Source organism: Erwinia phyllosphaerae (assembly GCF_019132875.1).
Lineage (GTDB): Bacteria > Pseudomonadota > Gammaproteobacteria > Enterobacterales > Enterobacteriaceae > Erwinia > Erwinia phyllosphaerae.
Genome location: NZ_JAHSPF010000013.1, coordinates 1 through 57,671, shown reverse-complemented (window position 1 = coordinate 57,671; position 57,671 = coordinate 1). Strand labels below are relative to the sequence as shown.

The 57,671-nt window shown below is 54.7% G+C and carries 48 protein-coding genes and 1 riboswitch (1 of these 49 running past the window's edge); of the genes, 21 read left to right on the top strand and 27 right to left on the bottom strand.

The window, feature by feature from the left end; all coding sequences use genetic code 11:
• Positions 1 to 450, top strand: the 3' end of a protein-coding gene (locus tag KUE00_RS19145) for a sulfate ABC transporter substrate-binding protein (RefSeq protein WP_246761584.1). 543 nt of this gene lie to the left of the window's left edge; 450 of the gene's 993 nt are visible here — the last part of the coding sequence; its start codon lies beyond the left edge, outside the window; its stop codon occupies positions 448 to 450.
• Between the two features lie 385 nt (positions 451 to 835).
• Entirely contained in the window at positions 836 to 1,591 is a 756-nt protein-coding gene (locus KUE00_RS19140; RefSeq protein WP_246761582.1) for a CDP-diacylglycerol diphosphatase, read from the top strand.
• A 5-nt stretch (positions 1,592 to 1,596) separates the two neighbouring features.
• Here KUE00_RS19140 and yhjD read toward each other — a convergent pair whose 3' ends face one another.
• On the bottom strand, positions 1,597 to 2,601 hold the full coding sequence (gene yhjD, locus KUE00_RS19135; RefSeq protein ID WP_246761581.1) for an inner membrane protein YhjD: 1,005 nt from the start codon (positions 2,599 to 2,601) through the stop codon (positions 1,597 to 1,599).
• A gap of 56 nt (positions 2,602 to 2,657) precedes the next feature.
• Positions 2,658 to 3,557: a LysR family transcriptional regulator gene (locus tag KUE00_RS19130; protein ID WP_246761580.1), complete on the bottom strand. Its 900-nt coding sequence runs from the start codon at positions 3,555 to 3,557 to the stop codon at positions 2,658 to 2,660.
• A 114-nt stretch (positions 3,558 to 3,671) separates the two neighbouring features.
• Here KUE00_RS19130 and KUE00_RS19125 point away from each other — a divergent pair, with 114 nt between their 5' ends.
• Positions 3,672 to 4,430: an SDR family NAD(P)-dependent oxidoreductase gene (locus KUE00_RS19125; protein WP_246761579.1), complete on the top strand. Its 759-nt coding sequence runs from the start codon at positions 3,672 to 3,674 to the stop codon at positions 4,428 to 4,430.
• A 42-nt stretch (positions 4,431 to 4,472) separates the two neighbouring features.
• Here the strand turns inward: KUE00_RS19125 and KUE00_RS19120 are convergent, their stop codons facing one another.
• Positions 4,473 to 5,324, bottom strand: coding sequence for a PhzF family phenazine biosynthesis protein (locus KUE00_RS19120; protein WP_246761578.1), 852 nt, complete (start codon positions 5,322 to 5,324; stop codon positions 4,473 to 4,475).
• Between the two features lie 156 nt (positions 5,325 to 5,480).
• Here KUE00_RS19120 and KUE00_RS19115 point away from each other — a divergent pair, with 156 nt between their 5' ends.
• A complete protein-coding gene (locus KUE00_RS19115; protein WP_246761577.1) occupies positions 5,481 to 6,104 on the top strand; it encodes a glutathione S-transferase family protein in 624 nt (207 codons plus the stop codon).
• Positions 6,105 to 6,110: 6 nt separating this feature from the next.
• Here KUE00_RS19115 and KUE00_RS19110 read toward each other — a convergent pair whose 3' ends face one another.
• A complete protein-coding gene (locus KUE00_RS19110; protein WP_246761576.1) occupies positions 6,111 to 7,568 on the bottom strand; it encodes an aminotransferase-like domain-containing protein in 1,458 nt (485 codons plus the stop codon).
• Between the two features lie 136 nt (positions 7,569 to 7,704).
• Between KUE00_RS19110 and KUE00_RS19105 the strand changes: the two genes are divergently transcribed.
• Complete coding sequence (locus KUE00_RS19105; RefSeq protein WP_246761575.1) at positions 7,705 to 8,289, top strand: LysE family translocator; 585 nt, start codon at positions 7,705 to 7,707, stop codon at positions 8,287 to 8,289.
• A 101-nt stretch (positions 8,290 to 8,390) separates the two neighbouring features.
• On the opposite strand, the gene KUE00_RS19100 is transcribed toward KUE00_RS19105, so the two are convergent.
• The 4 genes from KUE00_RS19100 to KUE00_RS19085 form a co-directional block, all read right to left on the bottom strand.
• Positions 8,391 to 10,790, bottom strand: coding sequence for a phosphoketolase family protein (locus tag KUE00_RS19100; protein WP_246761574.1), 2,400 nt, complete (start codon positions 10,788 to 10,790; stop codon positions 8,391 to 8,393).
• A gap of 233 nt (positions 10,791 to 11,023) precedes the next feature.
• On the bottom strand, positions 11,024 to 12,622 hold the full coding sequence (mqo, locus tag KUE00_RS19095; protein WP_246761573.1) for a malate dehydrogenase (quinone): 1,599 nt from the start codon (positions 12,620 to 12,622) through the stop codon (positions 11,024 to 11,026).
• A gap of 559 nt (positions 12,623 to 13,181) precedes the next feature.
• Positions 13,182 to 13,949 (bottom strand): triose-phosphate isomerase, encoded by a 768-nt coding sequence (gene tpiA, locus KUE00_RS19090; RefSeq protein ID WP_246761572.1) that lies wholly within the window; start codon positions 13,947 to 13,949, stop codon positions 13,182 to 13,184.
• 119 nt (positions 13,950 to 14,068) lie between these two features.
• A complete protein-coding gene (locus KUE00_RS19085) occupies positions 14,069 to 14,662 on the bottom strand; it encodes a DUF1454 family protein (RefSeq protein WP_246761715.1) in 594 nt (197 codons plus the stop codon).
• Positions 14,663 to 14,754: 92 nt separating this feature from the next.
• On the opposite strand from KUE00_RS19085, the gene KUE00_RS19080 reads away from it, so the two are divergent.
• The gene (locus tag KUE00_RS19080; RefSeq protein WP_246761571.1) at positions 14,755 to 15,198 is read left to right on the top strand and encodes a DUF805 domain-containing protein; all 444 of its coding nucleotides are present in this window, start codon (positions 14,755 to 14,757) and stop codon (positions 15,196 to 15,198) included.
• Here KUE00_RS19080 and fpr read toward each other — a convergent pair.
• Entirely contained in the window at positions 15,189 to 15,935 is a 747-nt protein-coding gene (gene fpr / locus KUE00_RS19075; RefSeq protein ID WP_246761570.1) for a ferredoxin--NADP(+) reductase, read from the bottom strand. The genes KUE00_RS19080 and fpr overlap by 10 nt on opposite strands.
• 322 nt (positions 15,936 to 16,257) lie before the next feature.
• Between fpr and emrD the strand changes: the two genes are divergently transcribed.
• A complete protein-coding gene (gene emrD, locus KUE00_RS19070; protein ID WP_246761569.1) occupies positions 16,258 to 17,436 on the top strand; it encodes a multidrug efflux MFS transporter EmrD in 1,179 nt (392 codons plus the stop codon).
• 89 nt (positions 17,437 to 17,525) lie between these two features.
• Here the strand turns inward: emrD and glpX are convergent, their stop codons facing one another.
• The 3 genes from glpX to KUE00_RS19055 form a co-directional block, all read right to left on the bottom strand.
• Positions 17,526 to 18,536: a class II fructose-bisphosphatase gene (gene glpX, locus KUE00_RS19065; RefSeq protein ID WP_246761568.1), complete on the bottom strand. Its 1,011-nt coding sequence runs from the start codon at positions 18,534 to 18,536 to the stop codon at positions 17,526 to 17,528.
• 88 nt (positions 18,537 to 18,624) lie between these two features.
• Positions 18,625 to 20,136, bottom strand: coding sequence for a glycerol kinase GlpK (glpK, locus tag KUE00_RS19060; protein ID WP_246761567.1), 1,512 nt, complete (start codon positions 20,134 to 20,136; stop codon positions 18,625 to 18,627).
• A gap of 31 nt (positions 20,137 to 20,167) precedes the next feature.
• Entirely contained in the window at positions 20,168 to 21,013 is an 846-nt protein-coding gene (locus tag KUE00_RS19055) for an MIP/aquaporin family protein (RefSeq protein ID WP_246761566.1), read from the bottom strand.
• Positions 21,014 to 21,442: 429 nt separating this feature from the next.
• On the opposite strand from KUE00_RS19055, the gene zapB reads away from it, so the two are divergent.
• Entirely contained in the window at positions 21,443 to 21,682 is a 240-nt protein-coding gene (zapB, locus tag KUE00_RS19050; protein ID WP_246761565.1) for a cell division protein ZapB, read from the top strand.
• Positions 21,683 to 21,737: 55 nt separating this feature from the next.
• On the opposite strand, the gene rraA is transcribed toward zapB, so the two are convergent.
• The 7 genes from rraA to priA all read right to left on the bottom strand — a co-directional run bounded on the left by rraA (position 21,738) and on the right by priA (position 30,042).
• Positions 21,738 to 22,223, bottom strand: a complete 486-nt coding sequence (gene rraA, locus KUE00_RS19045) for a ribonuclease E activity regulator RraA (protein WP_246761564.1) — start codon at positions 22,221 to 22,223, stop codon at positions 21,738 to 21,740.
• A 105-nt stretch (positions 22,224 to 22,328) separates the two neighbouring features.
• Positions 22,329 to 23,258: a 1,4-dihydroxy-2-naphthoate polyprenyltransferase gene (locus KUE00_RS19040; protein WP_246761563.1), complete on the bottom strand. Its 930-nt coding sequence runs from the start codon at positions 23,256 to 23,258 to the stop codon at positions 22,329 to 22,331.
• A gap of 220 nt (positions 23,259 to 23,478) precedes the next feature.
• On the bottom strand, positions 23,479 to 24,810 hold the full coding sequence (hslU, locus tag KUE00_RS19035; protein WP_246761562.1) for an ATP-dependent protease ATPase subunit HslU: 1,332 nt from the start codon (positions 24,808 to 24,810) through the stop codon (positions 23,479 to 23,481).
• An 11-nt stretch (positions 24,811 to 24,821) separates the two neighbouring features.
• Positions 24,822 to 25,352 (bottom strand): ATP-dependent protease subunit HslV, encoded by a 531-nt coding sequence (hslV, locus tag KUE00_RS19030; RefSeq protein WP_246761561.1) that lies wholly within the window; start codon positions 25,350 to 25,352, stop codon positions 24,822 to 24,824.
• A gap of 90 nt (positions 25,353 to 25,442) precedes the next feature.
• Complete coding sequence (gene ftsN / locus KUE00_RS19025) at positions 25,443 to 26,447, bottom strand: cell division protein FtsN (protein WP_246761560.1); 1,005 nt, start codon at positions 26,445 to 26,447, stop codon at positions 25,443 to 25,445.
• Between the two features lie 163 nt (positions 26,448 to 26,610).
• Entirely contained in the window at positions 26,611 to 27,648 is a 1,038-nt protein-coding gene (gene cytR / locus KUE00_RS19020; RefSeq protein ID WP_281434681.1) for a DNA-binding transcriptional regulator CytR, read from the bottom strand.
• Between the two features lie 198 nt (positions 27,649 to 27,846).
• Positions 27,847 to 30,042 carry a primosomal protein N' gene (gene priA, locus KUE00_RS19015; protein ID WP_246761559.1) on the bottom strand — a complete coding sequence of 732 codons (2,196 nt, stop codon included), beginning with the start codon at positions 30,040 to 30,042 and terminating at the stop codon, positions 27,847 to 27,849.
• Between the two features lie 215 nt (positions 30,043 to 30,257).
• Between priA and rpmE the strand changes: the two genes are divergently transcribed.
• Complete coding sequence (rpmE, locus tag KUE00_RS19010; protein ID WP_024966154.1) at positions 30,258 to 30,470, top strand: 50S ribosomal protein L31; 213 nt, start codon at positions 30,258 to 30,260, stop codon at positions 30,468 to 30,470.
• Positions 30,471 to 30,730: 260 nt separating this feature from the next.
• On the opposite strand, the gene KUE00_RS19005 is transcribed toward rpmE, so the two are convergent.
• The 3 genes from KUE00_RS19005 to metJ all read right to left on the bottom strand — a co-directional run bounded on the left by KUE00_RS19005 (position 30,731) and on the right by metJ (position 34,782).
• A complete protein-coding gene (locus KUE00_RS19005; protein ID WP_246761558.1) occupies positions 30,731 to 32,398 on the bottom strand; it encodes a filamentous hemagglutinin N-terminal domain-containing protein in 1,668 nt (555 codons plus the stop codon).
• A gap of 67 nt (positions 32,399 to 32,465) precedes the next feature.
• Entirely contained in the window at positions 32,466 to 34,187 is a 1,722-nt protein-coding gene (locus KUE00_RS19000; protein WP_246761557.1) for a ShlB/FhaC/HecB family hemolysin secretion/activation protein, read from the bottom strand.
• Between the two features lie 277 nt (positions 34,188 to 34,464).
• Entirely contained in the window at positions 34,465 to 34,782 is a 318-nt protein-coding gene (metJ, locus tag KUE00_RS18995; RefSeq protein WP_013200201.1) for a met regulon transcriptional regulator MetJ, read from the bottom strand.
• Positions 34,783 to 35,026: 244 nt separating this feature from the next.
• Between metJ and metB the strand changes: the two genes are divergently transcribed.
• The 3 genes from metB to metF all read left to right on the top strand — a co-directional run bounded on the left by metB (position 35,027) and on the right by metF (position 39,844).
• Positions 35,027 to 36,187, top strand: coding sequence for a cystathionine gamma-synthase (metB, locus tag KUE00_RS18990; protein WP_246761556.1), 1,161 nt, complete (start codon positions 35,027 to 35,029; stop codon positions 36,185 to 36,187).
• A gap of 2 nt (positions 36,188 to 36,189) precedes the next feature.
• Complete coding sequence (locus tag KUE00_RS18985; RefSeq protein ID WP_246761555.1) at positions 36,190 to 38,619, top strand: bifunctional aspartate kinase/homoserine dehydrogenase II; 2,430 nt, start codon at positions 36,190 to 36,192, stop codon at positions 38,617 to 38,619.
• A gap of 319 nt (positions 38,620 to 38,938) precedes the next feature.
• Complete coding sequence (gene metF, locus KUE00_RS18980; protein ID WP_246761554.1) at positions 38,939 to 39,844, top strand: methylenetetrahydrofolate reductase; 906 nt, start codon at positions 38,939 to 38,941, stop codon at positions 39,842 to 39,844.
• A gap of 84 nt (positions 39,845 to 39,928) precedes the next feature.
• On the opposite strand, the gene ppc is transcribed toward metF, so the two are convergent.
• Complete coding sequence (ppc, locus tag KUE00_RS18975) at positions 39,929 to 42,580, bottom strand: phosphoenolpyruvate carboxylase (RefSeq protein ID WP_246761553.1); 2,652 nt, start codon at positions 42,578 to 42,580, stop codon at positions 39,929 to 39,931.
• 247 nt (positions 42,581 to 42,827) lie between these two features.
• Positions 42,828 to 43,979, bottom strand: a complete 1,152-nt coding sequence (gene argE / locus KUE00_RS18970) for an acetylornithine deacetylase (protein ID WP_246761552.1) — start codon at positions 43,977 to 43,979, stop codon at positions 42,828 to 42,830.
• 170 nt (positions 43,980 to 44,149) lie between these two features.
• On the opposite strand from argE, the gene argC reads away from it, so the two are divergent.
• From argC to argH, 4 genes are all read left to right on the top strand, one after another.
• Positions 44,150 to 45,154: an N-acetyl-gamma-glutamyl-phosphate reductase gene (argC, locus tag KUE00_RS18965; RefSeq protein WP_246761551.1), complete on the top strand. Its 1,005-nt coding sequence runs from the start codon at positions 44,150 to 44,152 to the stop codon at positions 45,152 to 45,154.
• A gap of 15 nt (positions 45,155 to 45,169) precedes the next feature.
• Positions 45,170 to 45,946 (top strand): acetylglutamate kinase, encoded by a 777-nt coding sequence (gene argB, locus KUE00_RS18960; RefSeq protein WP_246761550.1) that lies wholly within the window; start codon positions 45,170 to 45,172, stop codon positions 45,944 to 45,946.
• Between the two features lie 19 nt (positions 45,947 to 45,965).
• A complete protein-coding gene (locus tag KUE00_RS18955) occupies positions 45,966 to 47,186 on the top strand; it encodes an argininosuccinate synthase (protein ID WP_246761549.1) in 1,221 nt (406 codons plus the stop codon).
• Between the two features lie 124 nt (positions 47,187 to 47,310).
• Positions 47,311 to 48,684: an argininosuccinate lyase gene (argH, locus tag KUE00_RS18950; protein WP_246761548.1), complete on the top strand. Its 1,374-nt coding sequence runs from the start codon at positions 47,311 to 47,313 to the stop codon at positions 48,682 to 48,684.
• Between the two features lie 95 nt (positions 48,685 to 48,779).
• Here argH and KUE00_RS18945 read toward each other — a convergent pair whose 3' ends face one another.
• Positions 48,780 to 49,511, bottom strand: coding sequence for a glutathione peroxidase (locus KUE00_RS18945; protein ID WP_246761547.1), 732 nt, complete (start codon positions 49,509 to 49,511; stop codon positions 48,780 to 48,782).
• Between the two features lie 137 nt (positions 49,512 to 49,648).
• Here KUE00_RS18945 and oxyR point away from each other — a divergent pair, with 137 nt between their 5' ends.
• A complete protein-coding gene (gene oxyR / locus KUE00_RS18940) occupies positions 49,649 to 50,566 on the top strand; it encodes a DNA-binding transcriptional regulator OxyR (RefSeq protein ID WP_246761546.1) in 918 nt (305 codons plus the stop codon).
• On the opposite strand, the gene sthA is transcribed toward oxyR, so the two are convergent.
• Positions 50,549 to 51,949 (bottom strand): Si-specific NAD(P)(+) transhydrogenase, encoded by a 1,401-nt coding sequence (gene sthA / locus KUE00_RS18935; RefSeq protein WP_246761545.1) that lies wholly within the window; start codon positions 51,947 to 51,949, stop codon positions 50,549 to 50,551. The genes oxyR and sthA overlap by 18 nt on opposite strands.
• Before the next feature lie 192 nt (positions 51,950 to 52,141).
• Here sthA and fabR point away from each other — a divergent pair, with 192 nt between their 5' ends.
• Positions 52,142 to 52,783 (top strand): HTH-type transcriptional repressor FabR, encoded by a 642-nt coding sequence (gene fabR, locus KUE00_RS18930; protein WP_246761544.1) that lies wholly within the window; start codon positions 52,142 to 52,144, stop codon positions 52,781 to 52,783.
• Between the two features lie 9 nt (positions 52,784 to 52,792).
• On the top strand, positions 52,793 to 53,155 hold the full coding sequence (locus KUE00_RS18925) for a YijD family membrane protein (protein WP_246761543.1): 363 nt from the start codon (positions 52,793 to 52,795) through the stop codon (positions 53,153 to 53,155).
• Positions 53,156 to 53,264: 109 nt separating this feature from the next.
• On the opposite strand, the gene trmA is transcribed toward KUE00_RS18925, so the two are convergent.
• The gene (gene trmA / locus KUE00_RS18920) at positions 53,265 to 54,365 is read right to left on the bottom strand and encodes a tRNA (uridine(54)-C5)-methyltransferase TrmA (protein ID WP_246761542.1); all 1,101 of its coding nucleotides are present in this window, start codon (positions 54,363 to 54,365) and stop codon (positions 53,265 to 53,267) included.
• A gap of 123 nt (positions 54,366 to 54,488) precedes the next feature.
• Positions 54,489 to 54,664: riboswitch (cobalamin riboswitch) on the top strand.
• Between the two features lie 65 nt (positions 54,665 to 54,729).
• On the opposite strand from trmA, the gene btuB reads away from it, so the two are divergent.
• Together btuB and murI are read left to right on the top strand one after the other, a co-directional pair.
• The gene (gene btuB, locus KUE00_RS18915; protein WP_281434679.1) at positions 54,730 to 56,595 is read left to right on the top strand and encodes a TonB-dependent vitamin B12 receptor BtuB; all 1,866 of its coding nucleotides are present in this window, start codon (positions 54,730 to 54,732) and stop codon (positions 56,593 to 56,595) included.
• Entirely contained in the window at positions 56,540 to 57,391 is an 852-nt protein-coding gene (gene murI, locus KUE00_RS18910) for a glutamate racemase (RefSeq protein WP_246761541.1), read from the top strand. Before btuB ends, murI begins: the two co-directional genes overlap by 56 nt.
• Positions 57,392 to 57,671 lie beyond the last annotated feature (280 nt).

Here is a 57,671-nt window from a genome sequence, read left to right as displayed (position 1 = left end):
TTTAAAAACGTAGAGGTACAGGACTCCGGCGCACGCGGTGCAACCAATACCTTCGTAGAGCGCGGTATTGGCGATGTACTGATTGCCTGGGAAAATGAGGCTTACCTGGCCGTTAATAAACTGGGAAAAGATCAGTTTGAAATCGTTACGCCGAGCGAATCAATCCTTGCGGAACCTACTGTTTCAGTAGTGGATAAAGTCGTGGATTCTCGCGATACGCGCAAAGTGGCCGAAGATTATCTGAAGTATCTCTACTCGCCGGAAGGCCAGGAGATTGCCGCGCAAAACTACTATCGTCCACGCGATCCGGCAGTAGCGAAGAAATATGCGAAAACTTTTGCGCCAGTGAAATTGTTTACCATCGACGATCCTAAATTCGGCGGCTGGACTAAAGCGCAAAAAACGCACTTTGCGGATGGCGGGACTTACGACCAGGCTATGCAGCGCTAAAGTATTCTGTTTGCCACGTCAGCAGAGCCCAAAAAAGTACCTCAGGGTACGAAAGGTTTGACCTGCCGTGGCAACGTTTATTGAAAAAGCGCTGGCACGGTTGGCCCGAGCTTTTTGCTAGGAGGCAAAAAGCGGCATTTATACCAGTCTGAAGCGCTTCATCCAGAGCTTGTCGTGATTTTACACGTTAAGTTGCCCGCTATCTGAAAGCCGATCGCTCGATCGGCTTTTTGCTTTTCCCTCTTATTTCGACTTTACTTCTTGCGCTATCCCGCTGAATAAAAGTATCTAATTGCGAATAGTCACTCAGGTTTATTATTTAGCATGACCTTTAGCAATGATTCGTTTACATTATGCACAGTAAATAGAGCAGAGGTTTTCTATCATGCAGGGACGAAAGCTTGTCCTGATTGTGGTTATTGCGGCCGTCGTCGCAGCCACCGGTTTGACGGCGCTGGAACATAAAAATAATGCCAATGCTTTATGGAATATCGTTAGCCAGCAATGTATTCCCAATCAGCAGCAAAATAATGATGCTACGCCGTGTCGGCTGGTGGATTTACACAATGGCTATGTAGTAATGAAAGACCGGGAAGGCCCGCTGCAATTCCTGCTGCTGCCGGTAAAGAAAATTACCGGCATTGAAAGTCCACAACTGCTGAATCCTTTTACGCCTAACTTTTTTGCCGAAGCCTGGCGCGCCCGACACTATATGGAAGAGCGACGCGGCTCGCCTGTTGCCGACAGCGCGGTGGCGCTGAGTATTAACTCGCAGCGCGGCAGAACGCAAAATCAGCTGCATATCCATATTTCATGTTTGCGCCCGGATATTCGCCGCCAGCTGGACAGCCTGAACGCGTCACTGAACGCCAGCTGGCAGTCGGTACAGCTGGGGAAACACCTTTACCAGCTCCGCACCGTGACCAGAGACGAACTGAAAAAAACCAGCCCGTTTATTCGGGTAGCAAACGAATTGCCGGGCGCGCGTGAGGAGATGGGGAAATATGGCATAGCGGTTGCGGCTATGCCGGATGGACGTCGCGTGCTGATGGTGATTAAACGTAATCTGCTGATGCTTAACCGGGGCTCGGCGGAAGAGCTGCAGGATCACAGCTGCGCTATCTTGCAGCCGTCATCCTGATTTTTTCAGACCGGGGCCTCAGGCGCTGGCTCTTCCGGGTCATCGGCATATTTTGCGGTGGCAATCCAGGCGGCGCAGAACAGCGTCAGGCGGGCAAAGAAATAGAAGAAAGCCATCAGGCCCAGCACCGAACCAAACGCCGCGCCGGAAGGCGACGAGGCCAGTTTCGGCAGCGTCATCGTCATAATCGCTTTAATCACTTCAAAGCCGATAGCGGCCAGCAGCGTACCGCGAAACAGCGCTTTTTTACGCGGCTTATGGCGCGGTAACCGCCAGAAAATCCACAAAAATAGCAGATAATTAGCCAGGATAGAGATCGACAGCGCGATGGTGGTCATCGCCGGACGCAGCCACTCAATTCCGTCCAGGCCCAGCGCCCGTACGATGGCATCCTGAGCCGCACCGGCTACGGAAGTCAGCGTAATGGTGATAAACAGTGCCAGCACCAGGCCAATGAGCGAGATAAAATCGCGCGTGTATTTAAAGTAAATCTTCTCTTTGTCCTGCTGGTTACGCTCCCAGACATCGCGCGACTGGGCGCGAACGGCTTCACGCAGGTTACCCATCCAGCTAATGCCGGAATAGAGCGCAACCAGCAAACCGGTAATCCCTACCGTGGTGCGCTGCTGAACCGCTGTTTTAACAGTGTTTTGCAGCGTGGTCGCCAGCGTAGGGTCGCTAATGCTGTTCACCATTTTATCAATCAGGCCGGTCAGTAAATCCTGGTTAGAGGCCAGCACGAAACCGATACCGGCAAAGGTCACCATCAAAATGGGGATCAGCGACAGAAAAGAAAAGTAGGTAATCGCTGCGCCAAACTGGCTGCCCATCCGATCGTTAAAGCGTTCGCCCGCACGGATAAAGTGCGCTACTGCCGGAATAGCCTGAAACCAGCTCGCCAGTCGGGAGACGCGCGTAATCGACTTATCGACGGTTTTATTGCCGGTTTTGATATTAATCAGCGGGCTGGCCTCTTTTTTTTGAGGACGTTCAGTCGTTTTTTCCTTCATGAATCCTTCTTTATATCCTTCAATAACATGGCGTAAAACAAATTATAGTCGCGCGATCAGACCACGTAATGTTTCATTGCCTGACTAAGCCAGTCCATAAAGACCTGTACCCGCCGCGTCAGGTTACGGCGGTGCGGATAAATCAATGAAACCGGCATCGGTTCCGCCCGGAAATGCGGCAGGATCTCGACCAGCTTTTTCTCCTTCAACGCCTTGCGGGCGCCGCGCTCGGGCACCTGGATAATGCCCAGGCCAGCCAGACAGGCGGCACGATAGGTCTCCGTGCTGTTGACCGTGACCGTGCCGCCAGTCTTAATATATCGGCAGATCTTTCCGTCAAAAAATTCAAAGCCCGGAGGCTGTACGCCAATCTGCTGGCTGTAATGCACCATCGCATGCGAGGCGAGGTCATCCAGCGTCGTGGGCGTGCCGAAACGCGTCAGATAATCCAGGCTGGCGCAGTTAATGATCGTTAGCTTTCCCAATGGCCTGGCAATCAGTCCAGAATTTTCCAGCGTGCCCACTCGCACCACGCAGTCAAACCCTTCGCGCACAACATCCACTCGCCGATCGCTGCTGCTCAGCTCCAGCTCAATACCGGGATAATTTTGCATAAAACCGGGCAGCAGCGGCAAAACATAATCACAAGCCATACTGACCGGCATATCTACACGTAGCCGGCCGCTTAACGTCGCAGGGTCGTGCTGAAACAGGGAATCCATTTCGTCCAGCGTCGCCAGCACGTCGCGACAGCGCTCATAATAAACCTGGCCATCCTGGGTAAGCTGGACGCGACGCGTAGTACGATGCAGCAAACGAACGCCCATCATATTTTCCAGTGATTGTAACTGACGTGACAAACTGCCTTTTGGCAGCCCCATACTCTCCGCAGCACGGGTAAAGCTCTGAAGTTCAGCTACTCTGACAAAAACCTGCATTGCTTGAATTTTATCCATTGGCGCGCTCATTGTTGTTGAAATTGAAACAGTGAAGCGTATTCAGGGATATTTATAGATCGCTTTGCCCGCAATATCCTGTTTTTTATCCACAGTGAAACCCGGAGATTTGAAATGAGCCATAAAATTGCAGTGATTACCGGCGGTAGCCGCGGTTTAGGTCGAAATGGGGCGCTGAAGCTGGCGGAAAAGGGCGTTGACGTCATTTTGACCTGGCGCGGAAAAGAGCCGGAAGCGTTAGAGACGGTGAAGGAGATCGAGGCGCTGGGAGCCCGTGGCGTGGCGCTTCAGCTGAATGTGAGCGACAGCCAGGCTTTCCCTGCTTTTGTCGATGAAGTAAAAAAACAGCTGAAAGCCGTCTGGCAGCGCGACAGCTTTGATTATTTAGTGAACAACGCCGGCACGGCCCTGCATGAGCCTTTTATTTCTACCACGGAGGCGCAGTTCGACGAGCTGGTTAACGTCCATTTTAAAGGACCGTTTTTCCTGACCCAGTTGTTACTGCCGCTAATGGTTAACGGCGGCAGCATTCTGAATATCTCCAGCGGTCTGACCCGCTTCAGTCAACCCGGTTCAGGTGCTTATGCGGCCATGAAAGGCGCGATGGAGGTGCTGACGCGCTATCAGGCGAAAGAGCTGGCGGCAAGGGGGATCAGAGTCAACATTCTGGCCCCCGGCGCTATCGAAACGGATTTCAGCGATGGCAGAGTGCGTGACAACCCTCAGGTAAACGCTTTTATCTCTTCGGTTACGGCGCTTGGTCGACCGGGCGTGCCGGATGATATTGGTAAAGCCATCGCGATGTTGCTCAGCGAAGAGAGCGGCTGGATTACCGGCCAGCGTATTGAAGCCTCTGGCGGAATGTTTTTGTGAGAGATCAACATGCCGGAAATGGTGATTTCCGGCACGCAAACATCAGATGCGGATCTCGCCGTCAATCACCGTTACCGTGTGGCCGCCGATCCAGGGATGGCCAGCCGCCCAGTTAACGTTGAGACGTCCTGCACGCTGGAGAGCGGTTCCCTGGCGTACCCGGTAATCCAGTTCGACGCCCTGCGCCTGAAAATAGCGGGCAAGACAGGCGTTAGCGCTGCCGGTCACCGGATCTTCACACAGTGAACCATGCTCCATAAGCAGGCCGCGTACTTCATACTGTTCCTCTTCTCCCTGTAGCGGGCCAAACGGCATCACGCCCGTGACGCGGGCTTTTTTCAACAGCCGTTCAAATTCCGTCACGTCAGGCCGGATAGCCAGCACCGCCTCAGCGGAAATCATCGGCACCAGCAGAAAACGGATCCCCATATCGGCCACCATCACCGGCAGCTTTGTCTCAAACGCATTGCTGTTCAGCGCGCTGGATAAAGGCGCGTCGTTAAATTCGGTCAGCGTCGCTTCGGGTGCGGCAAAGGCCAGTGCGCCGTTGTCGCCAATGCGGATCGTCACCAGCCCCAGCTCGCACTGCTGCACAATCTGCCCCGCTTTTTTCAGGCTGATTCCTGACTCCAGAAGCGCGTGCGCAGTACCCAGCGTCGGGTGGCCGGCAAAAGGCAGTTCGCCGTCCGGAGTAAAAATCCTTACCCGATAATCAGCCTGCGGATCGGTGGCAGGCAGCACGAACGTGGTTTCCGATAAGTGCGTCCAGCGGGCCGTAGCCTGCATCTGTGCCGTACTCAGATCGTCCGCCGCCAAAATCACCGCCAGCGGGTTACCGTTCAGGGGGGAAGAAGTAAAAACATCGACCTGCTTAAAAGCGCGTAATTGCGTCATAACAAAGCCCTTTCCGTTAACAATATTTGAGAGTATCAGGAATTTTCACGATCGGAACCCGTGAGAGATGCTATTTTCAGGACTGGAGTAACGTTTTCAGTTCGCGCTGAAAAGGGTAGGAATAGCCAAAACCTGAACAAAAAAAGTGACGGAATTATGCTGAAAATACTGGGGCGAGCTTCGTCCATCAATGTTCGAAAAGTCCTGTGGACCTGTGAAGAACTGGGGATTGCCTTTGAGCGGGAAGAGTGGGGTGACGGTGCAAAATCGCCCCAGGACGCGGAATTTAAGGCACTCAATCCCAACGCGCTGATGCCGGTTATCCGGGATGATGAGTTCGTCCTGTGGGAGTCGAACGCGATTATTCGCTATCTGGCAAATGCTTACGACGGCAGCTGGCTTTATCCACAGGAGCCACGTCCGCGTGGGTTAATCGATCAGTGGATTGACTGGCAGGCGACCGAATTAAACACCTCCTGGCGCTATGCGTTCATGTCGCTGGTGCGGCACTCTCCCGCCCATCAGGATCCGCGCCTGCTGGCCGCCGCCTGCAAAGGCTGGAGTTACACCATGGCCATTCTGAATCAGCAACTGGAACGTACCGACGCCTATGTTGCCGGTAGCGCCTTTTCGCTGGCCGATATCCCGATAGGCTTGTCGGTGAACCGCTGGTACGAAACGCCAATAGAGCATCCGGAGCTACCGGCGGTGCGCGCCTATTACGAACGGCTGACAAAGCGTAAAGCCTATGCGCACTGGGGACGTAACGGTATGCCGTGAGCCGGGTTAGCTGATGCCGGCCGGGATGCCGCTTAATTCACAGGCCAGCGCGCCTGTCCGCTTCAGCGCCCAGGTATAGCGTTCGTCGAAAGGATAACAGCAGGTCAGGCGAATGGCGCTGTTGCAGCGATCGCTCAGCGTATAGAGCGCGCCGGGCGTGAGGCAGATTTTTTCCTGCAGCAGGCGGTGAAACAGCTCAATGCAGTCCACCTGGCCCGGTAGCTCGACCCAGAAGATAAAGCCGCCGCCGGGCAGCGTCGCCCGCGTTCCCTGAGGAAAATGCCGGGCAATCAGTCCGCGAGCTTCGTCCATGTGCGCGGCGTAGCGACGGCGCATGGTGCGCAGATGGTGGTCATAACCGCCAGACTCCAGAAATAATCCCAGCGTTTCGCTTAACAGTTTCGATTCGGTCAGTGATGAAACCGACTTCAGCCGCGCCAGCTGTTCGCTAAAACGGCCTGCTGCCACCCAGCCCACATGAAAATCGGGCGCGACCGTTTTGGTAAAACTGGCGCAGTGTATTACCCAGCCATCGGTATCAAAGGCTTTTACCGCAGGCGAAAGCGGCCAGCAAAATTGCAGCTCGCAATACAGCCCATCTTCAATCAGCGGCACCTGGTAATGGTTAACCAGCTTCGCCAGCCGCTTTTTATCTTCCAGCCGCATGGTGCATCCCAGCGGGTTTTGTACCGTCGGCATTGCGACCAGCGCCTGAATACGCTGTTCTCGTAATACTAGCTCCAGCGCGTCCAGCGACAGGCCATACTGAGGGTCGGTAGGAATTTCCAGGACTTTTAGCCCCAGGCTGGCAAGAAGCGGGAAAAGATAAAAATAGGTGGGCGTCTCAACCCCGACACAGTCGCCAGGCTTAGTGACCGCCCGCAAAGCCAGCTGTAGCGCCTCCATACAGCCGTGCGTCAGCGTAATATCTTCAGTGGTCAGCTTCATGCCCAAATCCGTGACGCGACGGGCGATTTCGCGACGCAGCCGCTCGCTGCCGGGCGGAAGCGCGTAGCGGCCAATCAGCCCGGGTTCACGACGCAGCAGCGAAGCCATGATGCGGCTAATTTTTGCCGTCGGAAAGAAGTCACTGTTTTGCGGACACGCCAGCGAAATATTGATGTAGTCAGGATGGTTTTGCGCGGCAAAAACGGCATCGATCAAATCCAGTTTCTCGCTGCTGGGCGAACGTACCTGCGTTCGATGGTTGCCGGGGGCTTTTACCGAAGGCAGCACGCCGCGCACGTAGTAGCCAGACTGCGGCCTGGCCTCAATTAAACCGCGATCTTCCAGCAGCCGATAAGCCGCCAGCACCGTATTAATGCTGACCTGATGGGTAGCGGCGCAGCGGCGAATAGCAGGCAGGCGACTGCCGGGCAGCCAGGTGCCCTGATGAATCGCCTGCGCCAGCGTTTCGGCCAGCTGGTGATATAACGTGTGCTCTTGCGGTTCGATGATGGACACAGTTGGCTCTCCGGCGCAGGGGTACAGTCTGGGAGTAAACAGGATTGTAACCGTAACAATAGTGTATTTCTGAATCTGTTACCATTGGCGTGCGCTCCTTACTATGGTGTTTTCATTTACCTGCTGGAGCGCAACCATGCTCGATCCCTCTTTTTTCAGTTATGTGACCGTAATGTCCATTACGCCAGGCCCGAATAACCTGATGTTGGCCACCTCCGGCGTTAATTTTGGTATGCGCCGCACGCTGCCGATGATGTTTGGCATCACGCTGGGTTGCGCTTTGCAAATTGCCATGGCCGTGCTGCTGCTGGACAGTCTGCTGCTCTGGATGAGCGCCATTCGCCTGCCGCTGACGCTGCTGGGCTGCGCTTATCTGCTGTGGCTTTCATGGAAAATTTTTCGCGCTGGCGCGCCGGAAATGCGGGAAAAAGCCCGGCCGGTATCGCTGGTAAACGGCGCGCTATTGCAGGTGGTTAATCCCAAGGCCTGGCTGATGGCGACCAATGTGGCGCTGATCTATTCTGCCAGCAGCAGTATCGTGCCGATGATGAGCGGCTTTGCCCTGTTAAACCTGCCCTGTATCCTGGTCTGGGCCGTAATGGGTGACCGGCTGGGCAGGCACCTTCAGGTTGCGTGGAAGCTTAAAGCATTCAACAGCGTGATGGCGCTGTCGCTGGTGATTACCGTTGGCTGGATGCTGGTGGAAGTGTTGAAGCCATAAACAGTGGTCGTTACCGAATCCTGCAACATTCATGTGCAGGATTCGGTGGCAAGAAAGCCCGGGATAACAATATCGCGGGCCAAACCTATAGCGATGCTGCTTTAATCTCCCGCTTCGCCGCTGCCTTCCTGTGATGGCCATTTCCAGTCGCGCACTTCCGGAATGTCTTCGCCATGTTCGCGCACGTAAGCGTGGTGAGCGGCCAGTTTTTCCTGTAACGCATCCAGCACGTCCGCAGCTTTTTCCTGTAGGCCCGGCACGCGCAAAATCGCTTCCTGCGCCAGATGGTAACGATCCAGCTCGTTCAGCACCGTCATATCGAAAGGCGTGGTAGTGGTGCCTTCTTCATTGAATCCCCGCACGTGGAAGTTTGGATGGTTGTTACGCTGGTAGGTCAGACGATGGACCAGTGCCGGATAGCCGTGGAAAGCAAAGATAACCGGCTTGTCACGCGTAAATATTTCATCGAAATCTTGTTCTTCCAGGCCGTGAGGATGCTGCTCACGCGTTTGCAGCGCCAGCAAATCTACTACGTTAACTACGCGTACCGACAGGTCGGGCAGATATTGCCGTAGCAGATCCACCGCCGCCAGCGTTTCCATGGTGGGTACGTCGCCCGCGCAGGCCATTACCACTTCAGGCTGCTTACCCGCTTTTTCGTTACCGGCCCAAGGCCAAATCCCCATGCCTTTTTCACAGTGTGCAGCCGCTTCCTCTATCGTCAGCCACTGCGGCTCCGGCTGCTTACCGGCAATAATCACGTTGATGCGGTTCCAGGTTTTCAGGCAATGATCGCCAACCCAAAGCAGCGTGTTAGCGTCCGGCGGCAGATAAACGCGGACAACGTCGGCCTTTTTGTTGACAACGTGATCGATAAAGCCGGGATCCTGATGGCTATAGCCATTGTGGTCCTGGCGCCAGACGTGGGAGGAGAGAAGATAGTTAAGCGAGGCGATTGGCTCACGCCAGGGCAGCTTGCGGGAAACCTTCAGCCATTTAGCGTGCTGGTTAAACATAGAATCGATAATATGGATAAAGGCTTCGTAACAGTTAAACAGGCCGTGACGACCGGTCAGCAGATAACCTTCCAGCCAGCCCTGGCACTGGTGTTCGCTGAGGATTTCCATGACCCGACCATCCGGTGCCAGCTGGACGTCGTAATCGCGGATAGCTTCCATCCAGGTGCGGTTAGTGACGTCAAAAACCTTACTCAGGCGGTTAGAGGCAGTTTCATCCGGGCCAAACAGGCGGAAGTTATCGGGATTGTCGCGGAAAATAGCGCTGAGATAGCTTGCCAGCACGGCGGTGGACTGCTCCTGCGTTTCACCAGGTTTTGCAACGTCGACGGCAAACTGTCTGATATCCGGTGTTTTAAGCTCTTTTCGCAGCCGACCGCCGTTAGCGTATGGCGTCGCGCCCATCCGTTTTTCGCCTTGCGGTGCCAGCGCCTGTAGTTCAGGTTTGAGCCTGCCTTCGGCATCAAACAGATCGTCAGGATGATAGCTTTGCATCCACTCCTGCAAAAGCTGGCGGTGCTCGTCGTTTTCACGGCATTCAGAAACCGGCACCTGATGAGCGCGCCAGAAACCCTCCACTTTTTTCCCGTCTACGGTTTTGGGGCCGGTCCAGCCTTTGGGACTTCGCAGAATAATCATTGGCCAGGCGGGGATGCTGTCGCTGGCTTCGCCCTGACGCGCCTGCTGCTGGTAATGGCGGATGCGGTCAAAAGCGTAATCGAAGGCGTCGGCCATCAGGCGATGCATTTTCTGCGGATCGTCGCCGCTGACAAACAGCGGTTCGTAACCATAACCCGCAAATAGCTGGCGGAGATCGTCGTCGCTGCTGCGTCCCAGCAGCGTAGGGTTAGCAATTTTGTAGCCATTAAGGTGCAGAATCGGCAGGACGGCACCGTCCCGGGCGGCGTTTAAAAACTTGGTGCCGTGCCAGCTGGCCGCGAGCGGGCCGGTTTCGGCCTCGCCATCGCCGATCACGCAGGGCACGATAAGATCCGGATGATCGAAAGCGGCCCCAAAGGCATGCACCAGCGAATATCCTAGCTCACCGCCTTCATGGATTGAGCCGGGCGTTTCCGGCGCGGCATGGCTGGGAATGCCACCGGGAAAAGAGAACTGACGGAAAAGGCGCTGCATACCCTGAGCATCCGCACTAATTTGCGGATAAATTTCGCTGTAGGTTCCTTCCAGCCAGGTGTTTGCCACCATGCCCGGCCCGCCGTGACCGGGGCCACAGATATACAGCAGATCGACATCGCGCTGGCGAATAATGCGGTTTAAGTGCGCATAAATAAAGTTCAGCCCAGGCGTGGTTCCCCAGTGTCCCAACAGACGTGGCTTAATGTGTTCAGGCTGCAGCGGTTCACGCAGCAGAGGGTTAGCCATCAGGTAGATCTGCCCGACCGAAAGATAGTTGGCGGCGCGCCAGTAGCGGTCGAGCAGCTGAAGTTCAGAATCGGTTGCGGAATGGGGGGAAGAGGTGTCCATCTGCTGCTCCTTTTCATTTGGGTTAGCTAAAAGCATAGACGGCTGAGGGCGTTGTGCGGGAAGCGGCAGGGCGCGCGGCTGAAAAAACGGAAAGATTCTGTTTCAGACGGTAAAGCGCGGGGGGTTAGTAAAGTATCCTGCGCCAGAGACGACGCAGGATGGGCTATTGGGGCGTGGCTTCCAGTTCCAGCCCTCTGGCGGTTAAGCCTTGAGTTTGCGATATAAGCCGCTGCTTATTTACCTATCACCGACGCGCCAGCAACGGCGGCTTCATCGTTAGCAGCGGTAAACGGCGAGTAGTCGAGCTGCAGAATACGGCTGGTTTCGGCAAGTTGATGTTCGGTCGCCGCCACGTTGCCGTTCAGCTTCTGACCATAAGAAGGCATCATCATCTTCAGCTTCGCCTGCCATTTTGGCGTGGCGATTTTGTCCTTAAATACCTTGCTCATTAAATCCAGCATGGCAGTGGCGGCCGTAGAGGCGCCAGGCGACGCGCCCAGCAGCGCCGAGATGGTGCCATCCTGCGAAGTCACTACCTCCGTGCCCAGCTTCAGCACGCCGCCTTTTTGCGCATCCTTTTTAATAATCTGTACGCGCTGACCCGCCTTAACCCGACGCCAGTCCTCTTTTTTCGCTTCCGGGAAATATTCCTGTAACGCCTTGCAGCGGTCGTCATCGGTCAGCATCACCTGACCTATCAGGTACTTCACCAGATCGAAGTTATCCAGCCCGACGTGCATCATCGGCTTAAAGTTTGACGCGGTCATTGAGCCAAACATATCCCACAGCGAACCTTGCTTGAGGAATTTGGTGGAAAAGGTCGCAAAAGGCCCGAACAGCAGGACCTGTTTGCCGTCCAGCATGCGCGTATCCAGATGCGGAACGGACATAGGTGGCGCGCCGACGGAGGCCTTGCCGTAAACCTTGGCAAGATGGCGTTTTACCACCTCCGGATTTTCCGTTACCAGAAATTCACCGCCAACAGGGAAGCCTGCATAATCTTTGGCTTCCGGAATGCCCGTTTTTTGCAGCAGCGTCAGCGCCGCGCCGCCCGCACCAATAAAGATATACTTCGCGCGCAGGGTTTTTTGCTGGCCGTTGTTGTTTAAATCGGCGATGGTCACGTTCCAGCTGCCGTCGTCGTTACGCTGAAAGCCGCGCACTTCATGGCTGGCATCCAGTGAAAAACTGGGGTTCTTCTGCAGTGAAGCAACCATCTGACGCGTCATTTCACCGAAGTTCACGTCCGTACCGGTGGTAATGCGCGTGGCCGCCACGCGTTCTGTTACATCACGACCTTCCATCAGCAGCGGAACCCACTCTCTGATCTGTTCCGGATCTTCTGAATATTCCATGCCGCGGAACAGCGAGCTTTTCTGTAACGCCTCAAAGCGCTTCTTCAAAAACGCCACGTTATCCTCGCCCCAGACGAAGCTCATGTGCGGCACGGTATTAATGAAGCTGTGCGGATGGTTCAGAATGCCTTTTTGCACCAGATGCGCCCAGAACTGGCGAGAAACCTGGAAAGATTCGTTGATCTCAACGGCCTTGGTGATATCGACCGTACCGTCGGCTTTCTGCGGCGTATAGTTCATTTCCGCCAGCGCGGCGTGACCGGTGCCCGCGTTATTCCAGCCATTGGAACTCTCTACGGCCACGCTGTCCAGGCGCTCGACCATACTGATGCGCCACTCTGGCTCCAGCGCCTGTAGATAAGTACCGAGCGTGGCGCTCATAGCGCCTCCGCCGATCAGTAATACATCGATTTCTTCATCTGCCGTAGCGGCTTTCGCGGAGCCCATAACGGCCAGAAGTCCTGCTAATTTTGGCATGAGTCGACTTCTCCGTATGTTGACCAATCAACATGGTGAGCAAGCGAAACGGCGCGGCTTATAACGGGCCTCGTACGCCGTTTCACTGTATACAGGGCGTTTCCATCAAAAAAACGGATGATTAACGCGCATTAAGCGTCTCAGAAATATACCATTGTTACGCGGCAATTAAAAAATTGTTTAAAGATTAAAAATAAGAATGCTGGCCTTGCGAAGATTAGCAATCGTGATAGTGAACGGGGTAATTAAACGCTGGCTGGATTGAATGCTCTTTACTTACAACAGGATAGGTAAATAGCCCGATGGGGAAAAAATCGGCAGGGTGGATAAAAAGCAGACTTTTCTCGATCAATAAATCGGCAGGATAAAAATATTTTTCAGCGGGTGCTGGCGGGCGCTTTGTTGATTTTATGTTAATGAAATGTTTGTTTTGGCCAGGTGGACCAGCAGGGAAGTGTGATGTAGATCGAAAAAACCCGTTCCGTTACCGGAGCGGGTTTATGGTTATGCGTTTATGCTGCAATAGCAGCCTTAACGATAACGGTAAAAGCGTCCGCTATTACGCGTTTTTCGCTGCGGCAGCAGCCTTAACGATCACGGCGAAAGCGTCCGCTTTCAGCGATGCACCGCCAACCAGCGCGCCATCAATATCCGGCTGGGCAAACAGTTCAGCAGCGTTTTTATCGTTAACGGAACCGCCGTACTGAATGATGACCTGAGCCGCAACGGCCTCGTCTTTCTTCGCGATATGGTCGCGGATAAATTTGTGTACGGCCTGGGCCTGCGCTGGGGTTGCAGATTTGCCGGTGCCGATAGCCCAGACAGGCTCATAGGCAATGACCACGCCGTTGAACGCTTCTGCGCCCTGGGTGTTCAGCACGGCGTCAATCTGGCGTGCGCAAACTTCTTCGGTTTTGCCCGCTTCGTTTTCCGCTTCGGTTTCACCGATGCAAAGAACAGGGATCAGGCCCGCCGTTTTCAGCACGGCAAATTTCTTCGCAATCAGCTCATCGCTTTCTTTATGATAAGTACGACGCTCGGAGTGGCCGATAATAATGTATTTTGCGCCAACGTCTTTCAGCATGTCGGCAGAAACTTCACCGGTGAAAGCGCCAGAAAGATTGACGTCAACGTTCTGTGCGCCAAGCGCGATATGGCTACCGGAGCTGGCGTGCTTAGCCAGATCCAGATAAATCGTCGGAGGGGCAATGGCTACGCCACAGCCATCAACGGCGCTCAGCTCATTGCGCAGACCGGCAATCAGCTCGTTAACCATCTGCTTGCTGCCGTTCAGTTTCCAGTTACCCATTACTAACGGATGTCGCATTCTATCCTCCACGCTTAGCGCGATACGGTTAAATTACCCTGCCTGAGCAGCGGTTGTCTGCCAGACAGTATAGAGATCAAAACCCCGGAAGGCTTTGCTTTTCGTCATCTTTCAGGCGGTCAATTAGCGCCCATCGCCAGCTTCACGGGCTCAATAGCGAAGGTCAGTCCCTTATCGCCGTTGTCGGCAACCACGTAGCGAAGCGCGCCTTCTGCCTGGGCGTAATAACGGGAACCTTTCCCTTTTGCCAGGACCTCGTCCAGCCGCTTCTGGCTCTGTTGCTGGGTCAGCGTTGGCTCAAAAAATCTGGCCAGCGCGACCATATAAGCCACCGCCTTGTCGCGCGATGCTTTTTCATCCGGGCCCGGCACCGGCAGTAACGTAATCTGTAACGTTTTGATCTTACCGGTTCCCTGTTCCAGCGCGGTAGAAGAGTAGAGATTTTCATTGATCTTGCTGGCGGCACGCGTCAAATTACTCTTGTCGCCCCGGCTGTCGGTCGCGCGATATTCAGCAATCTGTAATCCAGGATTAATAGCATTATACTTTTCGCGAAACTGGCCGATAGTCATATCAAAGGTCGGCGCGCCGGCCAGAAGATAGGGTGCCACAGGCATATGTTCAGCACGCTCCTGCGGATCGGCGTCGGCCCGGACGGGCAGCGTCATCAACCAGACCAGTAACGTAAAACCTGTGAACATCGCTTTATTCATTATCTGTAGCTCTAACCAGTGCATTTAACTCAAGATTAGAACGGACAATGACCGGCAAAGTCAAAGCCTGACGCTGTTCTGAGGAAGAAAAAATGACCTTACAAGCGTGGTGTTTTTCCTGGCGAGGCAGGCTGGGACGGCGCGATCTGTGGATCTGGTTAACGCTCTGGCTGCTGTTGCTGACCGTGCTTTTCTCGCTGGCCGCACGCGGCTGGATCAGCACCCAGACGGCGGCCTTTTGCGTGGTTAGCCTGCTCTGGCCATCCAGCGCCGTGGTGGTCAAGCGCCTGCACGACCGCAATAAGTCGGCCTGTTGGGGACTTTTGCTGATCGTCGCCTGGATGCTGATGGCGGGAAACTGGGAATCGCTCTCTCCCGGCTGGCAGTGGGCGCTGGGCCGCTTTACGCCCACGCTGATCCTCGTCACGATGATGCTGGAACTGGGCGTATTCAGCGGAAGCAAAGGTGAAAACCGCTTCGGCAAAACCACGCTGCAGGTCAACTATTTTGGCCGCCGGACGCCGGATTACCAGTAATGCTCGCTGGTGATATGGCCCGGTTTACGCTTCAGATGCTTACGCATTTCGCGCGTCTCTTTCAGCAACTGCTGGGTGTCTCTGACCATTTGCGGATTACCGCACAGCATGACGTGGCTTTCCTGTGCCGTTATCGGCAGGCCAACGGCTGCTTCCAGTTCGCCACTGTCGATCAGTGCGGGTACCCGGCCCGTTAGCGCGGCAGGGGTTTCTTCGCGGCTGACCACGGTTTGAATACGTAGCTGGCCGCTATAGCGCTGCTCCAGCGTCTGCATCAACGGCAGGTAGCTCAGGTCCCGCGCGTAGCGAACGGCATGCACCAGCACAATGTTTTCAAAGCGCTCCAGTCCTTTGCCTTCCTGCAAAATCGACAGATAGGGGCCGATTGCGGTGCCGGTTGCCAGCATCCACAGCGTTTTGCAGTCGGGTACTTCATCAATAACAAAGAAACCCGCAGCCTCTTTGGTGATCATCAACGTCTGGCCGGGCTGTAGCGCGTGCAGGCGCGGGCTGAGTTTCCCTTCCGGCACCGTCACCAGATAAAACTCCAGATCTTTGTTGCCCGGTACGTTTACATAGGAATAGGCGCGCTGTACGCGTTCACCGTCAACTTCCAGCGCCAGCTTGGCAAACTGTCCGGCGATAAAAGGATCGACAGGCGCGTTGACGGTGATGCTGAACAGGCTTTCTGTCCAGTCATGCACCTCTTTTACGGTGGCGTTGACCCATTCGGCCATCTTTTACTCCTTTGGTCATGCGGGTGAGCATCCCAACGTGCTGATAAGCTTTGCGTCACGTCAGGTAAATCTCTTCTTATCTTCGCTACAGAAACGCCTTTTTTCCAGTTTCGGCCGCCGACAAAGCTCATATCGACAAATCAACGCTATACGTACAGTTTGCTTTACGCGCCTGAACGCTTTTACTGACACTCAGCCGCTGGCGATTTTTGCTTGCCCTCTCGCTTTGTCATCTATTCCTGATATTTTCCTCGCCATTCACTCCCCCTTCTGGCGAATCGCGCTTTCTGATAGCGGATTGGCCGTTAACCGTGCTGGAAAAATGAAGAAAATAGCAAACGGGCATCTGTTGGTGATGCTGATCGCGCTGGTGGCCGTCGGGCAGATGGCGCAGACCATTTATGTTCCCGCTATGGCGACTATCGCCCAGGATTTTGGCGTGCGTGATGGCGTGGTGCAGCGCGTGATGGCGGCTTATCTGATGACCTATGGCGGCTCGCAGCTGTTGTACGGCCCGCTGTCCGATAATATTGGCCGCCGTCCGGTGATCCTGGGTGGACTCGCTATTTTTATGGTGGGTTCGCTGGTAGCGCTTGGCGCACCGACTTTTGATCTGCTGGTACTGGGCAGCGCCATTCAGGGATTAGGAACCGGCGTGGCGGGCGTAATGGCGCGTACTATGCCGCGCGACCTTTATGCCGGGGGCGAACTGCGTCAGGCTAACAGCCTGCTGAATATGGGTATTCTGGTTAGTCCGCTGATTGCGCCGGTGCTGGGTGCGGTATTGACCCACCTGCTGGGCTGGCACGCCTGCTTTATTTTTCTGCTGCTGCTCTGCCTGTCGGTGGGCGTAGCCATGATGCGCTGGCTGCCGGAAACGCGTCCCGCACCGCTGGAAAAGCGCGCATTTTTTTCGCGCTATCGTCCGCTGCTGGCTGACGGCACCTTCGTACGCTATTTGATTATGCTGATGGGCGCGCTCGGCGGCATCGCCGTTTTTGAGGCCAGCTGTGGCGTACTGATGGGCGGCGTACTGGGGCTGAACAGCATTACGGTCAGCCTGCTGTTTATTCTGCCTGTGCCAGCGGCGTTTTTTGGCGCATGGTTTGCCGGTCGCGACAATAAACCTTTCCAGCAGCTGATGTGGTGGTCGGTCAACAGCTGCCTGCTGGCCGGGGCGCTGATGTGGATCCCGGCCTGGTTCGGGGTGATGACCATCTGGACGCTGGTTGTGCCTGCCGCACTGTTTTTCTTTGGCGCGGGCATGTTGTTTCCGCTGGCGACCACGGGCGCGATGGAGCCGTGGCCCTATATGGCCGGTACCGCAGGCGCGCTGCTGGGCGGCTTGCAGAATCTGGGATCGGGCCTTGCGGCCTGGCTATCGGCGCTGTTGCCGCAGACCGGGCAGTTTAGCCTGGGAATGCTGATGTTCGCGATGGCGCTGCTGATCCTGCTTTGCTGGCTGCCGCTGTCGAAAAGACCTGAGCTTCAGGCGATATAGCCAGAATCAGCCGGCCGGCATGGATGCGTATGCCGGTCGTGCTTTACGTTGTTCAGTCATGTAAACGGGCCAAACAGCCCGTTCGCATGTTACAGGATATAGGGATGCAGGCTCTCATCCTTGCGATCCAGATAGTGAATAGATTGAATGCGGCGAATGGTACGTGACTTGCCGCGCACCAGCAGCGTTTCGGTAGTGGCAACGTTGCCCTGACGCGTAATGCCTTTCAGCAGATCGCCGCTGGTAATGCCGGTAGCGGAGAAAATGACGTTATCGTTGCGCGCCATCTCATCAAGCCGTAACACCTTGCCCGCTTCAATACCCATTTCCGCACAGCGCTTCAGCTCCTGTTCGCCCAGCGCACGGTTGTCTGGCGTATCGCCTTTGACTACGTGACGTGCCAGCAGTCGTCCATGCATGTCGCCATCCAGCGCGCGGATCACCGCTGCGGAAACCACGCCTTCAGGCGCGCCGCCAATACCATAGAGCACGTCTACTTCACTGTCTGGCATACAGGTCAGGATAGAAGCCGCCACGTCCCCGTCTGGAAAAGCAAAAATGCGCACGCCCAGCTGCTGAAGTTCGGCAATGACGTCGTCATGGCGCGGCTTGGCCAGAATGGTAACGGTAAGTTCCGACAGCGGTTTTTGCAGCGCCTTTGCCACTCTCTGCAGGTTTTCCGCCAGCGGCAGCGCCAGATCGATAACGCCTTTTGCGCCCGGCCCAACCACCAGCTTTTCCATATACATATCGGGCGCGTTCAGAAATGTACCTTTATCGCCAACGGCCAGCACGGCCAGCGCGTTGGCCTGGCCCATCGCGGTCATGCGGGTACCTTCAATCGGGTCGACGGCAATATCCACCGCGTCGCCCTGGCCGCTGCCAACCTTTTCACCGATATAAAGCATGGGAGCTTCATCAATCTCTCCCTCGCCAATGACAATTTGCCCGTCGATATTCACTTTGTTCAGCATGATGCGCATAGCGTGTACGGCTGCGCCGTCAGCCGCGTTTTTGTCGCCGCGTCCCAGCCACTTATAGCCAGCCAGCGCCGCCGCTTCCGTTACGCGTGAAAATTCAATGGCGAGTTCTCGTTTCATAATGGGCCTCGGGAAAGTGATGAGGCGAAAAGTCTATCATGGCGGGCAGAAAAAGTGCCCGCGATTGAGGCGATCGCGGGCGAGGGGATTACTCTTCGTGATCTTCCCATGCCTGGGCGCGGGCAACGGCTTTCTTCCAGCCTGCATAACGGTAGTTACGCTCGGAGGTTTCGATGCCCGGACGGAATTCGCGTTCAATAACCGCTTTGGCACGAACTTCATCCAGATCTTTCCAGAAGCCCACGGCCAGGCCAGCCAGATAGGCGGAACCCAGTGCGGTCACTTCCAGCACTTCCGGTCGCTCTACGCGCGCGCCCAGAATGTCAGACTGGAACTGCATCAGGAAGTTGTTGGCCACCGCGCCGCCATCAACCCGCAGAGATTGCAGACGGGTATTGGCGTCGATTTGCATTGCTTCCAGCACGTCACGCGTCTGGAAAGCGATAGATTCCAGCGTAGCGCGAATAATGTGGTTGGCGTTGGCACCGCGCGTCAGGCCAAAAATGGCGCCGCGTGCATACGGGTCCCAGTAAGGCGCGCCCAGACCGGTAAAGGCTGGCACCATGTAAACGCCGTTGCTGTCTTTTACCTTGGTCGCGAAGTATTCGGAGTCGGTAGCATCGCCAATCAGCTTCATCTCATCGCGCAGCCACTGAATAGAAGCACCGCCGATAAACACCGCGCCTTCCAGCGCATAGTTTACTTCGCCACGCGGGCCGCAGGCGATGGTGGTCAGCAAACCGTTGGTTGAAGTAACCGCTTCTGTTCCCGTGTTCATCAGCATAAAGCAGCCGGTGCCGTAGGTGTTTTTCGCCATGCCGGGCTGCACGCACAGCTGGCCATACAGCGCAGCCTGCTGGTCACCGGCAATACCGGCGATAGGAATACGGGTACCGCCCTTACCGCCGATGTTGGTCTGGCCGTAAATTTCAGAGGAAGATTTCACTTCCGGCAGCATTTCGCGCGGGATGTCCAGGATATCCAGCATGCGCTGATCCCATTCCAGCTTGTGAATGTTGAACATCATGGTACGCGAGGCGTTGGTGTAATCGGTGATATGCACCCGTCCCTGCGTCATTTTCCATACCAGCCAGGAGTCAACCGTACCAAACAGCAGCTCGCCGCGTTTTGCACGGTCGCGCGCGCCGTCAACGTGGTCGAGGATCCATTTCACCTTGGTACCGGAGAAGTAGGGGTTAATCACCAGGCCAGTGGTGTGCTGGATATACTCTTCCAGCCCTTCTTTTTTCAGTTTTGCACAGTAGTCGGCGGTACGCGGATCCTGCCAGACGATGGCGTTGTAGATAGGTTTACCGGTCTCTTTATCCCAGACGATGGCGGTTTCACGCTGGTTGGTAATACCGATAGCGGCAATCTCATCCGAGCGAATATCGGCGTGCGCCAGCACTTCTACCAGCGTAGAGCTTTGCGATGCCCAGATATCCATCGGGTCATGTTCTACCCAGCCAGCCTTAGGATAGATTTGCTGGAATTCGCGCTGAGAAACCGCAACGATGTTGGAGTCGTGATCCAGAATGACGGCACGGGAACTGGTTGTGCCCTGATCCAGCGCGACAATATATTTTTTATCTGTAGTCATAAATCCTTCCTGATGTGTAAAGGGTTAGCACTTACGCTTTACGCTGCTCAGCACGCGCTATCGTCTTTTCCACCTTCTTTACCGCAACTGCACCAGGCAGGTTACGGGCGATCAGAGAGCGGTAGCCGAATGCACCAAAGCTGGCGCCAACAATCGGGCCAAAGATTGGCACGAGGAAATAAGGAATATCGCGGCCGCCAGTAAAGGCGACGTTACCCCATCCGGCCAGCCACGCAAACAGCTTGGGTCCGAAATCACGGGCAGGGTTCAGGGCGAAGCCGGTCAGCGGGCCCATTGCGCCGCCGATAATCGCGATCAGTAAGCCGATCAGCAGCGGAGCCATTGGTCCACGCGGCAGGCCGTTACCGTCATCGGTCAGCGCCATAATCAGGCCCATCATCACGGCGGTGATAACGGCTTCAACCAGAAACGCCTGGCCGACGCTGATGTGCGGGTTAGGGTAGGTAGAGAAGATGCCCGCCAGCTCCAGGCTGTCTACGCTACCACGCACCATATGATGCGCTTGCTCGTAGTCGAGGAACAGATTGTAATAGAGCGCATAAACCAGCGCGGCAGAACAGAACGCCCCGGCAATCTGCGCCAGAATATAGGGCACGACCTTGCGGCCTTCAAAATTAGCGAACAGGCAAAGCGCCAGGGTAACTGCCGGATTCAGATGCGCGCCGGAAACGGCCGCGCTCAGGTAGACCGCCATGGCGACAGCGATCCCCCAGATGATACTGATTTCCCACAGGCCCAGCACCGCACCTGCCAGCTTCGCCGCCGCCACACAGCCGGCACCGAAGAAAATAATCGTGCCGACACCAAGAAATTCGGCGATGCATTGCCCTTTAAGGCTGCTTGTTGATTGGCTCATGATGTTGTTTCCTGAAGGCGAGGTTAAATGGTGTAGAGCGTTTTTTTCTCATTCCCTGAGTCGCCCCAATCTTATGTGGGGTTGTTGTGAATTTATCGTTAACGAGCATAAACGAGAAATAGCGAAATCAAAAGTTGTGTGCTGCTTCAAAAAAATGAGCGTTTTCGCGTCTTTTTTGCCGTTTTATTTCCCGGCTTCGCCTTCCGATTGCTTATTCTTATCGCCATTTATTAACAACAGGCTCACATTTTCCGGCCAGGAATGTTAAAAACACCAGGCCGAGACTGAAAAACGGTTCTTGTGATGCCGTAGCGGGTTCGTTGCTGGACTTGACGAGCTGCTCTACTTACAATCGGAGCATCGTTGTTTTCCGCAGCAGTCGCTGCGTCAGCAACATCAACGCCTTGCGATTAGGAGAGGTCATTTACGATGTCATTTGAAGTGTTTGAGAAACTGGAATCTAAAGTACAGCAGGCGATTGATACTATCACCCTGCTGCAGATGGAAATCGAAGAGCTGAAAGAGCAGAACGCTAACCTGAATAATCAGGTGCAACAGGCTGCGGGCAACAGCGAATCACTGGTGCGTGAAAACCAGCACCTGAAAGAGGAGCAGCATGTCTGGCAGGAGCGTCTGCGTGCGCTGTTGGGAAAAATGGAAGAAGTCTGAGTCAGATTGACAGCAGGCGGTAAAAGAGACGGGTGCCTACCAGCACCCGTTTTTGCTATTCGATATCCAGCGGATCTTCAGAAAGGATGATGCCTGTGTTATCGGCGTAGAGATGGTCGCCCGAGAAGAAGGTAACGCCGCCAAAATTGACGCGCACATCGCTTTCGCCCGTGCCTTCACCAGCAGCACCAACCGGAATCGCCGCAATAGCCTGAATGCCGATATCCAGCTCCTCCAGATCGTCCACCTGACGCACGGAGCCGTAGACCACCAGGCCTTCCCACTCGTTTTGTAAGGCGATTCTGGCCAGGGCCGCATCAACCAGCGCACGCCGTACGGAACCGCCGCCGTCTACCAGCAGCACGCGTCCGCGTCCGTTTTCTTCCAGCAGATCATACAGAAGCCCATTATCTTCGAAACATTTCACCGTGGTGATCTGTCCGCCAAACGAGGTACGGCCACCAAAGTTTGAGAAGAGCGGTTCAACCACGTTTACATCTTCATGATAGATGTCGCAGAGTTCGGAAGTATCGTATTTCATAAGGGTTCATCTGTTTGCCACAGGGATGTTGAGTATATCGCTTTCTGGCGGTTGTTGGCAAAATCATCAGTTGCTAAAAGTTGCGGTGGGTCAAGCACATCATGATTAACCCACGATCAGACCAACCGCGAAAAGCAGGTTTATCAGCAGCGCCGCCTTGACCGTTTTTTCCAGCATTGGCCGCATCGCCACGGCGGAAAGATGCCTGATGGCAAAGCGGGCCTGACCAAACAGCAGGGGAACGCCAAGCATAAACAGCCAGCCCGTTGCGCTCAGCAAGGCCAGCCGGGCAAAAAGCGCAAAGCACAGTAGCGCGCTGGCGAGCAGCATTGCGTGGTAGTAACGGGCGTTATGTGCGCCAAGCCGTACCGCCACCGTAAACTTGCCGTTTTGCCGGTCGCTATCGATATCGCGCATGTTGTTAACGTTCAGGACCGCAACAGCCAGCAAGCCGCAGCCAGTTGCCGGCAGGAAAAACAGCATATGCAGGCTGTGCGTCTGCAGGTAACAGCTGCCCAGCACGCCCAGCCAGCCAAAAAAGAGCAGCACGGAAAGATCGCCCAGGCCCAGATAACCGTAGGGTTTCCTGCCCACCGTATAGGCAATAGCGGCCACGATGGCCAGTGCGCCAAGCGCCAGAAAACCCAGCATATCGCTGACGCTGTCGCACGAACGCACTACCAGCGCCACGCCCGCCACCAGCGTCAGCGCTACGGTAATACCCAGCGCAAAACGCATCTGTCCTTTGTCAATCAAGCCTTTCTGCATACCGCGTAAAGGCCCTATGCGGGCGGGCGTATCGCTGCCTTTGACCGCATCACCGTAATCGTTGGCCAGGTTAGAGAGAATTTGCAGCAGCGCCGTGGTCAACAGCGCCAGCAGCGCAATCATCAGATCGAAATGGCCCTGCCACCAGGCCAGCGCTGAACCGGTTATCACCGATGCGCAGGCCAGCGGAAGCGTGCGCAGGCGCAGGCTTTCCAGCCAGGCGCGCAAGGAAGAAAATGCCGGTAGTACAGAGAGGTTGTCGGTCATCAGGCTACAGCCTTTGCTTAAACAAGAGGAAAACGGCAGAGAGCGGCCAGTTTACCGGGCGCGGGTTGCGCAAGAGTTAATCCATATCAAGGATGTTAAGGACAGGAGGATTTATGTCGCGGAATGGCGTCAGTAAAAGCGGAAAATAGCGGGGTAGAAAAAAGAAAACCCCAACACGAATTGGGGTTTTCAGCGTTTTGTTTAAGCGCCGTGCTAAGAATTACAGAATGAAGCGGCTGAGATCTTCATCTGCTACCAGCTCGTCCAGATGCTTACCAACGTAATCGGCATCGATAGTGATCGATTCGCCGTTAAGATCGCTGGCGTCATAGGAGATATCTTCCATCAGACGCTCCAGCACGGTATGCAGGCGGCGCGCGCCGATGTTTTCAGCCGTTTCGTTAACCTGCCAGGCGGCAGCGGCGATGCGGCTGATGCCATCTTCCGTAAAGTTAATGTCCACGCCTTCGGTTTTCATCAGGGCTTTATACTGGACGGTAACGGAAGCGCTTGGTTCGGTCAGAATGCGCTCGAAATCGTGCGTGGTCAGCGCTTGCAGCTCAACGCGGATAGGCAGACGTCCCTGCAGTTCCGGGATCAGATCTGACGGGCTGGCAACCTGGAACGCGCCGGAAGCGATAAACAGGATATGGTCAGTTTTAACCATACCGTGCTTGGTCGAAACGGTGCAGCCTTCCACCAGCGGCAGCAGGTCGCGCTGTACGCCTTCGCGGGAAACGTCCGGGCCGGAGCTTTCGCCGCGCTTACAGACTTTATCAATCTCATCGATAAAGACGATGCCGTGCTGCTCAACCGCATCGATCGCTTCCTGCTTCAGCTCTTCCGGATTAACCAGCTTGGCGGCTTCTTCTTCCACCAGCAGCTTCATCGCTTCTTTGATTGGCAGCTTGCGCGGTTTTTGCTTCTGTCCGCCGATGTTCTGGAACATCGACTGCAGCTGGCTGGTCATCTCTTCCATGCCCGGAGGCGCCATGATCTCGACGCCCATTGACGAAGCGGCCAGGTCGATTTCAATCTCTTTGTCGTCCAGCTGGCCTTCACGCAGTTTTTTGCGGAAAGACTGGCGTGCCGCAGACGGCTCGGCTGGCGCTTCCGCCTGTCCCCAGTTGTTTTTGGCTGGTGGGATCAGGACGTCAAGGATGCGCTCTTCCGCCATCTCTTCGGCGCGGTAGCGATTCTTTTCGATTGCCTGTGAACGCACCATCTTGATGGCGGAATCGGTCAGATCGCGAATAATTGAATCGACTTCTTTACCTACATAGCCCACTTCGGTGAACTTGGTCGCTTCAACCTTGATAAAAGGCGCGTTGGCCAGTTTCGCCAGGCGACGGGCAATTTCTGTTTTACCGACGCCGGTTGGGCCGATCATCAGAATGTTTTTTGGCGTAACTTCGTGACGCAGCTCTTCGTCAAGCTGCATACGGCGCCAGCGGTTACGCAGGGCAATGGCAACAGCGCGCTTGGCGCCATCCTGGCCAATAATAAATCTGTCCAGTTCGCTGACGATTTCGCGCGGGGTCATTTCAGACATAATCAGGGTCCTTACGCTTTAGACGATAATTCTTCGATGGTGAGATTGTGGTTGGTATAGATGCAGATATCGCCTGCAATACCCAGCGCTTTTTCTACGATGTCGCGCGCACCAATCTCGGTGTTTTCCAGCAGCGCACGGGCGGCTGCCTGCGCGTAAGGGCCGCCAGAACCAATAGCGATCAGGTCATTTTCCGGCTGAATAACGTCGCCGTTACCGGTAATAATTAGCGAGGCGTTTTCGTCAGCCACGGCTAACAGCGCTTCCAGCTTGCGCAGCATGCGATCGGTACGCCAGTCTTTTGCCAGTTCAACGGCCGCTTTCACCAGATGACCCTGGTGCATCTCCAGCTTGCGTTCAAACAGCTCAAACAGCGTAAAGGCATCTGCGGTTCCACCGGCAAAACCGGCAATGACTTTGTCATTATAAAGACGACGCACTTTTTTGACGTTGCCTTTCATTACGGTGTTGCCGAGAGTAGCCTGGCCATCACCGCCAATTACTACCTGGCCGTTGCGTCGTACACTTACAATTGTTGTCACGGGCAGACCCCTTGTTGCAGTCGAAAGATCTCCCCGCAGGCGCGCTGCGGGGCAATGATGCATTCAGATATGGGGGGAAACTGAAAGGTTTCAACCCCCGAGGGAGACAGGAATACAATTTGAATGGCCGTTGCCGCGCAGACGCTTCAGCGTGCTGTCGGCGCTGGCCCGGTTGTTGTACGGACCAACGATAACGCGGTTCCAGCCGCCGCCGGTGGTGATTTTGCTTTCAAAGCCTTCAAACGCCAGCGAGGCGCGCACGGACTCGGCCTGGTCGGTACCTTTGAACGAGCCACACTGCACCATCCAGCGCTGTGACTTCTCTTTTTCTACCGGTTTCTCGGCTTTTGGCTGCTGGTGCGCGACGGTCGGCTGCTGGGTATGCTGTGGCAACATATGCTGCTGCTGCACCTGCTGCTGACGTTGTACCTGCTGTTGCTGCATCTGCTGCTGGCGTTGCGCCTGCTGTTGCTGCATCTGCTGCTGACGTTGCACCTGCTGTTGCTGTATCTGCTGCTGGCGTTGTACCTGCTGTTGCTGCACGGGCTGCGTCTGGATTTGCGGCTGCTGATACTGCGACTGAGCCTGGCGCGACTGCTGCTGTAGCTGCGTTTGCTGCTGCTGGCGCTGAAGCGTTTGCTGACGCTGTGCAGGCGTTTGCTCGTTCCACGGCACCTCGTTCAGCTGCGTAGGCTGCTGGCGCATATCGGCCTGCATCTGCTCCAGTAGCTGGCGCTGTTCATCAGTCAGCTGGGTGGGGGAATGCACTTCGCCGCCTGCGGAAGGTTCGACAGGCGTGGGAACGGTGATCTGGCGGTTTTCCAGCTCTTTAATATAGCGCCAGCGCTCTTCAGGCTTTGGCGGCAGGCCGTTACCGGCTGCTTTATGATCCGGAATAACGGGCGTTTCTTCCTCTTTTTTATGATGGGCAATAAACCATAGCCCACCGACAAACGTCACCAGTACCGCAACGGCAAGACCTACCATTATCTTTGATACACCCGAGCCGCCGCCACGTTTCTTGCTGCGGCCGTTGCTCTTTTTGCGACGCGTCCCTGTCGAACGCCCGCGGCCTACGTAATCTTTTTGTGCCACTATCGTTCCGCTAATAATCAATGAAAGATGAGGTCGGGCCTGCGCGCTCGTGCCCGGCTGTCAGCCCGCCATGTTACTCAAGGGCCGGAAGTTTGACCAGCAGGGATACTATTAAGAATCTGCTGAATCTCCACTTTCTTGTCCTGGCAGAGGGTTTCAGGATTCAGATACGTTCATGCAGCGATGGCGCAGTGCTGCCGCGGATCTTGATCTCAAAGTCCAGCAGCCGCGAACCGCCGTTGACCGTGCGGCCCTGAAGCTGCTCCAGCAGTAAATTCATCGCTTCCCGACCAATATTGAATCTCGGCTGAGCAATGGTGGTCAGCTGAGGATCGCTATAGCGCGACAGTTCAATATCATCAAAGCCGATTAAAGAAAGGTCTTTCGGGATATTCATGCCCATGATTTTGGCCTGGGCCATCGCGCCCAGCGCCATGATATCGCTGTGGCAGAACAGGGCTTCCGGCGGTTCCGGCAGCGCCATCAGCTGTTTTAAAGCCTGACTGCCTGCATCAAAAGTAAAGTCGCCGCGCACAATATAGCGCGGATCCAGCGCAATGCCGTTGCGCCGCAGCGCCTGAATGTAACCCTGTAAGCGGTACTGGCACAGCGGCATATCCTGCGGGCCTGCAATACAGGCAATGCGGCTGTGACCCAGCTTCAGCAGATGGCTTACCGCCTCAAAGGCCGCCGTCAGGTTGTCGATGTGTACGGTTGGCAGCTCCAGCTCGGGCGCGAACTCATTTGCCATCACCATCGGCGGCAGGTTGCGTTGTTCTTCCAGCCCGGTGTCAAAAGGCACCTGCGAACCCAGCAGTACCATGCCGTCGATCTGGCGAGTCATGACCAGGTTAAGAAAAGCGTTTTCCTGACGATTCTGGTGCGCGCAGTCGCCAATCAGCACCAGATAATCGTTTTCGGCCGCAACGTGCTCGACGCCACGAATAATTTCACTGAAAAAAGGATCGCAGATGTCCGGTACGATCACCAGGATCGTACGGGATTCGCTACGTTTAGCGTTGCGGGTGATGACGTGAGGAGAGTAGCCAACGGCAACCACGGCCGCTTCAACTTTTTGACGCGTGGCGACAGAAACCTTTTCCGGATTCGCCAGGGCGCGGGAAACCGTCGCCGTCGACACGCCCGCTTTTTCCGCCACGTCTTTCATGGTCGCGCCCATGGCTTCAGGCTTTTGCTCCAACGCTGTTCTCCTCGTCCCGCTCTGCTGAGTGTCCGGATCTCGCCGGAATAAAGGGAATTCTGTCAGCGTTATGGCCGACCAGTACCGCACAATTAACCAATACTAATCAAAGGCGTTACTTAATTTGCATAAAAATTGTGACTTGTGCGACTTTTTTCGATCCATCTCGCAACATGAAAGCGAAAAAAGCAAAATTATTTAGCCTTCGGTGGGATCGACATCCAGCGTCCATTTGACTTTGCGTGACTGCGGAAGCGTGCCGATCAGCGGCAGCGTGGCCTTAATCAGCCTCTGTAACAGCGCCCGCGAAGGATGCTGTAACAGTAACTGCCAGCGATAGCGTCCACCGCGTTTTGGCTGCAGCGCCGGAACAGGTCCCATTACCCAGAAGGCTTCGTCCCTGAGCGGGCTGGCTTCCAGCAGATTGCGCAGCTGCTGCAAAAAGAGCGCCGACTGCTGGTTGTCATGGTCTTCGGAGCGGAACAGCGCATGACTGGTGAAGGGCGGGAGAAACACGGTTTTACGCTCGCTCAATGCCTGCTGAGCAAAAGCGTCGTAGCCCTGATGCAGCAGTGTTTGCAGTAGCGGATGTTCAGGATGATGCGTTTGCAGCATGACTTCCCCCTGTTTTCCGGCACGACCAGCGCGTCCGGCAACCTGGGTATACAGCTGGGCGAAACGTTCGGCGGAGCGGAAATCAGCGGAAAACAGCGCACCATCCACGTCCAGCAGTGAAACCAGCGTAACGTCGGGAAAGTGGTGGCCTTTGGCCAGCATTTGCGTTCCCACCAGAATTCTTGCGCCGCCGCGATGCACGTCAGCCAGATGCTGCTCAAGCGCGCCTTTACGGCTGGTGGTATCGCGATCGATTCTGGAAAGCGGCACGTCGGGAAACAGCTCGCCCAGGTTTTGCTCCAGCTGCTCCGTGCCCAGGCCAACCGGCACCAGATGCGTGGAACCGCACTGGGGACATTGATAAGGCACAGGGCGCTGGCTGTCGCAGTGATGGCAGCGCAGCTGGCGATGATGCTGATGCAGCGTGTAGTAGCGGTCGCAGCGCTGGCATTCGGCAATCCAGCCGCATTCATGGCAGAGCATCGCTGGCGAAAAGCCACGGCGATTCAAAAACAGCAGCACCTGATTGTCCGCTTTCAGATGTTCACTGATTTTTTTTATCAGCATCGGTGAAAGGCCGCCCTGAAGCTTAACGCCTTTCAGATCGATCAGCTGCTGCGTAGCCTGACGGGCGTTACCGGCCCGCTTGTTCAGGTTGAGCTGACGATATTTGCCCATCTGCACATTGTGCAGCGTTTCCAGCGCTGGCGTGGCGGTTCCCATAACAATCGGAATATCTTCCTGGCGCGCGCGGAAAACGGCTAAATCACGCGCCTGATAACGCCAGCCTTCGTGCTGTTTATAGGAGCTGTCGTGCTCTTCATCAATGATGATAACGCCCAGATCGGCAAAGGGGGTAAACAGGGCGGAACGTGTGCCGATAATGATGGCCGTTTCACCCTGACGCGCTCGCAGCCAGACTGCCAGACGCTCGCTGTCGTTTAGCGCAGAGTGTAAAACGTCGACGGGCGCGTTAAAACGCTCGCGGAAACGGGCGATAGTTTGCGGTGTTAAGCCGATTTCCGGTACCAGCACCAGCGCCTGCTTGCCGCTGGCAAGCACGTTTTCCAGCACGCTGAGGTAAACCTCGGTTTTGCCGGAACCGGTGATGCCCGCCAGCAGCCAGGCCGCGAAATGGTCATCTTCGGCACGAATAGCACCCACCGCCGTCGCCTGCTCGGTATTCAGCTTTAGCCGCTCGCCTTTGACGGCATAATCCGTGCGCCAGTCCTGCGGCGCACGCTGCTGCGTCTGTAGATCGCACAGGCCTTTGGCGCGCAGAGCCTGTAACGTGGCGTCGGTAATATCGTGCTGGCCAATTTCGTGCCGATAAAGATTGCGCTGGCGTAGCGCAGCCAGCGCCTGCTGCTGTTTTGGCGCGCGCTTCAGGCTTTCCGGGGCCGCTTCACGTCCCGCTTCGGTAATAAACCATTGCCAGAGCGGCGCCTCCTGCGCGGGTTTACCCTGGCGCAGCAATACGGGCATGGCATGGAACAGCACTTCGCCTAACGGGTAATGATAATAATCGGCGGCCCACAGCAGGATACGCCACAGCGAGGGCGGATAAATCGATTCGTTGTCCAGTACCTCATGTACGGCTTTCAGCTGCTCAACAGGAAAGTCGCTGGTATCGGTAATACCGGTCACTACGCCAATCGCCTTACGCTTGCCAAAAGGCACGCTGACGCGCGCGCCTGCTACCACAGTAAGATGCGCGGGCAGCAAATAGTCAAAGTTGCGGGCAAGCGGAACGGGCAAAGCGACCTGAACAACGGGCATGAGTTTATCCGGATGAAATTGTGAGCGAGATAGTGTACACTGTGTCTTCCTGAATGTGCGGATTCGATTGCAGCGAGCGGTTATTTTCTGTATAGTTCGCCGCCGTTGATACGGCATTTTGGTATCAAAACACCTGAACTATTAATCTTCGTGTGGTGCCGGCGCAGGCTAATCCTGGCGCGGGAGAGCGACACGGCCTTAACTGAGGTTTTCCCATGAAAAAAGGTATTCACCCAAATTACGCTGAAGTTACTGCTAAATGTTCTTGCGGTAACGAAATCAAAACCCGCTCAACCGTGGGTCACGACCTGAACCTGGACGTGTGCGGCAAATGCCACCCGTTCTACACCGGTAAGCAGCGTGATGTTGCAAGCGGTGGTCGTGTTGACCGCTTCAACAAGCGTTTCAGCATCCCAGGCAGCAAATAAGTCGCCTGCAAGAAACGTTTATCGTTTCGGATGCCGCAAACCTGGCTTCGGCCAGGTTGAAAGCGCAGACAAGCCCCGCTTCGGCGGGGCTTTGTTTTATGCCTCTGACCCGTTTATCCTTCCTTTTACTTTTCCGCCATCCGGAAAGCGTAACCTCTTTGTTTTTTATCTCATTGCTTACCAACAGACAAAAGCCGGAGCGCGCTCAAAAAAAAGAGCCGACGTTCGCCAGCTCTTTGTATTAAGACCTCACCGTCTCATTATTCGTTGTCTGTAACAGACTTCTGGGCTTCAGTGCTGCTGGCCGGTACATTCATCTCAAAAGTTGGCGTGTAGATGTTCCCACCCAGCTCGTTAACTTTGTTCATAGCGGCGGCATTAACAATAATTTTGTCAGCAGTAAGCGTGCCTCTGTTGCAAAACCATAAGCACCTTTCGTTACTGATTTTGCCATCGCTCTTAAGAGTCATCTCGCCACTTTGCAGCGTCCCTGTATTTTCAATGCCGCTGTTCCCGGTAACATTCAGGTGGTCAGTAGCCTGCATAACGCCCGTGTTTTTAACCAAGCTGGCATAGACAGTTAAATCTTTGCTGTCGACAGTGGCAGCATTTGTCACCGATGCGGCAGTAAGATAGGCGGTTCCTCCGGCTGTTAACACGCCTGAGTTCAGCGCAATCTCTTTAGTTGCCGCTAAAGAAACATTATTTTTCGCATTCAGAGTGCCGCTGTTAATTACACGGACATTATCGGAAACGATCACGGTAGCGTCGTCGATAGTATTAAAGCCGGTTTGAGCAAGGACATTCCCTTGCGAATCGATTTCGCCTTTATTTTCAACATCGCCTTTATAGGAAACTAGCTGTAGCATTTTGCCGGTGCTGATCTTACCGGTCTTCTCATTGCTAATTTTGTTAAGCGCTACGGCGCTTAACTGCTCATCTGCGGTCAGGGTTCCGTTATTAGTCAGTATGTTATTGGCCATCAGGCTGGCGTTTTTGACGCTAATCGCACCGTAATTGATCAGTGCGCCACCGGTATAAGCCTGCAGGCTGGTGCTGGTGATTGCGCCGTTGTTGGTCATATTGCCGGCAGATTGCAGACCAGCCGCGGTAGCGGTGATGGTTCCACCATTAGTTAACGCGCCGTTAGACGAGATTTGCAGGTTATCGCCCAGCAAAATGCCGCTATTATTTACTCCGGAACCGACGTCGGTGGTTTGCAGTCGGATAACGTCTGCCGTTACCCCTCCAAGTGCGCTGACGTCAACGCCCGTGTTCCACAAAGTGGTCTTACTGGAGGTTGCCACGCTGCTTGCGCTGTCGTAGCTATAAACACCGGCAATAGCCTTCAGCTCGCCCGTGGAGATTTTCCCCTGAATACGAATGTTTCTTGCCAGAATATCAGTGTAGCCCTCATTGGCCAGGCCTTGACCATTTACCGTAACGTTTCCGTTGGCGACGTTAAAACCCGTCAGTGCGCCATTGGTAAAAGTTGGCGTGCCGGTGGTGAGCGTAGCGCGCCCGGTATTAATAAAGCTACAGCCAGAACAGGTGATGCCGTTCGGGTTAGCAATGATCACATCAGCCTTTTGTCCGACTACGTCGATATAACCATTTAATGTACTGGCCCGGTCAGAAATAACTTCATTTAAAATTATTTTAGCTGCGTCAGTAAGATTATTGTTTTTAGGAATATTACCGTTGGGGCGAAGGGTATTTTCAGTACTGTTATTCAGCACCATACCGTTGTTGGTTACGTTAAACTCTTTCCACATGTTGTGAGAAAGTCCGTTTGCGTCAGCTTTATTAATATCAACTACGGAGAAACCGTTATGATGGGTATAGCTGCCCGGATCTGCCAACGCTGAATGAGTGAAAAGCGCTGCGGTAATCACCAGGGAAAGTACTTTAAATTTATGCTGTTTCATCTTTAGTCCTTTAATTTATGATGTTTATAGTGGGTGGTGATATCTTTTTTCTTTAGCTTATCCTCCTTTAATATTGCCATTGTAGCGAGAAGCCCAGCGTCAATGGGGCAGTATGAAAACCCTCTGGTTTTACCAAAGGAAGGCCAGCGAACAAATCGTAACTAACCTGTCGGTATTCGCCCCGTAGACCTGCCACGCTGCCTGCTATCGTCCTGCCGCCATAATATTTCTGTTTGCTTTTTTCCGTTACCTGGCCCATATCTATACCGATATAGGGTCGATAATTCCTTTCGGGAAATATCCAGTTAAAATCGTTGCGCCAGTACCATCCTTTATTTTCCTGCAGGCTGGATTCACCATCAAAGCCGCGCACCGTCCATCTGTTACCTAAAGAAAAACTGTCCAGTGAAGACAAACGGTCCGGAGTAAGCTGTAGAGCAAAATGCGGCGCATAGTTAAACCACTGCCCGGATAAATTGAAATTTACCGAGGCCTCCAGGTCTAATAAAAATAATCTTCCTGCACGGTCGATAAGATTCAGCTGCTGTTCAGGCGTATTGTTGCTACCAAACCAGGGCCTTTTCTTTTGAAAACTTACCGTTCCGATAACGACGCTATTGCCAAAAGAGCGCTGTTGCTGAAGCACGGCTTTCCAGCCCGCGCTTTTTTTACGCATGCTGGTTAACTCCAGACTGTTGAAGTAATAGCGCGATCCGTTATTAAAGATTTGCAGTCCCGCCGTGGTTTTTTGCCCCACCGTTCGGGACAGCACGCGGTTGAGCTGGGCACTGTACCAGGCATTATCATTGTTCAGCATCCAGTCGCTCCAGTTGCCGCGAACATGCTGCTGATAGCGGCTCTGGCTGGCGTACAAATCCAGCCACCAGTAGCCCCAGGGAAGCGTATAGCCAACTGACCGATTGCTGTTGCCCTGTACGGTATGTCCTTTGGCAAGATCGTGACCGTAAGAAAGATAAAAAGTATCACTCAGCGAGCTAAGATTATTAAGATAGAGCGCCGCGCCTGCCTGGTAACGTCCGGTCGCCTTAGCGCCAGCATCATTCGCCCATGCCCGAACCTGCCAGAATTTATCCTGTTCGCGATAAATATAAATGTCGCTTTCACCACTCTCTTTACCCGGCACCAGATTAATCTTCACGCTGGAGCCCGGCACGCGTTGTAAATTAAAACTCCCCTGTTCAAGGTCGCGCAGGGTGAGTATATCGCCGTGTTTTAAAGGGAGGGTGGTAGCTAAATTAATATGGTCAGCGCCGCTCTTATCCACGATGATATTGCCTACTTTTCCGGAAGTAATCTCAAACTTTAGCTCCCGGCTGTGCAGATCCTGATTCTGAATATTAATGCGGGTAGTGATATAGCCAAGGCGAATAATTTCATCCTGAAGCGTTTTTGCCAGCAGGCGGATACCCTGCACGCCAAGGCATTTTCCCTGTGCTTGTTGAGTGAAATAATAGATGTTGTTTAATTTAAGTTTGCTGCTGTCAATTTTTAAAGTGACTTTATCAATAAAATAGCAGTTTTTTTCTACAGGGAAATACAGTTTTTTTATTGTTGTTCCCTGAAGTTTTGAGCGGGCCTCCGGGGCCGCAGGCTGAAGGATTTTCTTACGCGATCTCTCCTGGCTTGCCGTGCTAACAGATGTTTCCTGGATATGTTGTTTTCCAGAAATATCGGGTAGTGCCGTTTCTGCATGGGTTGCTGTCAAAGTAAATAGTAAAATAAATAAAACAGGCGAAGTATAATGCCCGTTTTGAAATACTCTTTCCATGAGTTATTCCATATCTCTATTTTTTAAACGGACGAGACTCTACTTGAATATCATTACTGATGCAACAATGAAGATTATATTTCGCGCAGCATATAATTTGTTGGCTATCTTCCAGGATTTTTCTGGCACTAACTGATTTATTATCCGGGTGAATAATATTTATATCAGAAGGCAACCCGGAAAGAATAATAGAGATAAGCATGTTTCTGATGGGCAGGTTTGTCGGGGCCTGCCCATCAGTAAAAAGAGGAAAACCACAGCCATGCGGCGGAAGGAATTAATACTCCCAGGTGTCAGGATCGACGCCCATTTCGCGCATGATCGCTTTCGCCTCTTCCGGAATCTCATCGCTTCGCTCTTTGCGCAGATCGACATCATCTGGCAAAGGCTGGCCGGTGAAGGCGTGCAGGAACGCTTCGCACAGCAGTTCGCTGTTGGTAGCGTGACGCAAATTGTTAACCTGGCGACGGGTACGCTCGTCAGTCAGGATTTTCAGAACTTTTAACGGAATGGATACCGTGATTTTTTTAACCTGTTCGCTCTTTTTACCGTGCTCGGCGTAAGGGCTGATATATTCGCCGTTCCATTCAGCCATGGGGTACCTTAGTCATTATCAAAAATTGAAATATGCCAAAATTCGGCTAATTATGCCCGAAGTTCGCTTACATCACACTGTATTGCTCCCACTTTCTGTGGGTGCAAAAGCGTAATCTTAACGGTTATTGGCAGATTGCTCAATCTATACGCAAAGACATTTAGAAGTCCAGATGTATTGACGTCTATCTGTTCCCTGTTATGCTGTTGGCTCTTCTTTATTCTCCTGCAGGAATTTATGCACCATGACGCGCAAACAGGCAACCATCGCAGTACGCAGCGGTTTGAATGATGACGAACAGTATGGCTGCGTTGTCCCTCCTATTCATCTTTCCAGCACCTATAACTTTACCGATTTTAACGAGCCACGCGCGCACGACTATTCTCGTCGCGGCAACCCGACTCGTGACGTAGTGCAGCGTGCGCTGGCAGAGCTGGAAGGGGGGGCTGGCGCGGTGATGACCAACACCGGTATGTCGGCTATTCATCTGGTCTGTACGGTGTTTTTACAGCCTGGCGATTTGCTGGTCGCGCCGCATGACTGTTACGGCGGTAGCTATCGTCTGTTTGACAGCCTGAGCAAGCGCGGCGCGTATCGCGTAAAATTTGTCGATCAGGGTGACGAAGCGGCGCTGCATGCGGCGCTGGCCGAAAAACCGAAGCTGGTGCTGGTAGAAAGCCCAAGTAATCCGCTGCTGCGCGTGGTGGATATCGAAGCCATTTGTAAGGCGGCGGCGGCGGTCGGCGCGGTTAGCGTGGTCGATAACACCTTCCTGAGTCCGGCGCTGCAAAATCCGCTGGCGCTGGGTGCCGATCTGGTTATTCATTCCTGCACCAAGTATCTTAATGGCCACTCGGATGTGGTCGCTGGCGCGGTCATCGCCAAAGATCCTGAGCGAGTCAAAGAGCTGGCCTGGTGGGCCAATAATATCGGCGTAACCGGCGCGGCTTTCGATAGCTATCTGCTGCTGCGCGGTTTAAGAACGCTGGCACCGCGCATGGCGGCGGCACAGCGTAATGCGCTGGCGCTGGTAGACTACCTGAAGCAGCAGCCGCTGGTGAAAAAGCTGTATCATCCTTCCTTGCCGGAAAACGCAGGCCATCAGTTTGCGGTGCGCCAGCAAAAAGGTTTTGGTGCCATGCTCAGCTTTGAGCTGGACGGTGATGAGCAAACGCTGCGCCGTTTCCTGAAAGCGCTGGAGCTGTTTACCCTGGCGGAATCGCTGGGCGGCGTGGAAAGCCTGATTTCCCACACGGCGACCATGACCCATGCCGGCATGTCGGCAGAAGCCCGCGCGGCGGCTGGTATTTCGGAAACGCTGCTGCGTATTTCGACAGGAATTGAAGATCACGAAGATTTAATTGCCGATCTGGATAACGCGTTCCGGATAGCGGCTGAGAGGTAAGCATGAGTCAGTCAGCAGTGGCAGCAGGCGCGCGTCAGCTGCATAAATTCGGTGGTAGCAGCCTTGCCGACGCCAAATGTTATCTGCGGGTTGCGGGTATCATGGCGGAATACAGCCGTCCTGGCGACATGATGGTCGTTTCTGCGGCAGGCAGCACAACTAATCAGCTGATTAGCTGGCTGAAGCTGAGCCAGAGCGATCGGCTTGCTGCCCATCAGGTGCAGCAGGCGCTGCGTCGCTATCAAAGCGAACTGATTAGCAGCCTGCTGCCGCCGTCGAGTGCGGATGGGCTGATTAGCGAATTTATCCACGATCTGGAAAAGCTGGCCGCCCTGCTGGACGGCAATATGACCGAAGCCGTCTATGCGCAGGTCGTCGGACACGGTGAAATCTGGTCAGCACGCCTGATGGCCGCCGTGTTACAGCTGCAGGATATGGCGGCAAGCTGGCTGGACGCACGCGAATTTTTACGCGCTGAAAGATCGGCCCAGCCGCAGGTGGATGAAGGTAAATCCTGGCCGCTGCTGCAACAGCTGATGGCGCAGCATCCGGGCGAAAGGCTGGTAGTCACGGGCTTTATCTGCCGCAATGAGGCAGGCGAAACCGTTCTGCTGGGCCGTAACGGCAGCGACTATTCGGCAACGCAGATTGGCGCGCTGGCTGGCGTTTCCCGCGTGACTATCTGGAGCGATGTAGCTGGCGTCTATAGCGCCGATCCGCGCAAGGTAAAGGATGCCTGTCTGCTACCGCTGCTGCGTCTGGATGAAGCCAGCGAGCTGGCTCGCCTGGCCGCACCGGTGCTGCATACGCGCACGCTACAGCCTGTTTCCGGCAGCGACATTGATTTACAGCTGCGTTGCAGCTATCAGCCGGAGCAGGGTTCCACACGTATCGAGCGCGTGCTGGCTTCAGGAACGGGCGCGCGCATTGTTACCAGCCATGATGACGTCTGCCTGATTGAGTTCCAGGTGCCGCCGCAGCACGATTTTAAAGCGGCGCAAAAGGAAATCGATCGGTTGTTGCAGCGCGCCCAGCTTCGTCCGCTGGCAATCGGCGCGCATCCTGACCGCCATCTGCTCCAGCTTTGCTATACCTCGGAAATCGTTAACGGTGCACTGTCGCTGCTGCAGGACGCTGCGCTTCCCGGCCGTCTTCAGCTACGCGAAGGCATGGCGCTGGTGGCGCTGGTCGGCGCTGGCGTTTGCCGTAATCCACTGCACAGCCACCGTTTCTGGCAGCAGCTGAAAGACCAGCCGGTCGAGTTTATCTGGCAGTCGGAAGAGGGCATCAGCCTGGTAGCCGTGCTGCGCGTCGGCCCAACTGAACACCTTATTCGTGGACTGCACCAGTCGCTGTTCCGTGCGGAAAAGCAGGTTGGCCTGGTGCTGTTTGGCAAAGGCAATATCGGTTCCCGCTGGCTGGAGCTGTTTGCCCGCGAGCAGGAAACCTTGTCTGCACGCACCGGTTTTGAATATGTGCTGGCGGGGGTAGTCGACAGCCGCCGCAGCCTGCTTAGCTATGACGGGCTGAACGCCAGCCGCGTGCTCGCCTTCTTTGAAGACGAAGCCGTCGTAAGGGATGAAGAGTCGCTCTTCCTGTGGATGCGGGCACATCCGTTTGACGATCTGGTGGTGCTGGACGTCACGGCCAGCGAGCAGTTAGCCGAACAGTATCTTGATTTCGCCAGCCACGGTTTTCACGTTATTGGCGCAAACAAGGTTGCCGGCGCGTCAAGCAGCGACCGCTATCGCCAGATACGTGATGCCTTTGCCAAAACCGGGCGTCACTGGCTGTATAACGCCACGGTCGGCGCGGGTCTGCCGGTTAACCATACCGTGCGCGATTTGCGTGAAAGCGGCGACAGCATTCTGTCGATCAGCGGTATTTTTTCCGGCACGCTTTCCTGGCTATTTTTGCAGTATGACGGCACGGTTCCCTTTACCGATCTGGTGGAGCAGGCCTGGCAACAGGGACTGACCGAACCCGATCCGCGCGTCGATCTTTCTGGCCAGGACGTAATGCGCAAGCTGGTGATTCTGGCGCGTGAGGCAGGCTACGATATCGAGCCCGATCAGGTACGCATGGAGTCTCTGGTACCGAAAAGCTGTGAAAAAGAGAATATCGATCACTTTTTCGAAAACGGTGAAGCGCTGAATGAACAGATGCAGCAGCGTTTTGAGGCCGCTCAGGAAATGGGGCTGGTGCTGCGTTATGTGGCGCGTTTTGACGCTAACGGTAAGGCGCGAGTCGGGGTGGAAGCGGTCAGAAACGACCATCCGCTGGCTTCGTTACTGCCTTGCGATAATGTTTTTGCCATTGAAAGCCGCTGGTATCGCGATAATCCGCTGGTTATTCGTGGTCCGGGTGCAGGGCGTGACGTGACGGCGGGTGCTATCCAGTCCGATATTAACCGGCTGGCACAGCTGCTATAGCCGCTGGTAAAAACGCGTTATAACATAAAGTACGACAGAGGTTAGCCAGGCGCCACGGACGGCGCGGCTTTCGCTGTTTCTGAAATTATTGATGTACTGGCCTGAACAAGCTTCCCGCTCTTTCTTTCTCTCCTTCATTGATTTTTCTGACTTCTTTTTGCTGTATGAATTTTCTTCAGCTTTGTTGAAAATTTGTCACCTCTCTGCACTATTTATCTGTTGACGAAATTTGTGCAATCGTTCATTTTGAATGTCTGGACGTCTAAACGTATGGATGTTCAAGGCGGGCAGTTTCTTTCTGCGATCGATGAGGTAAGCCATGAGTTTTTTCCACGCCAACCAGCGCGAAGCGCTCAATCAAAGTCTGGCCGAGCTGAACGGGCAAATTAACGTATCTTTTGAGTTTTTTCCGCCACGTACCAGCGAAATGGAACAAACGCTATGGAACTCTATCGATCGTCTTAGCAGCCTGAAACCTAAATTCGTTTCGGTTACCTACGGCGCTAACTCCGGCGAGCGCGACCGCACGCACAGCATCATTAAAGGCATTAAAGATCGCACCGGACTGGAAGCAGCACCGCATTTAACCTGCGTGGACGCCACCCGCGCCGAGCTGCGTGCTATTGCGCAGGATTACTGGAATAACGGCATTCGTCATATCGTGGCGCTGCGCGGCGACCTACCGCCAGGCGGCGGCAAACCGGAAATGTACGGTGCGGATCTGGTGGGCCTGCTGAAGGAAGTCGGCGACTTTGATATTTCCGTGGCCGCCTATCCGGAAGTGCATCCGGAAGCAAAAAGCGCTCAGTCAGATTTAATTAACCTGAAGCGAAAGGTGGATGCGGGCGCAAACCGAGCGATTACCCAGTTCTTTTTTGACGTAGAAAGCTATTTGCGCTTTCGCGACCGCTGCGTCGCGGCCGGTATCGATGTGGAAATCGTACCGGGCATTTTGCCGGTATCCAACTTTAAGCAGCTTCAGCGCTTCGCCGCCATGACTAACGTCCGCGTGCCGGGCTGGATGACCAGCATGTTTGCCGGGCTGGATAACGATCCGGAAACCCGCAAAATGGTGGGCGCCAATGTAGCGATGGATATGGTGAAAATCCTGAGTCGTGAAGGCGTCAAAGATTTCCACTTCTATACGCTGAACCGTGCGGAAATGAGTTACGCCATTTGCCATACGCTGGGCGTCCGTCCCGCCGTGGCCGTCTCCGCTGCCTGATAAGGTAAAGCGCCCATAAAATCAGCAAGGCGCTCATATCTGCCAGATATGAGCGCCTTTCGCTATGGCTTCGTGCCTGAATCCTTAGCCCGTATTGCGCATACCGGCCGCCACGCCCGCTATCGTTACCATCAGCGCCTGCTCAACTCGCGCATCCGGTTCTTCGCCGCTGGCTTCCTGTAAGCGGGAACGATGCAGCAGTTCCGCCTGCAACACGTTCAGCGGATCGGTATACACGTTACGTAACGCAATAGATTCGGCAATCCATGGCAGATCCGCCATCAGGTGCGCGTCGTTGGCGATAGTCAGCACCGCTTTAATATCGGAATCCAGCTGCTCGCGCAGCTGCTTGCCCAGCGTCCACAGCGAACGGTCTACCAGACGCTGATCGTAATATTCCGCCAGCCACAGGTCAGCTTTGGCAAAGACCATCTCCAGCATGCCCAGACGCGTAGAAAAGAAGGGCCAGTTATGGCACATCGCCTCCAGCTGATCCTGATGGCCTGCCTGCATCGCTTTTTGCAGCGCCGCGCCCGCGCCCAGCCAGGCGGGCAGCATCAGACGGTTTTGCGTCCAGGCGAAAATCCACGGAATGGCGCGCAGCGATTCTACGCCGCCGCTTGCGCGACGCTTGGCCGGACGCGAACCCAGCGGCAGTTTGCCCAGTTCCTGCTCCGGCGTGGCCGAGCGGAAGTAGGGCACAAAATCTTTGTTTTCACGCACGTAGCCGCGATACATCTCGCAGGAGTCAGCAGAAAGCTGGTCCATGATGCCGCACCAGGCTTTTTCCGGCTCCGGCGGCGGCAGCAGGTTTGCTTCAAGGATAGCGCTGGTATAAAGCGTCAGGCTGCTGATGGTCACTTCCGGCAGGCCATATTTAAAGCGGATCATCTCTCCCTGTTCCGTCACGCGCAGTCCGCCTTTCAGGCTACCCGGCGGTTGGGAAAGCAGGGCCGCATGTGCCGGTGCGCCGCCGCGACCAATGGTGCCGCCGCGTCCATGAAACAGCGTCAGCGCGATGCCCGCTTTTTCGCAGGTTTTAATCAGCGCGTCCTGCGCCTGATACTGTGCCCAACTGGCCGCCATCACGCCCGCATCTTTTGCCGAGTCGGAATAGCCAATCATTACCATCTGCTTGCCCTGAATAAAGCCGCGATACCAGCCGATATCCAGCAGCTGCTGCATCACGTCGTTAGCATTATTCAGATCGTCCAGGGTTTCAAACAGCGGTGCCACCGGCATAGCAAAAGGGATACCTGCTTCTTTTAACAGCAGATGGACGGCCAGCACGTCCGAAGGCGTTTTCGCCATCGAAATGACGTAGGCGGCGATAGACCCCTGCGGCGCTTCTGCCGCCACGCGACAGGTATCCAGCACTTCCTGCGTGTCGGCGCTCGGCTCCCACTGACGCGGCAGTAAAGGCCTTTTAGAAGTCAGCTCGCTAATCAGAAATGCCTGCTTATCGGCTTCTGACCAGCTGGCATAGTCGCCCAGGCCCAGATAACGGGTCACTTCTGCAATCGCATCGGTGTGGCGCGTGCTTTCCTGACGCAGATCGATGCGCACCAGCGGCACGCCAAAACACTTCACGCGGCGCAATGTATCCAGCAGCTGGCCGTTAGCGATTATGCCCATGCCGCAGGCCTGTAGGGACTGATAGCAGGCGTAAAGCGGATCCCACAGCTGATCGTTGGAAATCAGCAGATTATCCGGACGCGCGGGGCGTTCGCCTTTCAGACGACGCTCAAGGTAAGCCTGGGTCGCCAGCAGCTGGGCACGCAGGTTTTTCATAATTTCACGGTACGGTTCCAGCGCGTCGGGATTGCCGCACAGCTCGCGAACTTCTGGCGTACACTCCGACATCGACAGCTCGGAAACCAGCACGGCGATATCACGTAAGAACAGGTCGGTCGCTTTCCAGCGGCTCAGTTGCAGCACGTGACGGGTAATTTTCGCCGTCACGTTCGGGTTGCCGTCACGGTCTCCACCCATCCAGGAAGTAAAGCGGACAGGCACATAATCCACCGGCAGCTTCACGCCAAATGAGGCTTCCACCTGTTCGTACAGTTCGCGCAGAAAGGCCGGCACGCCTTCCCACAGGCTATTTTCAACCACCGCAAAGCCCCATTTAGCCTCGTCGACGGGCGTAGGGCGATATTTACGGATCTCATCGGTATGCCAGGCCTGCGCGACCAGCTGACGCAGACGGCGCATGATCTGCGATCGGTCATAATCAGGAAGATCGTGGTGATCCAATTGCTTAAGGCAGCTATTTACTTCGATCAGCTTGTGGATCAGCGTGCGGCGAGTGATCTCTGTCGGGTGAGCGGTCAGCACCAGCTCCAGCGAAAGCGACTCAACGGCCTCGCGGATCTTCGCTTCCGTCAGGTTTGGCTGCTGCTTTAAGCGCTCGAAGGTTTTGGCCAGCAGCTCCTGATGATTAGCGCCTTCGCCTTTAGGGGAAATAGTGTGGTATTGCTCGGCGACGTTGGTCAGGTTGAGGAACTGGCTGAAGGCGCGCGCAACGGGCAGGAGTTCGTCATTAGAAAGATTTTGGAGCGTAGAGAGCAGCTCCTGACGGTGGGCGTCGTTTCCCGCGCGGGAGGACTTGGAGAGCTTACGGATGGTTTCCACCCGGTCCAGGATGTTTTCACCCAGCGCATCCTTAATCGTATCCCCGAGCAGTTTGCCGAGCATACTGACATTACTTCGCATTGCGGAATATTGTTCGTTCATAAGACCCCTGACCGTTGTTTTTATCACTCTCTACCGTCGCCGGTATAACATTGCCTTTTATCTAGCCACGTTCCCTGCCATCCGTCAATTGACTTAAACACGCGCAAAGCTGGCGCTAACTTGCGGGAATTTATGAAATTTAACAAAGGAGAAGCGCGATAAGTAATTCTTATCGCCTGAAGTAACGGAAAACGTCGGCAAAGCCGGAAAAAACATTATCTTTCCGGCCTGATAAGACAAATAGCGCTTAATGGTGGCAAAAATGTTGCACGACTTGCGTAATCAGCTCGCGGGTTGGCTTGATAAAAGCGGTGTCGAGATATTCATCCGGCTGGTGCGCCTGGTTGATCGATCCCGGTCCCAATACCAGCGTTGGGCATAATTCCTGAATAAAAGGCGCTTCGGTGCAGTAGTTTACGATGGAGGTTTCCGTGCCTAACAATTTCTCCACCACTTTGACCAGCTTGTGATCGGCCGGGCACTCGTAACCGGGAATCGGCGGGTGCAGCTGGCTAACCGTCACGCGGCCAGGCCAGCGTTCGCTAACCGGCGTCAGCGATTCGTTGATCAATCCTTCCAGCTCGTTCAGCGTTAAACCCGGCAGAGGACGAAGGTCGATATGCAGCTCGCAGCAGGCGCAGATACGGTTAGCCGCATCGCCGCCGTTGATGTGGCCAAAATTCATGGTGGGATAAGGGATCGCAAAACCATCATGGTGATAGCGTGACTTCAGCGTGTTACGTAATTCCATCAGCTGGGTGATCGATTCGTGCATCAGTTCAATCGCGTTGACGCCGCGTGAGGGATCGCTGGAATGGCCGGACTGGCCCTCAATGCGGATAGCGTTCGACATATGGCCTTTATGCGCGCGCACCGGCTGGAGCGACGTAGGCTCGCCGATAATTGCGCAGTCGGGACGTATGGTGGCGTTTTCGGAAAAGTATTGCGCGCCCGCCATCGTGGTTTCTTCATCGGCGGTGGCCAGGACGTAGAGCGGTTTTTTCAGCTTCGTCACGTCAACATCACGCAGCGCGTCCAGAATAAAGGCGAAAAAGCCTTTCATATCGGCGGTGCCCAGGCCGTACAGCTTGTTGTCATGCTCGGTCAGGGTAAAGGGATCGCGCGTCCAGCGGCCATCGTCGAAAGGAACGGTGTCGCTGTGTCCGGCCAGCAGCAGGCCGCCAGCACCGTTGCCGGTGCGGGCCAGCATATTAAATTTGTGGCGCGTGCCGGGAACCGGCTGAACTTCAACCTCAAAGCCAAGGTCGCGAAACCAGCCTGCCAGCAAACTGATTAAAGCTTCATTACTCTGATCCATTGCGCTGTCGGTGGCGCTGATGGACGGCGTGGCAATCAACTCACGGTAAAGCTCAATAAAAGGCGGTAATTTTGTCTTCACTGTTGACAGTCCTTGCGTTAGGATAGTATCAATATTCATGCACTAATAGTGAATAAAAATACATTAATGGCGTGGGGATGGAAACCAAATTTCCTGCATATCCGGCGCTAATCGCGTGGGCAGACGGCATTAGCCGCCACCCAAAACCCGAGACCGTTATAAGGTGTCCGATGTTAAATACGCTGATTGTTGGTGCCAGTGGCTATGCTGGCGTAGAGCTTGCGACCTACCTGAATCGTCATCCTCAGGTGAACATAACCGCTTTAGCGGTCTCAGCGCAAAGCCCTGACGCAGGAAAATTGCTTTCCGACCTGCATCCGCAGCTGAAAGGCATTGTCGATATGCCGCTGCAGCCGCTAGCCAGCGCGGCGGAATTTGCGGATAAGGTCGACGTCGTGTTTTTGGCTACCGCGCACGAAGTCAGCCACGATCTGGCACCGGAGTTCCTGGCGGCAGGCTGCGTGGTATTTGACCTGTCCGCAGCCTTTCGCGTTAATGAAGAGAGCTTCTTTACCGACTATTACGGCTTCCCGCATCAGCATAAAGCCTGGCTGGATAAAGCCGTTTATGGCCTGGCCGAGTGGCAGCAAAGCAAGCTAAAAGAAGCGCAGCTGATTGCCGTGCCGGGCTGTTACCCGACCGCTGCCCAGCTGGCTTTAAAGCCTTTGATTGCAGCGAATCTGCTTAACGAAGCGCAGTGGCCGGTAATTAACGCCACGAGCGGCGTCAGCGGCGCGGGACGCAAAGCCTCCGTCGCCACCAGTTTTTGCGAAGTTAGCCTGCAACCTTATGGCATTTTTACGCATCGTCATCAGCCGGAAATTGCCGCGCATCTCGGTATCCCGGTCATTTTCACGCCGCATCTGGGTAATTTCCCACGCGGTATCCTGGCGACCACGACCTGTCGTTTGCAGGCGGGCGTAACGCGTGAAGACGTGGCGGAAGCCTTCCATAACGCCTATCAAGATAAACCGCTGGTGCGCGTCTATGATAAAGGCGTGCCGTCAATCAAAGGCGTGGTTGGACTGCCGTTCTGCGACATCGGTTTTGCCGTACAGGGTGAGCACGCGATTATCGTCTCGGCAGAAGACAATCTGCTGAAGGGCGCTTCGTCGCAGGCCGTGCAGTGTATGAATATTCGTTTCGGTTTCCCGGAAACGCAGTCGCTTATTTAATCAGTGAGAAAGCCAATGACCAATCCTTTAATTATTAAACTCGGCGGCGTGTTGCTGGACAGCGAAGAAGCGCTGGCGCGCCTGTTTGACGCGCTGGTGGCATACCGCGAGACGCATCAGCGGCCTCTGCTGATCGTTCACGGCGGCGGCTGCCTGGTAGACGAGCTGATGAGCAAGCTCGCGCTGCCGGTGAAAAAGAAAAACGGCCTGCGCGTAACGCCTGCCGATCAGATCGACATCATTACCGGCGCGCTGGCGGGAACGGCTAATAAAACGCTGCTGGCCTGGTCAAAGAAACACGGCATTGATGCGGTCGGCCTGTGCCTGGGCGACGGTGGCAGCGTCAACGTGGCGGCTTTTGATGAAGAGCTGGGGCACGTTGGCCAGGCGACGCCGGGCAATCCAAAACTGATTAATACATTGCTGGAAGCTGGCTGGCTGCCGGTTATCAGCTCTATCGGCATTACCGAAGACGGCAAGCTGATGAATGTTAACGCCGATCAGGCCGCGACCGCCTTAGCCGCTACGCTGGGTGCCGATCTGGTGCTGCTTTCCGACGTCAGCGGCATTCTGGACGGCAAAGGCCAGCGGATTGCCGAAATGACCACGGCGCTGGCGGAACAGCTGATTGCGCAGGGCATTATTACCGATGGCATGATCGTCAAAGTTAACGCCGCGCTGGACGCCGCCCGCACGCTGGGTCGTCCGGTCGATATTGCCAGCTGGCGTCATGCCGAGCAGCTGCCAACCCTTTTTAACGGCGTGTCGATTGGCACCCGGATCCTCGCTTAACCGGTTCAAGGAAAAGACAATGCAAGATAAAAGCATCAAGAAAATCGTTCTGGCTTACTCAGGTGGTCTGGATACCTCCGCGATTATTCCGTGGCTGAAAGAGAACTATGGCGGCTGTGAAGTGGTTGCCTTTGTCGCGGATATCGGCCAGGAGCGTGGCGATCTGGAAGGCGTAGAGCAGAAAGCTTTGCAGTCCGGTGCCTCTGAATGCCACGTTGTCGATCTGCGTGAAGAGTTCATCAGCGACTACGTTTATCCCGTGCTGCAAACTGGCGCGCTGTACGAAGGAACTTACCTGCTGGGCACCTCTATGGCTCGTCCAATCATCGCCAAAGCGCAGGTTGAGCTGGCGCTGAAAGTCGGCGCGGACGCGCTGTGCCACGGCGCGACCGGCAAAGGTAACGACCAGGTACGTTTTGAAACCACCTATACCGCACTGGCTCCGCAGCTGAAAGTTGTCGCGCCGTGGCGTGAGTGGAACCTGCGTTCACGTGAAGCGCTGCTGGACTACCTGAAAGAGCGCAATATTCCGACTACCGCGTCGCTGGAAAAAATCTACAGCCGTGATGAAAACGCATGGCATATCTCCACCGAAGGCGGCGTGCTGGAAAGCCCGTGGAACGCGCCAAACAAAGATTGCTGGGTCTGGACTGTCGATCCGCTGGAAGCGCCGGATCGGCCTGAACAGGTTACCGTAAGCGTCGAAAAAGGCCGCGTGGTTGCCGTAAACGGCGAAGCGTTAAGCCCGTACGGCTGCCTGGAAAAACTGAATACGCTTGGCGCGAAGCATGGCGTAGGCCGTATTGATATCGTGGAAAACCGTCTGGTGGGCATCAAGTCTCGCGGCTGCTATGAAACGCCTGGCGGCACCATTATGGTTAACGCGCTGCGTGCGGTTGAACAGCTGGTGCTGGATCGGGATAGCTTCAAATGGCGTGAGCAGCTGGGCCATGAGATGTCTTACGTCGTGTATGACGGCCGCTGGTTCGCGCCGCTGCGTAAATCTATCCAGGCCGCAGCGGAATCGCTGGCGGAAGAAGTGAACGGTGAAGTGGTTCTGCAGCTGTACAAAGGCCAGGTTACCGCGATCCAGAAGAAATCGGCTAACAGCCTCTATTCTGAAGAGTTCGCGACCTTCGGCGAAGACGAAGTTTACGACCACAGCCACGCGGGCGGCTTTATCCGTCTGTTCTCGCTCTCTTCACGCATCCGTGCGCTGAACGAGAAAAAGCAGAAGTAACGGCGATATTCAGGGCGTCACGGAAGATACCCGCCGGGTCACAGGCTAAAGGATTGGTTGTTTGCCCGGCGCTATAGCGGACTCGTTCCGCCTTATCATTCAACGAATTTAATGGAGCACTGACATGGCACTTTGGGGTGGACGGTTTACTCAGGCAGCAGATCAACGTTTCAAACAGTTTAATGACTCGCTGCGCTTCGACTATCGTCTGGCAGAGCAGGACATTATCGGGTCCGTCGCCTGGTCCAAAGCGCTGGTAACGGTCAATGTTCTGACCGCGGACGAGCAGCAGCAGCTTGAGAGCGCGCTGAACGTTTTGCTGGAAGAAGTGCGTGCTAATCCCCAGCAGATTTTAGAAAGCGATGCGGAAGACATTCACAGCTATGTTGAAGGTCGCCTGATTGAAAAAGTCGGCGCGCTCGGCAAAAAGCTGCATACCGGACGCAGCCGTAATGACCAGGTCGCAACCGACCTGAAGCTATGGTGTAAAGCGCAGATTAGCGAGCTGCTGACGGCTACGCAGCAGCTGCAACAGGCGCTGGTCACTACCGCCGAAGCGAATAAAGATGCAGTCATGCCAGGCTATACCCATTTGCAGCGCGCGCAGCCGGTAACCTTTGCACACTGGTGCCTGGCCTATGTTGAGATGCTGGCGCGCGACGAAAGCCGCCTGCAGGATACGCTAAAGCGTCTGGACGTCAGCCCGCTTGGCTGCGGCGCGCTGGCCGGTACGGCGTACGAAATCGATCGTGAACAGCTGGCTGGCTGGTTGGGCTTCGCTTCTGCCACGCGCAATAGCCTGGATACCGTTTCTGACCGCGATCACGTGCTGGAGCTGCTTTCCGATGCGTCCATCGGCATGGTGCATCTTTCCCGTTTCGCAGAAGATCTGATTTTCTTCAATACGGGCGAAGCCGGTTTTGTTGAGCTTTCCGATCGCGTGACTTCCGGTTCTTCCCTGATGCCGCAGAAAAAGAACCCGGATGCGCTGGAGCTGATCCGCGGCAAGTGTGGTCGCGTACAGGGCGCGCTGACCGGCATGATGATGACGCTGAAAGGCCTGCCGCTGGCTTACAATAAAGATATGCAGGAAGACAAAGAAGGGCTGTTCGACGCGCTGGATACCTGGTCCGACTGCCTGCACATGGCCGCGCTGGTACTGGATGGGATTCAGGTGAAACGTCCGCGCTGTCAGGAAGCCGCAGAGCAGGGTTATGCGAATGCGACCGAGCTGGCCGACTATCTGGTTGCCAAAGGCTTACCGTTCCGTGAAGCGCACCATATTGTTGGTGAAGTAGTGGTAGCGGCTATCGGCAAAGGCGTGGCGTTGGAAGCGCTGCCGCTGGAAGAGCTGCAAAAATATAGCGAAACGATTGGCGAAGATGTTTATCCGCTGCTGTCGCTGCAATCCTGCCTGGATAAGCGTAACGCGAAAGGCGGCGTGTCGCCTCATCAGGTTTCGCTGGCGATTACCGACGCGAAAAACCGTCTGGCGTAGAAATAAAAAAGGCGGGCATCAGGCCCGCCAAAGAGTTTCGACTTTATTATTGGTTTTAAGCACATAAGAGGGCGAGCGATCGCCTTCTCGATTTTTTAAGCTAAAAAGAACTGCTCTAAGTCGTCGCTGCCGCCAATATGGCGTCCGCCGATAAAGACCTGCGGGACGGTGGCACGACCGGTTACAGCACGCAGGCTGACGGTAGTCGCATCCTGGCCCAGCACGATCTCTTCATACTGAATACCGCGATCCAGCAGCATCTGCTTGGCTTTGGCGCAGAACGGACAGCCTGGCTTGGTAAACAGCGAGACGGATTCCTGCACTTTAAATTCCGGAGCCAGGTAGCGCAGCATGGTATCAGCGTCGGAGACTTCAAACGGGTCGCCCGGCTTGTTTGGCTCAACAAACATTTTTTCTACCACGCCGTTACGAACCAGCATGGAGTAACGCCATGAGCGAGGCCCGAAACCAAGGTCCGCTTTCTCAACCAGCATGTCCATACCGCGAGTAAAGTCGCCGTTGCCATCCGGAATAAAAGTAATGTTGTTAGCGTGCTGATCGGCTTTCCAAGCGTTCATGACGAAAGTGTCGTTAACCGATACGCAAAGAATGTTATCCACGCCGTGTTTTTTGAAAACGTCAGACAGCTCGTTATAGCGCGGCAGATGGCTTGACGAGCAGGTCGGCGTAAACGCGCCTGGCAAAGAGAAGACGATAACGGTTTTGTCTTTGAACAGCTCATCAGTCGTGACGTCTACCCAGCTGTCGCCCTGACGCGTGTGAAAAGTGACCTGTGGGACTGACTTACCTTCCTGACTTGCAAACATAAACTACCTCTTGATTAGGGGTAAAAAGTGATTCATCTCTCGAACGGGTGACATTATTAACATCTGCGCTTGATAGGGCTAATCGTTGATTGCTATTCTATCTATCGCCACGAACTATCGTGGTTCGGAGGAAATGAATGAATATTCGCGATCTTGAGTATCTGGTAGCTCTGGCTGAACACCGCCATTTTCGACGTGCAGCCGATTCCTGCCACGTCAGTCAACCCACGCTCAGCGGACAGATCCGCAAGCTGGAAGATGAACTGGGCGTTATGCTGCTGGAACGTACCAGCCGTAAAGTGCTTTTTACTCAGGCCGGACTGCTGCTGGTGGACCAGGCGCGCACCGTGCTGCGCGAGGTCAAGGTACTGAAAGAGATGGCCAGCCAGCAGGGCGAGGCGATGTCCGGGCCGTTGCATATTGGGCTAATCCCCACGGTTGGGCCTTATCTGCTGCCGCAAATTATTCCAACGCTGCATCAAACTTTCCCCAAGCTGGAAATGTATCTGCATGAAGCGCAAACGCAGCAGCTGCTGGCGCAGCTGGACAGCGGCAAGCTCGACTGCGCTATTCTGGCGCTGGTGAAAGAGTCCGAAGCGTTTATTGAAGTCCCGCTGTTTGATGAGCCGATGAAGCTGGCGATCTATCAGGATCATCCGTGGCACGAGCGCGATCGCGTGCCGATGTCCGATCTGGCCGGTGAGAAACTGCTGATGCTGGAAGATGGCCACTGCCTGCGCGACCAGGCGATGGGCTTTTGCTTTCAGGCGGGTGCGGATGAAGATACCCATTTTCGCGCTACCAGTCTGGAGACGCTGCGCAATATGGTCGCGGCGGGCAGCGGCATTACCCTACTGCCTGCGCTGGCGGTGCCAAAAGAGCGCGTGCGCGACGGCGTTTGCTATCTGCCGTGCTACAAACCGGAACCGCAGCGCACTATCGCGCTGGTTTACCGGCCCGGATCGCCGCTGCGCGGCCGCTATGAGCAGCTGGCAGAGGCAATCCGCACCCATATGCAGGGTTACATGCACAGCACGCTAAAACAGGCGGTTTAATCCGTTCAGCGCCGCTACACGGTAGGCTTCAGCCATTGTTGGATAGTTAAAGGTGGTATTCACGAAATACTCAATCGTGTTGCCGCCGTTTTTCTGTTCCATAATGGCCTGGCCGATGTGGATAATCTCGGCGGCGCGCTCGCCAAAGCAATGAATACCCAAAATCTCTTTAGTGTCGCGATGAAACAGGATTTTCAGGCTGCCGACATTCATGCCGACAATCTGCGCACGTGCCAGATGCTTAAACTGCGCGCGGCCCACTTCATAAGGCACTTTCATTGCCGTCAGCTGCTGTTCCGTTTTGCCCACTGAACTGATTTCCGGAATGGTATAGATACCGGTCGGGATATCTTCGATCAGATGCGCGTTCGCTTCGCCTTTAATCAGCGCCTGGGCAGCAATACGCCCCTGATCGTAAGCGGCGGAAGCGAGGCTTGGATAGCCAATGACGTCACCCACGGCATAAATATGCGGCTGCGCGGTCTGATACATGCTGTTGACCTTCAGCAGGCCACGGCCATCCGCTTCCAGCCCCACGTTTTCAAGGCCCAAATCGTCCGTGTTCCCCGTACGTCCGTTGGCGTAAAGCAGACAGTCTGCTTTTACCTTTTTACCGGATTTAAGGTGCATGATGACGCCGTCGCTCACGCCTTCAATCTTCTCAAACTCTTCGTTGTGGCGAATCACCACGCCGCTGTTCCAGAAGTGATAAGAAAGCGAATCAGAGATTTCCTGATCCAGAAACGCCAGCAGATGATCGCGCGTGTTGATCAAGTCAACTTTTACGTTCAGTCCACGGAAGATAGAAGCATATTCGCAGCCGATAACGCCCGCGCCATAAATAATGACGTGGCCAGGCTCGTGGTGCAGGTCAAGAATAGAGTCGCTGTCATAGATGCGTGGATGCGTAAAATCGACGTCGGCCGGGTGATAGGGCCGGGAACCGCAGGCGATCACAAATTTTTCGGCGGTCAGCCGATCGACAGTGCCGTCGTGCGTGGTGACTTCAATGGTATTCGCATCAACAAAGCGCGCGTCGCCCTGAAACAGTTCGCAACGGTTACGCTCATAAAAGCCCTGACGCATCCGTGTTTGCTGACTGATGACGTTTTCCGTGTGGTTAAGGATGTCGGCAAAAGAGGAACGCAGCAGGCGAGTATGATCGCTATAAAGTGGATTCTGGTTAAATTCGATAATACGGCTGACGGCGTGACGCAGCGCTTTAGAGGGAATGGTTCCCCAGTGGGTACAACCGCCACCGATATTGTGATAGCGCTCAATGACCGCAATGCGCGCGCCCTGTTTTACCAGCCCCATTGCCGCGCCTTCGCCGCCGGGGCCGGAGCCAATTACAATGGCGTCATAATCATAAGACTGTTGCATACCAATACGTCCTATTTTTTTATACAAATTTTCAACTTTATTCTAACATCTTGTGAGCGGCTTCCCAATTTTAACTGCCTTATTTGCCATTAATTGACAAAGTAAAAGGGTAACAGGCATTCACAAACTTGATGCCTCTGTACGCTGAAAGTTTGATATAGTGCAAATCTGGCAGGTAAAACAGGCACAAACATGGGCGTCAGAGCGCAGCAAAAAGAACGGACACGACGTTCGCTGATTGAAGCGGCATTTAGTCAACTGAGTGCCGAGCGGAGTTTTGCCAGCCTGAGCCTGCGGGAAGTTGCCCGTGAAGCGGGAATCGCGCCAACCTCTTTTTATCGCCATTTTCGTGACGTAGACGAGCTTGGGCTGACCATGGTAGACGAAAGCGGTTTGATGCTGCGTCAGCTGATGCGTCAGGCACGCCAGCGTATCGCCAAAGGCGGCAGCGTTATTCGCACCTCGGTCTCCACTTTTATGGAGTTCATCGGCAATAATCCCAACGCTTTTCGTTTACTGCTGCGCGAACGCTCCGGCACTTCTGCTGCTTTTCGTGCCGCCGTTGCCCGTGAGATCCAGCATTTTATCGCCGAACTGGCGGACTACCTTGAAATTGAAAATCGCATGCCGCGCAGCTTTACCGAAGCGCAGGCGGAGGCGATGGTGATTATCGTTTTTAACGCCGGGGCGGAAGCGCTGGATATTGACGTCGCTCAGCGCCGCCAGCTGGAAGAGAGGCTGGTGCTACAGCTGCGGATGATTTCTAAGGGCGCTTACTACTGGTATCGACGTGAGCAGGAGAAGCTGGCGGTGACGCCGGATCTCCATGATTAGGAGAAAAACATGAGTTTAGCGACCGGCCGTGATAAAGGAACGCTCTTGCTGTCATTCCTTACCGGCTTATCGATCAACGGATCGTTTTCGGTGCTGTTCAGTTCCATTGTGCCTTTTTCCGTTTTCCCTCTTATAGCACTGGGCCTTTCCGCCTGGTGCCTGCATCAGCGCTATCTTAACCGCGCGATGCCGGACGGCATGCCGTCTGTTGCTGCGGCTTTCTTTCTGCTCGGCATTCTGCTCTACAGCACTATCGTTCGTGCAGAATATCCCGATATCGGTTCCAACTTTATCCAGACCATCCTGATGGTGGCGCTGGTGTTCTGGATCGGATTAAAACTGCGCGTGCGTAAAGGCGGCCAGGATAATTAAAAAGAAAGCGAGGCCGAACGGCCTCGCTTTCTTTTACTTCGCACCGCGTTAGCAAAAAGCCTGTCCAGTTACTTAGTGCCGGGTAGCGGGACGTGCCGCATTCCGTTACTTAGCGCCGCGTTAGCAGAACGCCGCATTCCATATGGTGGGTATAGGGGAACTGGTCAAACAGCGCCAGCCGCTCAACGTCATGCGTGGCAGAAAGCGTAGCCAGGTTATCGCACAGCGTCTGCGGATTGCAGGAAATATAGAGAATGCGCGGATAAGCCTGCACCATCTTCACCGTTTCATCATCCAGTCCGCTGCGCGGCGGATCGACAAAAATCGTCTCGCATTCATAGCTGCTTAAATCAATGCCTTCCAGCCGGTTAAACTGGCGCGTGCCGTTCATGGCCTGGGTGAACTCTTCGGCCGCCATGCGGATAATCTGCACGTTTTCAATCTGGTTAGCAGCAATATTATACTGTGCGGAAGCGACGGAGGGTTTGGCGATTTCCGTTGCCAGAACGCGCCTGAAGTTACGCGCCAGCGCTAAAGAGAAATTACCGTTGCCGCAATAAAGTTCCAGCAGATCGCCGTTAGCGTTTTTAGTAACATCCAGCGCCCATTCCAGCATCTTAATGTTCATTGCAGCATTAGGCTGGGTGAAGCTGTTTTCTACCTGGCGATAGATAATCTCTTTGCCCGCCACCGGCAAACGCTCGTCCACGTAATCACGATCCAGGCAGATTTTGGTTTTGGTGGCGCGACCAATCAGATGCAGATCGAAACCTTCCGCGCGGAGTTCATCACGCAGCGCGCTGGCGGCCTGTTGCCATTCGTCCGTTAAGGCACGGTGGTAGAGCATGGACACCACAATCTGGCCGCTCATGGTCGACAGATAATCTATCTGGAACAGCTTATAGCGCAGCACGCGGTTATCGCGCAGCGCGTCAATCAGGCGAGGCATCAGCTTATTGATCAGCTCGCTGGCGGCCGGGAAGCTGTCAACGCGAATGCGCTGGCGCGTCTGCTGGTCAAAAATAATGTGGTAAAGGTCGTCGCCGTCGTGCCAGATCCGGAACTCAGCCCGCATGCGGTAGTGGCTGACTGGCGAACGGAACACTTCAACGTTCTGAGCGGTAAAGGGCACCATCAGCGTCTTCAGACGCGCAACTTTTTCTTCCAGTTGGGCATCGTATTGTTCGATCGGCAGCTGTTCGGGCGTCATGGTCTTTCCTGGGTTAAGGGACTTTAAAGCCCTGCGATTGTAGGCATCCACCGCGCAATGTCCAGCGTTGTCCGGTTCCATCTTCTTTTAGACGGGCTGACGTGTAGATTCCTGTAACGGATGAACATAAAATGCGATTCCGGCCTTTCAATAAGTTAAAAGGGAATCCAGTGTAAAGCTGGAGCTGACGCGCAGCGGTGTGGAATGTTTTCATGGGTGCCAGACACTGTCTTTCGATGGGAAGTCTTCACCAGTTCATGATTCCGAGCCCGAAGACCTGCCGGTATTACGTCGCAAACTGTACGAGCGCGCTCATTCTCGTACGCCTGCGGCATCCTGCATGTTTTTTTGGATGCGATTCATAATGATAACGAAACACAAACTGTTGGCTTTCAGCGCAACGGCGATTTCCCTCTGGGCGCAGAACGGCTTTGCTCAGGATGCAGAGAACACGCTGGTCACCACCGCAAACCGTTTTGCGCAGCCCGTTTCTTCCGTGCTGGCTCCTGTTACCGTCGTTACGCGGGAAGAGATCGATCGCTGGCAATCAAAAAGCTTAACTGACGTCATGCGTCGGCTACCGGGTGTCGATATCGCGCAGAACGGCGGGATGGGGCAAACCAGCTCGCTGTTTATTCGCGGCACCAATTCCAGTCATGTTCTGGTGCTGATTGACGGTATTCGTCTTAACCAGGCCGGTATTAGCGGTTCTTCCGATCTTAGCCAGATTCCGCTTTCCTTAGTGCAGCGAATTGAATACGTGCGCGGCGCGCGGTCTGCTGTTTACGGCTCGGACGCAATCGGCGGCGTAGTCAACATTATTACCGGTCGCGAAAAACCGGGAACAACGCTGACCGCGGGTACCGGTTCAAACGGCTATCAGAGCTATGACGGCTCTACGCAGCAAATGCTGGGTAAGGACACGCGCGTTACCCTGGCCGGCAACTATACCTATACCAAAGGATATGATGTGGTCGCGAACCTGCCGGATACGAGCGGCGATCCGGCGCAGAAAGATCGCGACGGCTTTATGAGTAAAAGTCTCTATGGCGCGATAGAGCATCAGTTCGATGATGAATTCAGTGGTTTCGTGCGTGGTTACGGTTACGACAACCGCACGGCTTATGACGGAACCTACAGCTACAATTCTGACTATAGCCAGATAACCGGTCTGCCCGATACTCGTCAGCTTTATAGTCAGACATGGGATACCGGCCTGCGCTTCAATCGCGACATCTACTCTACGCAACTGATCGCCAGCTATAGCCATACTAAAGACTATAACTACGACCCACGGCAGGGTCGATATGGCGAGGCTGCGACGGCAGACGATATAGAACAATATAATGTGCAGTGGGGTAACACGTTGCAGGTTGGGCGAGGAGCGCTAAGCGGCGGCGTTGACTGGCAAAGACAGTCTACCGAACCGGGCACGGCTTATCTGACGAACGGCTATGAGCAACACAATACCGGCCTCTACGCTACCGCACAGCAGCAGTTTGGCGAGGTCACGCTGGAAGGCGCGGTTCGCGGCGATGACAATAGCCAGTTCGGCTGGCACAACACCTGGCAGAGCGCGGCCTCCTGGGAATTCCTTTCCGGCTATCGTTTATTCGCCAGCTACGGCACAGCTTTCAAAGCGCCGCAGTATGGGCAGCTTTATAGCTCTTACGGTAATCCCAACCTCGATCCCGAAAAAAGTAAGCAGTGGGAAGGCGGTGTAGAAGGGCTTAGCGGGCCTGTTAGCTGGCATCTCTCTGGCTATCGCAACGACATTGACGATCTCATTGCCTATGCCAACAACAGCTATTACAACGTCAGTAAAGCGCGTATTAAAGGTGTAGAGGCGACGGCTTCGTTCGACACCGGCCCGGTTAGCCATACGGTTTCCTGGGACTATTTAGACCCGCGTGATGCCAACACCGACAAATTACTGGTGCGGCGAGCTAAACAGCAGGTGAAGTATCAGCTTGATTATACGCTGTATGATGTTGACTGGTCGCTAAGCTATCAGTATCTCGGCGAGCGCTACGATACCAATTACAACACCTATGAAACCGTCAAGCTTGGCGGCGTCAGCCTGTGGGATCTTGCAGTTTCGTATCCTGTCACATCCCAGCTGACCGTTCGTGGTAGAATTGCCAACCTGTTCGATAAAGATTACGAGACAGTGTATGGCTATCAAACTCCAGGACGAGAGTACTACCTCAGCGGAAGTTACACCTTCTAATCTGCGACCCACCGTGCTGGTCTTTGACTCCGGCGTCGGTGGGCTATCCGTTTATGATGAGATCCGGCAGCTGTTGCCGGATCTGCACTATATCTACGCTTTCGATAATGTCGCTTTTCCTTACGGAGAAAAGAGCGAAGAGTTTATCGTGGAGCGCGTGGTTGAAATCGTGACTGCCGTAACCCGAACTTATCCGCTGGCGCTGGTGGTTATTGCCTGTAACTCGGCCAGTACCGTGACGTTACCCGCCTTGCGCGAGCGTTTCGATTTTCCCGTAGTGGGCGTCGTTCCCGCCATTAAGCCTGCTGCGCGCCTGACGCGTAATGGTATTGTTGGCCTGCTGGCAACGCGTGGGACGGTAAAGCGTCCTTATACGCATGAGTTGGTAAAGCGTTTTGCCCGCGAGTGCAAAACGGAGATGTTGGGTTCTGCCGAGCTGGTAGAGCTGGCGGAGGCGAAGCTGCAAGGTAAAGATGTTCCGCTGGAAGAGATAAAGCGTATTCTGCAGCCATGGCTGCGGATGAAGGAGCCGCCCGATACCGTCGTGCTCGGCTGTACGCACTTCCCTTTATTAGCGGATGAATTGCAGCAGGTACTACCGGAAGGAACGCGGCTGATCGATTCGGGTGCGGCCATTGCACGTCGCACGGCCTGGCTATTAGAAAATGAGTCGCCCAAAATCGGTTCTGCAGAAAATAATCTGGCTCTGTGTCTGGCGATGACGGCCGAAGCCGTACAATTAATGCCCGTTTTACGGCGTTATGGCTTCGAAAAACTGGAAAAACTGGCGCTTTAGCCCATTTTTGCGTAAAAAATCGACGGTCAGAAAGTTTTTTGCAAATAGGGGTTGTCAGCCGCCGAGAACTCCCTATAATGCGCCTCCACTGACACGGAACAACGGCTTACGAGTCGCCGGGTTAGAAAGAGAAAAGTGAGAAATTCCTTGACTCTACAGCGGGAAAGCGTAACATCTGCACCCCGCGCCACACGAGATATGTGGCAACGCTCTTTAACAATTTATCAGACAATCTGTGTGGGCACTCGCAGGATTGATATCAGCGTCTCCGGACGCAAAA

Coding starts and splice junctions, on each gene's coding strand:
- KUE00_RS19085 (WP_246761715.1), bottom strand. CDS start 14,662: ATGAATAAAGCGATGTTCACAGGTTTTACGTTACTGGTCTGGTTGATG.
- fpr (WP_246761570.1), bottom strand. CDS start 15,935: ATGGCCGAATGGGTCAACGCCACCGTAAAAGAGGTGCATGACTGGACA.
- glpX (WP_246761568.1), bottom strand. CDS start 18,536: ATGAAACGAGAACTCGCCATTGAATTTTCACGCGTAACGGAAGCGGCG.
- zapB (WP_246761565.1), top strand. CDS start 21,443: ATGTCATTTGAAGTGTTTGAGAAACTGGAATCTAAAGTACAGCAGGCG.
- mqo (WP_246761573.1), bottom strand. CDS start 12,622: ATGCCAAAATTAGCAGGACTTCTGGCCGTTATGGGCTCCGCGAAAGCC.
- KUE00_RS19100 (WP_246761574.1), bottom strand. CDS start 10,790: ATGGACACCTCTTCCCCCCATTCCGCAACCGATTCTGAACTTCAGCTG.
- murI (WP_246761541.1), top strand. CDS start 56,540: ATGGCTATCAAACTCCAGGACGAGAGTACTACCTCAGCGGAAGTTACA.
- KUE00_RS19040 (WP_246761563.1), bottom strand. CDS start 23,258: ATGACCGACAACCTCTCTGTACTACCGGCATTTTCTTCCTTGCGCGCC.
- fabR (WP_246761544.1), top strand. CDS start 52,142: ATGGGCGTCAGAGCGCAGCAAAAAGAACGGACACGACGTTCGCTGATT.
- argB (WP_246761550.1), top strand. CDS start 45,170: ATGACCAATCCTTTAATTATTAAACTCGGCGGCGTGTTGCTGGACAGC.
- tpiA (WP_246761572.1), bottom strand. CDS start 13,949: ATGCGACATCCGTTAGTAATGGGTAACTGGAAACTGAACGGCAGCAAG.
- metB (WP_246761556.1), top strand. CDS start 35,027: ATGACGCGCAAACAGGCAACCATCGCAGTACGCAGCGGTTTGAATGAT.
- trmA (WP_246761542.1), bottom strand. CDS start 54,365: ATGACGCCCGAACAGCTGCCGATCGAACAATACGATGCCCAACTGGAA.
- KUE00_RS19055 (WP_246761566.1), bottom strand. CDS start 21,013: ATGAGCCAATCAACAAGCAGCCTTAAAGGGCAATGCATCGCCGAATTT.
- KUE00_RS18955 (WP_246761549.1), top strand. CDS start 45,966: ATGCAAGATAAAAGCATCAAGAAAATCGTTCTGGCTTACTCAGGTGGT.
- oxyR (WP_246761546.1), top strand. CDS start 49,649: ATGAATATTCGCGATCTTGAGTATCTGGTAGCTCTGGCTGAACACCGC.
- hslU (WP_246761562.1), bottom strand. CDS start 24,810: ATGTCTGAAATGACCCCGCGCGAAATCGTCAGCGAACTGGACAGATTT.
- KUE00_RS19105 (WP_246761575.1), top strand. CDS start 7,705: ATGCTCGATCCCTCTTTTTTCAGTTATGTGACCGTAATGTCCATTACG.
- metF (WP_246761554.1), top strand. CDS start 38,939: ATGAGTTTTTTCCACGCCAACCAGCGCGAAGCGCTCAATCAAAGTCTG.
- rraA (WP_246761564.1), bottom strand. CDS start 22,223: ATGAAATACGATACTTCCGAACTCTGCGACATCTATCATGAAGATGTA.
- KUE00_RS19130 (WP_246761580.1), bottom strand. CDS start 3,557: ATGGATAAAATTCAAGCAATGCAGGTTTTTGTCAGAGTAGCTGAACTT.
- ppc (WP_246761553.1), bottom strand. CDS start 42,580: ATGAACGAACAATATTCCGCAATGCGAAGTAATGTCAGTATGCTCGGC.
- rpmE (WP_024966154.1), top strand. CDS start 30,258: ATGAAAAAAGGTATTCACCCAAATTACGCTGAAGTTACTGCTAAATGT.
- sthA (WP_246761545.1), bottom strand. CDS start 51,949: ATGCAACAGTCTTATGATTATGACGCCATTGTAATTGGCTCCGGCCCC.
- KUE00_RS19115 (WP_246761577.1), top strand. CDS start 5,481: ATGCTGAAAATACTGGGGCGAGCTTCGTCCATCAATGTTCGAAAAGTC.
- argH (WP_246761548.1), top strand. CDS start 47,311: ATGGCACTTTGGGGTGGACGGTTTACTCAGGCAGCAGATCAACGTTTC.
- glpK (WP_246761567.1), bottom strand. CDS start 20,136: ATGACTACAGATAAAAAATATATTGTCGCGCTGGATCAGGGCACAACC.
- emrD (WP_246761569.1), top strand. CDS start 16,258: ATGAAGAAAATAGCAAACGGGCATCTGTTGGTGATGCTGATCGCGCTG.
- KUE00_RS18945 (WP_246761547.1), bottom strand. CDS start 49,511: ATGTTTGCAAGTCAGGAAGGTAAGTCAGTCCCACAGGTCACTTTTCAC.
- KUE00_RS19080 (WP_246761571.1), top strand. CDS start 14,755: ATGACCTTACAAGCGTGGTGTTTTTCCTGGCGAGGCAGGCTGGGACGG.
- btuB (WP_281434679.1), top strand. CDS start 54,730: ATGATAACGAAACACAAACTGTTGGCTTTCAGCGCAACGGCGATTTCC.
- KUE00_RS19125 (WP_246761579.1), top strand. CDS start 3,672: ATGAGCCATAAAATTGCAGTGATTACCGGCGGTAGCCGCGGTTTAGGT.
- KUE00_RS18985 (WP_246761555.1), top strand. CDS start 36,190: ATGAGTCAGTCAGCAGTGGCAGCAGGCGCGCGTCAGCTGCATAAATTC.
- KUE00_RS18925 (WP_246761543.1), top strand. CDS start 52,793: ATGAGTTTAGCGACCGGCCGTGATAAAGGAACGCTCTTGCTGTCATTC.
- priA (WP_246761559.1), bottom strand. CDS start 30,042: ATGCCCGTTGTTCAGGTCGCTTTGCCCGTTCCGCTTGCCCGCAACTTT.
- metJ (WP_013200201.1), bottom strand. CDS start 34,782: ATGGCTGAATGGAACGGCGAATATATCAGCCCTTACGCCGAGCACGGT.
- yhjD (WP_246761581.1), bottom strand. CDS start 2,601: ATGAAGGAAAAAACGACTGAACGTCCTCAAAAAAAAGAGGCCAGCCCG.
- KUE00_RS19005 (WP_246761558.1), bottom strand. CDS start 32,398: ATGAAACAGCATAAATTTAAAGTACTTTCCCTGGTGATTACCGCAGCG.
- KUE00_RS19000 (WP_246761557.1), bottom strand. CDS start 34,187: ATGGAAAGAGTATTTCAAAACGGGCATTATACTTCGCCTGTTTTATTT.
- KUE00_RS19140 (WP_246761582.1), top strand. CDS start 836: ATGCAGGGACGAAAGCTTGTCCTGATTGTGGTTATTGCGGCCGTCGTC.
- argC (WP_246761551.1), top strand. CDS start 44,150: ATGTTAAATACGCTGATTGTTGGTGCCAGTGGCTATGCTGGCGTAGAG.
- KUE00_RS19120 (WP_246761578.1), bottom strand. CDS start 5,324: ATGACGCAATTACGCGCTTTTAAGCAGGTCGATGTTTTTACTTCTTCC.